The following is a 57,671-nucleotide window of genomic DNA, read 5'->3' as shown; positions in this document are numbered from 1 at the left end:
TACATCCATACGGGAGCCGAACCTCATAAGGCCGAACCTTTCCCCTTTTGCGACGGTATCCCCAACGTTGGTACTGCATACTATCCGCCTCGCAATCAGGCCGACAATCTGTTTGATTGTCACTTTCCCATAGGGGGTGTCGATGACTACCACGGTGCGGGAATTCTCTTCCGAGGCCATATGGTTGAAAGCGGCGAGGAACTTGCCATTAATGAACTCTTTCTTTATCACCTTGCCCGCTATAGGGTAGCGGTTTATGTGGACATTGAAAATGGAGAGAAATATCGAAACTCTGGTTTTCTTCTCCCCGGTTGAATCGTCCAGCCAGTCGTGATCTATCCTTACGATGGTTCCGTCGGCTGGGGAGACGATGCCGTTTGCGTCCTGCGGGATTTCTCTCTCCGGATCGCGGAAGAAGAACATAACGAATAACGCGAGGGCGATAAATACGAGGCTCGCACCCCTGTATCCGGTTGCGTAAACGATCCCGCCCCCAAGAAGGAGCGGGATAACAAACATCCATGCGTCGCTTGCAATTTTCATTGTTTGATCAGTCCTGGATCTTTTTGCCGATCCATGGCATCATTCCGCGCAGTTTCTCGCCTACGATCTCTATTTTGTGGTTGGCGTCCTTTTTGAGGAGTGCGTTGAATACCGGCTTGTTCGCCTGATTTTCGAGGATGAACTCCCTTGCGAACTCCCCTTTTTGGATTTCGCCGAGGATCTTCTTCATCTCTTTTCTGGTTTCGTCGGTAATTACCCTCGGTCCGCGGGTAACGTCGCCGTATTTCGCGGTATCGGAGATGGAGTAACGCATGTTGGCTATTCCCCCCTCGAAGATAAGGTCGACGATAAGCTTCATTTCATGAAGGCACTCGAAGTAGGCTACTTCAGGCTGGTATCCGGCTTCTGTAAGTGTGTCGAATCCCGCTCTGATAAGCTCGGAAACACCGCCGCAAAGAACGGCCTGTTCTCCGAAGAGGTCGGTTTCAGTCTCTTCCTTGAAGGTTGTTTCGAGCACGCCGGCGCGCGCACCACCGATACCGAGGGCATACGCGAGCGCGATATCCTTCGTGTCGCCGGACGCGTCCTGGTGAACCGCGATGAGGCATGGGACACCCCCACCTTCAGTATATTGCCTCCGCACAAGGTGGCCTGGCCCTTTGGGGGCGATCATGAATACGTTTGTGTTTTCAGGGGCGATTATCTGCCCGAAGTGGATGTTGAACCCGTGGGCAAAAGCGAGCGAATCACCCTTTTTCAGGTTGGGAGCAATCTCCTCCCTATAGACTTTTGCCTGCGTCTGATCCGGTACGAGAATCATGATGACCTGGGCCGCCTTGGCCGCCTCCGATACAGGCATTGATTTCAGGCCGGCCTTTTTAGCCGCCTCGTTGAACTTGCTTTCAGGTCTAAGACCTACAACTACATCAATGCCGCTATCCTTTAGGTTCATCGCGTGGGCGTGTCCCTGTGAGCCAAAACCGATTATCGCGACAGTTTTGCCCTTTAGGTGTTTCAGGTTTGCGTCCTTCTCGTAATAGATCACCGCTTTACTATCTTCACTCATGCTTATACTCCTCCCGGGCCTTTCCCTTTTCCAGTTTCCTTGTTTTTCTCAGCCTTTGCTGAAACTTTAGTGCTCATTATTTTTCCGCCTCTCGAGAGCGCGATCTTTCCGGTCCTCGCCACTTCTACGAGACCGAGCGGCTTTATCATTTCCAGAAACGCCTCTATCTTGCTTTCAGAGCCGGTGACTTCCAGCGTGTATGTTTTCGGCGAAACGTCAACAATGCGTCCCCGGAATATATCGGTCATCCGGAGTATCTCCGCGCGGTTTTTCTCCTCGGCGTTGACCTTCACGAGCATAAGCTCCCTGTCTACGTAGTCCTCGGCGGTCACGTCGCGCACCTTGATAACGTCGATCAGCTTGTTGAGCTGTTTGTTTATCTGCTCGATTATCTTTTCGTCGCCACGGGTGACGATGGTCATCCTGGAGACGCCGCTATCCTCTGTCTCGCCGACAGTGAGGGATTCGATGTTGAAACCCCTGCCGGAGAAAAGGCCCGCTATGCGCGCGAGGACGCCGGATGTATTCTCAACCAGAACTGAAATCGTATGTCTCATAATCCTCAGGCCAACATGATATCTTTGATTGTTTTTCCTGCCGGTACCATCGGGAAAACGTTTTCCTCCGGATCTACAATGAAATCCATCAATACCGGTTTCTTTACCGCAAGCGCCTCTTTTATGACCGGGTCGACGTCGGACGGTTTTTCCGCCCTGAGGCCGACCGCGCCGTAGCTCTCCGCCAGCTTAACGAAGTCGGGATAGCTCGGCATTATCGAGGACGAATATCGCTCGTTGAAGAAAAACTTCTGCCACTGGCGAACCATGCCGAGCGAATTGTTGTTAAGTATTGCGACTTTCGTATTAAGTCCGTTCTCGATAGCGGTGCCGAGCTCCTGAATGTTCATCTGGATGCTTCCGTCCCCCGCGATGTCTATTACGAGCCTGTCCGGGAATGCCGCCTGCGCGCCGAGCGCCGCCGGAAATCCGAAGCCCATCGTCCCAAGCCCGCCGGAAGTAATGAAGGTGCGGGGATTCTGGAAGTTGATGAACTGGGCCGCCCACATCTGTGATTGTCCGACCTCGGTTGTGTAGATCGGGTCCTGCTTCCTTGTCAGCTCGTCGATCCGCTCAATGACGTACTGCGGCTTGATCTTCGTATCCGATTTTTCATATTTGAGCGGATGCGCGTTTTTCCACCCTTCAATTGCCTTCAGCCACTCGGCATGTTTGCCGATCCAATCGGTCTTCTCCTTCTTGACGTGGGCGTTCAGTTTTTTAAGAACGTCGCCAAGGTCGCCAACGACAGGTATGTCTACGGCGACGTTTTTACCTATCGAGCCGGGGTCTATATCAACATGGATTATCTTCGCGTTTGGCGCGAACTCATCCAGTTTCCCCGTAACCCTGTCGTCGAAACGGGAGCCAAGGGAGATGATAAGATCCGACTGGTGCATAACCATGTTCGCGGTATACGTGCCGTGCATTCCAAGCATGCCGAGCGAAAGGGAGTTGTCGCTTGGAAAGGCGCCCATCGCCATCAGAGTGGTGGTTACCGGAATATGCGTAGCGGTGGCTATCGAGAAAAGCTCCTTGCTTCCGTTCGCGCTGATAAGGCCTCCGCCGATGTAAAAGACCGGCTTTTTGGCTTCCCGCATGGCGGTGAACGCTTTTTTTACCTGCGCCGGGTGCCCCTCTACGTTCGGGTTGTAGCTCCTTATGGAGACGCTTTTCGGGTATTCAAACGGCACGGCTTCGCCAAGGATATCTTTCGGGAGGTCGATAACAACCGGTCCCGGCTTGCCAGTGGTTGCGATATAGAACGCCTTTTTGATGGTCATTGCAAGGTCGTTCGTATCCCTCACGAGGAAGGAGTGCTTTGTGCACGGCCTTGTAATACCTATTATGTCGGCTTCCTGGAAGGCGTCGTTCCCTATGAGGGATACGTTTACCTGTCCCGTGAAAACAATTATCGGGATGGAATCCATGTAGGCGTTTGCGATACCTGTTACGGTATTCGTGGCGCCCGGGCCGCTGGTGACGAGGCAAACCCCGCACTTTCCCGTCGCGCGGGAGTATCCGTCGGCCATATGTACGGCACCCTGCTCATGGCGGACGCGGTAATGGCGCAGTTTGGAATCGTATAGTACGTCGTACAATGGGAGAACGGCGCCGCCAGGATAGCCGAAAATCATTTCGACACCTTCCGCGAGGAGGCTTTCCACAAATATCTGAGCGCCGGTCAATTTGCCTTGTTTCACAAAGATTTCCTTAAAAATTGAATTAAATACTATATCGTCACCGTCAAAACAAAGTCAATGTTCAACAGGCTGTTTCCCGTCTCTTTTTTTAATGGAGTCAAATCGATATTTTCATTAAAAGGGTCGTGCCATGTATAAAAAGTTGGTAAAATCGGTTGCATGACTGATATTCCCGATATGGACGACTTGGAGGATAGTTACTTCAATATTCTCGATGAGGATGAGCGGGCGTTGGCCAAAGCCCTCCTGAAAGAGAGCCTGATAACTGAAGAGATCCTCCAGAAATTCGTAGATTTCAAAATTTCCCGCGATGAAACAGGAAAGACCTATCTTGGAGAAGTCCTTATAAACATGGGGATGATAAAGGACGGCGACGTGGAGGAGTACATGAAGGAGCATGACATCCAGCATCTTGAGTTCCTGGAGACACTCGCTAATGAGGGTTATATCCTCCCCGAAAAGCTGGTGGAATTCAGGGATGTGCACGACACAATGGAAGTCTCCGTTGTATCGCTCCTTGATGAGCTCGACATAATGACGAAGGATCACTTCATGAAGCTGTTCAACAACAGGTTTCGCGGATTCAAACTGGGGGAATGGCTGGTGCTGAAAAAGAAAATAACGGAAGACGACCTGGATAAAGCCAGAAGGGTGCAGAAGGTGAACGGGCTGGCGGATTACCTTGAGCTGAACAATTACTGCTCAAACGACGTTCTGGCTAAAGTAAAGGAGAAGATGCTCTCCGCAACCTAAGCACCTTGTAAAATCTCCCCTCCTTGCGCGTCAGCGCCTATGGAGGGGCGCAGGGGTGGTTAGCGCTCCCCTAAACAGCTACGGCTTTTAAAATCCCTTCAGCGGTAATATCGGCCGCGAAACCGCAGAGCAGATTGATATCCCTCTTTTTCCTCCCGGTACTTGCCACAAAAAGGGTGTCGCCGTCGTACATCGTATGGGAAGGGTATACGGCGCGCGCAATTCCGTCGTGCGCCGCCATGGCGATCCTTTTCGCCTCGCTCTTTGTCAGATTTGCGTCGGTGACAATCGCCCCTATGATCGTGTTCCCCATCGGGGAGGGGGCCGCCCCTTTGGCAGAGAAAGGGATTATGTTTCCGCTCTTATCCTTTGCCCCCGATACGGAGATGCCGCTCGCAGGGTCGACCACATTTCCGTAGGAGTTGACCACTATAACGATACCGAGATTTAGATTTCCGAATTTTCGGACGATAGCCGAGAGCCCGCCGGAGGAGGGGAGATGTCTGTCTGACCATTTTCCAACGGTCGCCCCTGTGCCTCCACCTATCTGTCCGGAGGCGGGGGTGTCGTAACCGGCTCCTTCGCACGCGCGGTAACCATCATTTGATGACGGGAAGGATTTTTTCCCGATCCCCCGGTCGTAGATAACGGCGCCGGGTACTATCGGCACGTTATCATCCCTCACACGGAATCCTCTCCCTTTTTCATGGAGATAGCGCATTACGCCGTCAGCCGAGGCGAGGCCGAACGCGCTCCCGCCCGTAAGGAGTATTGCGTCCACGCCGTTTACCAGCGCGGTTGGGTCCAGCGAATCGGTCTCTCTTGTGCCGGGGGCGGCCCCTGTGATGGATACCCCGCATACGGCAGGTTTGTCGAATATGAGGACGGTACATCCGGTTCTTTCGGCCTTTAGCGTTTGATGTCCGATCTTGGTGCCGAGGATATCAAAGGAGACCATGCCGGGCTTTTGTAAAGGAATTTTCCGCGGCATTTTCAGAGGAGTTCAATGGCGACGACCGCGATGTCGTCCAGGTCGCTCTTTCCGTCCCAGAAACCTTGAACGGTGGAGATGATTCCGTCCGATATCTCCTTTGCGGAACCGGCTCTCTTGCTGTGGACATATTCGCTTAATCTATTAAGGCCATACATTTCACCTGCGGCGTTTCGAACTTCAAAGACGCCGTCGCTGAAAAAGACCAGCTTGTCCCCCTTTTCAAACGGAATCGTATCTTCGCCGAACTTTGCTTCCGACTCGTCGAAAATGCCGATTATCGTACCGGTGTTTTTCAGCGTTATCGGTTCCTTCAGCCTATCAGAAACGATATAGGGAGAGGGGTGTCCCGCGGTGATATATGTGAGTTGTCTTGTATTAAAGTCGGCGATGCCGAAAAAGAGAGTGATGAAATGGCTCTCCGGTATCATTGTCAGCAGTTTGGCGTTGAGCCTTTTTGCAAGCTCGGATGGAGAGGGGAAATCAGCGCTTTCGGTATTCATCAGCGCCTTTGCCAGCGCCATGATAAGGGCCGCCGCCGGGCCGTGCCCGGTTACGTCGGCGAGCATGAATGCCACGCGCTTCTCGCCGTAGCGGAGAAAGTCATAGATATCCCCGCCGATGGACGTCGCGGCAAGATAGTGCGCCTCTATATTGCACTCCTTGAACTGGGCAATGAACTCCTTTGAAGGGAGGAACTGCCTCTGAACAGCTTCCGCCATCTTTAGTTCGTTCTTCATCTGCTCTTTCTGCGCGGTGACCTGCGCGAGCAGTTCACGGTTGTCGTCATGCAGATGCTTGATCCTCAGCATGGCCTTTACCCTTGCCAGGAGTTCCTCGTCGTCGAAAGGTTTTGTGAGGTATTCGACTGCACCTTCGCCCAGTCCCCGTATTACGTCTTCAGCCTCCCTTTTTTTCGCGGTGATGAGAATGATCGGAATATGAGCAGATTCCTGCCTGTTGCGGATATGCCTGCTCGCTTCAAAGCCGTCCATCTCCGGCATCATGACGTCCATAAGGATAAGGTCGACCTTGTTCTGCTTTACAGATTCGACAGCCTCAATGCCGTTTGAGGCCGAAAGGGTTTTGAAATTCTGTCCCTGCATTATCAGGTCAAGAAGGTAGAGGTTGTCAGGGCTGTCGTCTACCATCAGTATCGTTGAAATTCTAGGCATGCCACCACTCACAAAAGGGATAATCCGTTATTTTTAATATTCAGTCTAACATTTTAACGGTAAATAGGCGTAGAGTGTAACTCCAAATAAAAAATTTTGTTAGAATGCTATGCGTAACCATTGGCGGCATTTTATCAAGGGCTGTTTCGGAGACGTTGCCTGGCGCAGGCGCCGTTTCCTTTTTTAAAAAAGAAGGAGTGCGAAGTTGGAAAATAAATCATGGGGAACACGTCTTTTTTATATCTTCTGCACGGTAGGCATAATCGCTTCAATTCTAACCGAGCTTGAAAAGGTGTCGCCAGCGGTGAGGGCGATTTGCGGAGGCGATACCGGCGGGTGCGCCCAGGTTGGCGAATCGGAGTATTCGAGGCTGTTTGGAATTCCACTTGGAATATGGGGGCTCCTTTCTTACGGTGTCTGGATATTCCTTTATCGTTCAAAACAGGGGTGGTCGATGCTTTTCGGTGCCATCCTTATGGGTGCGGAGTTCTATTTCCTGTTTGTCATGGTATCGGTGCTAAATACGGTGTGCCCACTCTGTCTGCTCCAGTTTTCCGCGGTTCTCGCGAACAATGTTCTCCTATTCGCAACTGTCAATCCGCCTCCGGGGGTATTGAATGCCAGCGAGAAATTCCGCGCCGCCGGTCTTGGCATAATTCTGGTCTCGTTCCTGGCCTTTTTCGTGCCCCACAAGATGGCGGAAGGTTCAATCGCCGTAAAAGTGGACACCTTGACAAGCTGGGGGGATCCTTCTACCGGTTACAGGTTGGAGATATTTTCAGATTATGAATGCGGTCACTGTAAAAAATACGATGAGGCAATAAAGGATGTTATCGCCAATTATCCGCAGATCCAGATAGTGTTCAGGGATTACATAATCGGCGGCCACAAACTCTCTCCTATGGCGATCTCGTATGCCGGCTCGGTGGCGTATTACGAAGGTAAGGAGATGTATTTGAAGGCGAGGTTTGAAACATTCGACAACCAGAAGGATCTATTCAGCTATTTGCGCCCCCGCTTTGAAGCGATAAAGGATGACGAGGTCATGAAAGCCGCCGTTAAGGACAAGCTTTCTGCCGATTTCAAGGAGGCTAAAAGGCACGGCGTAAGGAGTACGCCGACGACAGTGCTGATAGCAAAAGGGAAAATAGTAAAGAAATTTTCCGGGTCAAAGACATATGCCCAATTGAAGCCCGAGCTTGATGCGCTCCTCGCGAAATAGCGATGTTGCGGATGGATAACTAAACGATGAGCGGAACTGTCATCTCCCTGAACGAAAGACAGCAGGAGGCGGTGGAGCATGGCGAAGGCCCCGCCCTGATAATTGCGGGAGCGGGCTCCGGCAAAACAAGGGTCATCACCGCGCGTGTCGTACGGCTTATAACTTCCGGCGTTGCTCCATGGTCCATCCTCTGCGTCACCTTCACGAACAAGGCGGCAAAGGAGATGAGGGACAGGATATCGGGGATGCTTGGAATAAATACCGCAGGGCTGTGGATATCCACTTTCCACGCTTCGTGCCTGCGAATCATCAAGGAAGATTTCCGGCACCTCGGCTACTCCGCAATGCCTGCGGTTTTCGACGCGTCAGATCAGAAATCGCTCGTAAAGTCGATCATCAAGGGGATGGGGAAGACCGACGCAGAACTCCCCGCCTCACGGGTGCTTTCCATGATAAGCAGGTTCAAGAACGAAATGAAAGGGCCGGACCAGATGGCCGAGGAACTTCTTGGCCCTGATTCACTTTCGATAGCGGAAGCGTACAGGCAGTACAGCAACGAGCTGAAAAGGAACAACGCGGTCGATTTCGACGACCTCCTCTGGCATGTGATAAAGCTTTTCCAATCCCAGCCGGAAGTGCTTGCGAAATACAGAGCCCTCTTCCAGTACATAATGGTAGACGAGTTCCAGGATACGAACCTCGTGCAGTACAAAATAATCAAACTCCTCGGAGGGGAACACAGGAACGTTTTTGTGGTCGGCGATGACGACCAGTCCATATACAGGTGGCGCGGAGCAAGGATAGGGAACCTCCTCGGGTTCGAAAAGGATTTCCCCGGCTGTATCGTAGTAAAGCTGGAAGAGAACTACCGCTCATCCGGCAACATCCTTAAGGCGGGAGGGGAACTCGTAAAGGGTATCGAAGGGAGAAAAGAGAAGAGCCTCTTTACCAGCAAGGACAAGGGGGAGAAGATAGCCCTCTATTCCGCATCAAGCGAAGTCGACGAAGCGAACTATATAGCAGGGGAGATTGCCGGTATGGTGAGGAGAGGGGAAGCGGTGTACGGCGATTTTGCCGTTTTCTACCGCACGAACGCCCAATCCCGCGTGATAGAGGAGTGCTTCAGCCGACAGTACGTCCCTTACAGGATCTACGGCGGTCAAAAGTTCTACAACAGAAAAGAGATCAAGGATATCCTTGCCTATTTCCGCGTGGCGGTGAATGAGATGGAAGAGGTAAGCTTTCTGAGAGCGGTCGCCATGCCGACCCGCGGGATCGGCCCCGCAACACTTGAAAAACTGAAAAGCTACGCGAATGAAAAGGGGATACCGCTTACGGCGGCTTCGACAGCCCCTGATAACGGAATTTCGGGCGCGGCAAAAACCAAGCTCGCCGATTTTGGAGCGCTCATCCTCGAAATAAGGAAGAGGGCGGCGTCGGACCCGGCGGCGGATGTGATAGAGATGGCGCTCGACAGGAGCGGAATTATCACCGCACTGCTCGCCAAGAGGACGGCGCAGGACAACGCCCGCGTCGAAAATCTCAAGGAGCTTGCGGGCGCGCCGCACAAGGAGGAGACGCTTGTCGATTTCCTCGAGCGGATATCGCTTCTTGCCGAAGCGGATAACGTGGAAGAGTCCGCCGATTACACTTCGCTTATGACGCTTCATGTATCGAAGGGTCTGGAGTTCCCCTATGTCTTCATCGCGGGGATGGAGGAGAACCTTCTCCCGCACTTCAACTCCACGGAGAGTATGGAAGAGCTGGACGAGGAGAGGAGGCTTTGCTATGTAGGGATAACCAGGGCGATGAAAAAGCTTTATCTCACGCACGCAACGGTGAGGAGGATATACGGACAGCTCAGCACGAACAGGCCTTCGCCGTTTCTCGACGATATACCGGCGGATATTATCGACAGCCAGGTGGCGGCATACACGACGAGCATCCCGATAAGGGAAAAACCGGCAAGGGGATATTCCTCCGCTTCATCCGAGCCTTCCTATGTGAACGTTACCGACAATATTTTCGGAGTGGGCAAACAGGTGGTGCACAACATCTTCGGCAAAGGGATAGTGAAAAAGTGCGAAGGTGCCGGTGACGAGATGAAGCTGACGATAATTTTCCGCGAGGCGGGTGTAAAGAAACTTAAAAGCAGGTTCGTAAAGCCTGCGGCCTGAAAGGGGATATGAAAAATCTTTTGCATTTATTGAAGGATATAAAGGTGGAGCATACGCTCTTCGCGATGCCGTTTGCGGTGATGTCCGCCTTCATTGCCGCCGGGGGTATGCCGGGAGCAAGAGAGCTCCTCCTCCTCATGCTTGCGCTCTTTTTCGCGCGGAGCGCGGCGATGGCGTTCAACAGGCTGTCGGACGCCAGCTTCGATAGCACCAATCCGAGAACGAAAAACCGCCCGCTCGCATCGGGAACGGGCGACAGGGCGGTCTACGTTCTATTCGTCGTCGGAACTTCCGCGGCGTTCATCGTCACATGCATGTATATCAACTTCCTTGCGTTCAAGCTCTCTCCCTTCGCGCTTGCGATAATTTTCTTCTACTCGTTTACTAAGCGGTTCACGCCGTATTCCCATTTCTTCCTCGGCCTCGCCCTTTCTCTCTCGCCTATTGGGGCGTGGGTGGCCATCAAGGGGGAGTTTTCGGCGGAGTCGCTCCTCCTTGGCGGGGCCGTAATATTCTGGCTCGTGGGGCTAGACATCATCTACTCCTGCCAGGATTACGATCACGATAAGGAGGAGGGGCTGAATTCCATCCCTACGCGTTTCGGGATAAAAAAGGCGCTCGCCATATCGTCGGCGGCGCATCTACTTATGATCATCTTTCTTGTAGTCCTTTACATGGTATCGGACGGACTTGGAACGGTCTACCAGGTCGGCGTATTCCTCACGGCGTCGCTCCTCTGGTATCAGCATCACATAGTCAGCCCAGACGATCTGAAAAGGGTAAACATAGCGTTCTTCAACGTGAACGGGATCATATCGGTGGGGCTGATGCTCTTCGTGATAACGGATACCCTTGTATGAGCGGGAAGCCGGGCGAGAGCGACGGCAAGGACCCCAGGGAAGGGCATCGCGCCCGTCTGCGAAAAAAGTTCCTCGATTTCGGGCTTGAAAAATTCACCGACGAGGAGATAGTGGAGCTTCTCCTTACGCTTGCCACGCCGAGGCGCGACTGCAAACAGCAGGCGAGGGAAGCGATGAAGCGGTTCGGCTCCCTGCGAAACGTCCTTGAGGCGGATATCGAGGAACTGCGGAAGGTCGACGGCATTGGGGATACGAACGCGTTCGGCATAAAACTCATCCATCAGGTCTCCAGAAAATTCCTCCGTGAAAGGATGCTCGCGAAAGACGCTCTCAATTCGTCGGATGAAGTGTTCGACTACCTCGACCATTCAATGCGGGGATTGCCGCATGAAGTTTTCAGGATAATCTACCTGAACGCCTCAAACGCGATAGTGGATGAGGAGGAGATAGCAACCGGAACGGCGACGGAGGTACCGGTAACCCCTCAACAGATAGTCGAGCGGGCCGTGAAAAAGGGGGCGGTGAAGATCATGCTGGCGCACAACCACCCCGGAGGGATGGCCGACCCGTCGGAAGAGGACAAGGATATTACGAGGGAGGTTGTATTCATATGCGGAACGATGAAGCTGAGGCTTGTGGAGCATCTCATTATTGCGCCGAATGACCACTTCAGCTTCTCGAAGGAGGGGATGATAGCCGAGTATGAAGAGCAGTTCCGCAAGTTCCAGAAGAAGGGTTTTGGTTACTGAATATCATCTCGTATTTTTCAGTTTTCGACCGCGGCATCTATTAGCAGGAATTTCATTGTTTTAAATGTGGAAATCCCCTCCTTATGCGCAGTCGCGCAAGGAGGGGAGAAGTAAAAAGCAGAGTGTTTCCCGCTACTTCCTTTTTCCTATCGGTGTGTATGAGCGCTTGGCGGCGCCGACGTAATTCTGTCTCGGCCTCCCGATGGTCCGTTTCGGGTCGCTTATCATCTCTTCCCACTGCGCCATCCAGCCGACCATCCGCCCCATGGCAAAAATGACGGTGAACATGTTTACCGGTATGTTTATCGCCCTGTATGTGACGCCGGAATAGAAGTCGACGTTCGGAAAGAGTTTCCTCTCCACGAAATATTCATCCTTCAGCGCGATCTCCTCGAGTTTCATGGCAATTTCGAGTTGCGGATCGTTTCCGTCGCTCTTTTCGATGATCTTTCTCGACATGCTCTTTATCAGTTTCGCGCGCGGGTCGTAGTTCTTATAAACCCTGTGCCCGAATCCCATCAGGCGGAACGGATCGTCCTTGTCTTTCGCTTTTGCTATGAAGTGGGGGATGCGGTCGGGGGTGCCTATCTCCGCGAGCATGTTCACCACCGCTTCGTTCGCCCCGCCGTGTGCCGGGCCCCAGAGCGCGCCGACGCCGGCCGATGCCGCCGCGAACGGATTCGCTTCCGATGAGCCGGCGAGCCTTACGGTTGATGTGGATGCGTTTTGCTCATGGTCGGCGTGAAGTATCAGTATCAGGTCGAGCGCCTTGGCATGGAGTTCGTCGACTTTGTAATCTTCCGCAGGAACGGAGAACATCATATGGAGGAAGTTTTCAGCGTAGCCGAGTTTATTCTTTGGATAGACGATAGGCTGTCCGATTGAATACTTGTATGCCGCCGCCGCTATGGTGGGGGCTTTTGCTATGAGCCTGTGGGCCGAGATCTCCTGGTGGCGCGGATTGTTTATCTCAAGTGAGTCGTGATAGAAGGAGCTGAGCGCGCCTACCATCCCGACCATGATCGCCATCGGGTGGGCGTCGCGTCTGAATCCGGAGAGAAAAGTTTTGAAACCTTCGTGAACCATCGAGTGATGGAGGATAATATCGACGAATTTGTTGTACTCCTTTTCGGTAGGGAGTTCGCCGTATAGGAGGAGGTAGCAGACCTCGAGATAATTGCTTTTCTCGGCAAGTTCCTCTATCGGATAACCCCTGTAAAGGAGTATCCCCGCTTCGCCGTCGATGTATGTGATCTTGCTTTCACAGCTGGCAGTGGACTTGAATCCGGGATCAAATGTGAAAAGTCCCATCTTCGGGTACAAATTTCGGATATCGAACACGTCCGGCCCATGCGTCCCCTTGAGAAGGGGGAATTCCTCGCTCTGTCCTGTAGCGTTATTAGTGATCGTTACGGTATCTTTTCCCATAGCTCTACCCTCACAAATAGATTTGTTTAAACATAAAACGGAAGACCTGGTGCCAATGGTTTTTGTCCACCTCCATTTTAATATGTAATCAGTTGTTTACCTAACCAAGATTGATTGTATGAGAGGATGCTTCCGCCTGTTTTATTCCATGTGAACCGGTTTTTTAATGGTTTTTAACGTATTGAGCGGCAATTATCGGTTTTTAACGAAAAATGGCTAATACAGATTGCTTAAATTCTGAATTTTTAATATCTTGTCTTATTGATTTAAAACTGTGAATTTAGGAGCATGGCAAAAATATGATAGTAGTGATGAAACCCGGTTCCCCCAAGGAAGCGGTGGAAGAGGTAGTAAAGCTTATCAAGGAAGTAGGGTACACGCCCCACATTATCGCGGGTGAGATCCAGACAGTAATTGCCGCCATTGGGGACGGCAGGGAGAAATCCCGAATTGAATCGATGGAATCGTTAAAACATGTTGAGAAGGTAGTGCCGATTTTGAAACCGTATAAATTGACCTCCAGAGAGACTATTTCCGGCGATTCGGTTATAGAGGTGGATGGCGCGGCCATTGGTGGAAAGAGGCTGTCAGTGATGGCAGGCCCATGTTCCGTTGAAGGTGAAGAGCAGATAATCGGTATAGCCCAGGCGGTGAAGGAAGCCGGCGCGACCATTCTGCGCGGCGGCGCGTTTAAACCTCGAACCTCCCCATACTCCTTCCAGGGGATGGCGGAAGATGGGTTGAAGCTGCTTGCAAAGGCGAGAGAGGCAACCGGCCTCCCTATCGTCACCGAGGTATTAAATCCTCGCGATCTCGACCTGGTTTACAAATATTCAGATATCCTGCAAATCGGAGCGAGGAACATGCAGAACTTCTCGCTTCTCAAGGATGTCGGCAAGATGGATAAACCGGTGCTCCTGAAAAGGGGGTTGAGCAGTACGATCGACGAATTCCTCATGTCCGCGGAGTATATCCTCGCGGAGGGGAACAGGCGCGTTATCCTTTGTGAAAGGGGGATAAGGACGTTTGAGACCGCTACCAGGAACACCCTCGACCTTAGCTGTGTACCGGTCATAAAGGAGAGGACGCATCTCCCGATAATTATCGATCCATCCCATGGCGCGGGGTACTGGCAGTATGTAACCTCGCTCTCAAGGGCGGCGGTTGCGGTAGGGGCCGATGGCCTGATGATCGAGGTGCATGACAGGCCCGAAGTGGCATTTTCGGACGGGGCGCAGTCCCTTAAACCGAAAAAATTCGCCGCGCTCATGAAGGAAATAGAGCCGATAGCCAAGGCTGTCGGAAGAACAGTCAGATAAATATTTTTGGGGCAGGGGAATACCTGCCCCGTTTTTCGCATAGCTGATATGTGGCTTCAAACCTCTTTTCCGCGGTAAATACTTGGAAATTTCAAATCTCTTCGGTCCGGACGGCGTACTGGCGGGGAGCCTCGACGATTATGAATATCGCCCCGAACAGCTGAAAATGGCCGAAGCGGTTGCCGCATCGATCGACTCGGCGCAAAACCTTGTGGTTGAAGCGGGGACCGGCACCGGTAAAACTTTGGCGTACCTGGTTCCTGCCATCCTCTCCCGCAGACAGGTAGTAGTTTCTACCGGTACGAAAAACCTTCAGGAGCAGATATTCTTCAAGGATATCCCGTTCCTCAGAAAACATCTCGGCGTAAAATTTTCTGCCGTAATGATGAAAGGGCGTTCAAACTACCTCTGCCCCTTAAGGATGCAGAAATTTACCCAGCGCCCCATCTTCAGGGATGGCCGGGAAGCTAAGATGCTTGATGAAATATTCAGGTGGATGAAGGTCACCAAGACGGGTGACAGGTCGGAGTTGGCGGACCTCCCCGAAGATAGCCAGTTGTGGAACCAGATATGCTCCAATCCCGATTTCTGCGGTTCGCAAAAGTGCCCCCGCGCAACCGAATGTTATATCGGCGCTCTTAGGAAGGAGGCCGAGGCATCACAGATAATCGTGGTAAATCATCATCTCTTTTTCGCCGACCTTGCCATAAGGGGGCGCAGCGGGAACGGGGTATTGCCCGATTACGAGGTGGCGATTTTCGACGAGGCCCACCAGGTCGAGGAGATAGCGTCCAACTATTTCGGTTTTTCCGTAAGCAATTTCCGCTTCGAAGAGCTTGTGCGTGACGCTGTCAGGGAACTCGACCAGTCTCCGCTTACCCCCGCGGAGAAGCAGGAATTCACCAGAGATCTGGACAACCTCGATACACGCTCGAAAAGCTTTTTTCACGCGTTTGAAACGGAAAGGGAGCGGCGTTTCGGCCTGGCCAACATTGATATGGAGCCGGAAGCGGCAGATATACTCGTCTCATCCCTTTCCGCCATTGAGGAGAAGTTTTCGGGGCTCGAAGCGTTGACCGACGAGATAAGAAACATTGCCCACCGTTTCAGAACCATTGCTGAAGACCTCAAAGCGATCCTGAAAATGGATGACAAGGAGTACATCTTCTGGGGTGAGGTGAGGGGGAGGGGTATATTCCTGAACGCCTCCAGCATTGAAGTTTCAGACATAATGAAGGGGCACCTTTACAGCAAAAGCATTTCGGTATTTACGTCGGCCACACTCGCTTCGGCAGGGGATTTCAGCTATATAGTTTCAAGGCTGGGGCTTGATGATGCCGAGACCCTCGCCCTGGCCACGCCGTTTGACTACGCAAGCCAGGCAAAGGTTTACCTCCCCGATATGCCAGACCCGAACAGCAAGGAGTTTCTGGAGGCTTTGGCGGATGAATCACTAAGGCTTATACAGCTGGTGAAGGGGAGGACACTGTTTCTCTTCACCTCGTTCAAGAATATGCGTGAGACAAGAAAGCGCCTCCACGGGAAAATGGAATATACGGTGCTTATGCAGGGGGACGCACCAAAACATCTGCTCCTTGAAGAGTTCAAGCTGGATGTGGGGTCGGTGCTTTTTGCCACTTCGAGTTTCTGGCAGGGTGTCGACGTGAGGGGGGAAGCTTTAAGTTGCGTAATTATAGACAGATTGCCTTTTGCGTCCCCAGGAGACCCGATAATGGCCGCCCGCATAGACAGGGTAAGGGAAAAAGGGGGGAATCCCTTTATAGATTATCAGGTGCCATACGCCGTATTGGCTCTGAAACAGGGGCTTGGGAGGCTGATCCGGCACCGAAATGATAAAGGGATAATGATGATCGCCGATAACCGGATGGTTACAAAAAGTTACGGGAAAAGTTTTATTGATTCACTCCCCCCGGCTCCCCTTGTCCGTAAATTTGAAAGTCTTGACTGGAAGTAATAACATTATGAATCCCGCTTTTCCGAAAATTTGGGGTTTCACTTAAAAATTCAATATAATACATATGTTAACTAGAAATATTGCCAATTGAACAGCAGGGGGGGCTTAACCGCCAGGATTACCAATGGAGAGAGCTACAAAAAGGGAAGAGATAGTCAAACATATTGACCAGATACCTGCGTTCAATGCGACAGTATCGAAGGTGATACAGCTGTCCAACGACCCGAATTCCCAGCCGAAAGATTTTATCCATACTATAAGTATCGACCCGAGCCTGACTGCGAAAATATTGAGGCTCATAAGTTCAGCCTACTTTGGCGTGCCCACCAAGGTGGTATCCCTTAGCAGGGCGGTCGTCATGCTTGGAATAAATACCGTTAAAAATGTGGCGATCAGCTATTCAATGATCTCGTCGGTAAAAATGAGGAACGATTTCGTCTGGTTTACCAGCGACCAGTTCTGGGAGCATTCCCTGGCGTGTGCCGTAGCCTCAAAGATGATTGCTGCTGAATTGGGGATTCCAGTGCAGGCCAGGGAGGAGTATTTTATTGCCGGTCTTCTGCACGATATCGGTAAAATTATATTTGTCCAGCATTTTCCGGATGCATACGCCAAGATACTCGATCCAGAGAACCGGAAGGGGGAGTTGAGAAGCCAGTTGGAGATCGAGGAGTTCGGCCTTTCCCATGCCGAGCTGGGGAGTTTGATGGCAAAAAAATGGAGGCTACCCGACCTGCTATCGGATACAATTGCGGGGCATCATAAACTTGCGCTTTCCGGTGACAGTTACGATAGAATAAAAGCCGCGGTTCACATTGCGGATTATGTCTGCAATGAGATGAAGCTGGGAATAGAAAACAATGTGGAAATGGAAGATTTGGATACTAGGGCCTATGAGGTTCTTGGGAAAAATGAAGAGGAAATAAGAGAACTTTTTGCCGACCTTCGAGACACTGTGGAAGAAGCGAAGGTTTTTTTAACACATTAACAATCGAGACAAATGAATCTAAGATTTTGGGGAACACGGGGTTCGATACCGACGCCAGGCCCGAAGACTGTGCACTTCGGGGGGAACACTTCCTGCTTGGAGATATTTGACGCTGGCGAGCCGCAGATAATACTCGATGCCGGCACGGGCATCCGGGGGCTGGGCCATGACCTTCTCACCAACCGAAAGGATCAAAAGGATATCCATATTTTCTTTTCGCACACTCACTGGGATCACATACAGGGTTTGCCGTTCTTCGTCCCTCTGCTTATCAAGGGGTACAATATTCATATCTACGGGCCGGTCCACTATGAAAAATCACTCGAGGAGATTCTGGATAGGCAGATGGAATATACCTATTTCCCCGTCAGGGTTTCGGAACTTTCATCCAATATCGTTTACCATGAACTTAAGGAAGAAGAGTTTGAAATTGGCGGATATAAGGTAAAAACGAAGTATCTTAACCATCCGGTTCTCTGCCTTGGGTACCGCTTTGAGAAGCTAGGCAAGTCCATTGTTTACTGCACGGATCATGAGCCTTATTACAACTACCTTGGGGAGACGGAAAACCGTGAAGAGATGGAGCGGATCATCAAGGAGCAGAATACCCATCTGGAAAACTTCGTACGGAATGCCACTCTCCTTGTCATGGATTCGCAGTACACGCCGGAAGAGTATGTGAACAAGGTCGGCTGGGGGCATAGCTCCACCAAGCATACAATGGATCTTGTTTTGGCAACCGGCGTAAAGAGAGTTGCGCTTTCACATCATGACCCAGACAGAACCGACGAGGATGAAAAACGTATAATCTCGAATTTGCAGGTACACCTTAACGACTCCAAGGAGCTTACGGAAATATTCGGGTCGCGAGAAGGCCTGCTTGTTGAAGTATGACACTTTTTGTTGCCGCCTGAAATGCCTGGCGCAAGGAACCTGTTATGTTTTCAAAAGCTAAACACAGTATAAGAAATATCTTCTTTGCCGGACTGCTGGTAACTTTGCCTCTGGCAATTACAATATTCTTCCTCCGTTTCCTTTTTATACGCATTGACGCAATCTTGGGGCCGGCAATAAATGAATTGCTGGTTAAAACAGGGCTTATTCAGCATACGGTATTCCTGATTCCCGGAATCGGGCTTGTGGCGCTGATAATCATAATTTTCGTTGTTGGGCTCCTCACCAAGAATATTATCGGAAGCACGTTCGTCAAGCTGTACGAAGGGGTGCTGGTGAAGATACCGATATTCAAGAATATCTATGTCGGCGCGAAACAAGTGCTAGAAACATTTGGAAACTCGCTCGGCTCGTCGTTTAACAAGGTCGTGATGATTGAATATCCGAGGGAAGGGATTTACGCGCTGGCATTTATAACCGGCGAATCGAAAGGGGAGGTCAAAACCGTCGTAGACAAGGAGATGGTAAACGTGTTTTTACCGACAACCCCGAACCCGACATCTGGTTTCTTTCTCCTTATCCCGAAGACGCAGATAACGGAACTTGAGATGACAGTTGAAGAGGGGATAAAGATGATCATCTCAGGGGGGCTGGTAACGCCGCCGGATCCGGGATTGGCAAAAAAACCGGTGACAGGGTGGGACGGCCACGAAAGAAGGGTTAATAGCAGGGAGAGAAGGAGGAACAGACTGTTCACGAATAAGATATTAAAAGCGCCGGTATCACTGCAGGAGATGACGTCAATGAGCTTCGGTCATGAAGGAATTATCAAAATAGTCGCCGATATAAAAACCAGAAAGGTCGCGGCGGGGGCAAAATGGCACAGCGAGTCCAGAGATATTCTCGTAGCGGACGGTTCCAGGGCCGAAGATTGCTGGGGCGCAAAGATCAATGTGGAGGATGGCACAATAGCCTATGAGTCCCAGATAAACAAGGGGAGACCGGGAGCAGGTAACCTGTCGGAAATTGTCGACCAGAAAATCCGGGAAGAGGTCAGCCAGCTTGCAAGGCAATATTTCCCTGAACTCCCTGCGTGATCAACTCCGGTTCATAACAGGATCGAACCTCTTCTTCAGGTTCAGTTTTCAGGATCACTGGCTGGAAAGGCGATAGTATCGCAAGGCATATCTCATTAACCTGTTTTTGAATCGTGCTATGGAATTCATTGAGTAGTGTACCGAGTATGTGCCGAGCACAAAGATAAGGAAGGTCGCTTTATAAACCGGTTTTAAGTCCATAATCCAAATAACCTTTCAAAACCATTCCCTAAAGGGAATAAAAGATCAAACTTTCAGCTTGGTTCTAATTACGGTATTTTTTGAATTAAACAGCTCGTCGGCCATTTTGGCGGCGATTTCCATCGACTTTACCTCATAATTCTTCTCGTTTATCGCTTTGCGATATTTTTTTATGAGATCAGTCCTTATACCATCCGTGGCAGTTACCTTATTCACAACACTTCCTATTCGCTAAATTTCCCTAAACGCGATTTTCTGCTATTCCTACTATCGGATGCCGAATCTTATTTCATTAGGGGGAAACAAAAAAAATCATCATTTTTTTTTATCGTCATAATCCGGGATTGATAAAAGGTGTATTTTCGGAAAATCCAAAATATATTGTTTTAAATGTAAAATGGCCTATAAATAAAGGTATTAGCTTCAAAAACCGAAAAGGATTTAATGACATTGGCTAAAAAAAGCAGGGAATCCCAGCCGAAGATCGTCTCTGTGACCGGTACGGGGGGCGGGGTTGGAAAAAGCTCCGTTGCCGTCGCGGTTACTTCACTTCTGGCCGAATCCGGTAAAAAAGTACTCCTTGTGGAAATGGGGGGCTCCTTGCGGAAGATCACCCCTTTCATGGAAGGGATCGACCATGAATACTTCCTTGAGGACTATTTCAGAAAGGACAGAAAACTTTCCGAGGCCATCGCTGCGACGGGGAAGGAAGGAGTATTTTATATTTCAGCTGGGAGGCGTTTTCTCGAAGGATTCAAGGAACAGCATCATGGCAACCAGCTTCTAAGGGACATAAGAAAACTTCAGTTTGATTTCGTCCTCATCGATACAGGTAACATTTCGGACGGTTGCAGGCTGGCAGTGAACGCGGGCGCGGACAAGATACTCCTTGTAGTGAACGGGAAAGAAGACTTTCAAGAAGGCCTGAACGAACTGCTATTCGCCATCCTCGTATCGTCATTTGAAAATTTCAAGGCATATGGGAGGGATGAGCTCGAAGCGCTCTTGGCGCTGAAGGATGAATTTGCGCGTGAACGTGGCATAAGCCTTTTAAAGTATGCCTCCCGAATGCGCACGCTCATGCCATCCATGGAAGGCGCATGGAGGGAACATCAGGCAGTTACAGATATCAGCCTGGTTGCAAATTGGGTAGCCTCGCCTACTCATGTTGAGCTGATAAAAGGGAGGCTCTCAGACATGTTCCTCACAAGCCACTTCAAGGCAAGCGGTACATTTTTCATGCCTGAATGCGTTAAAGGCGGAAGAGATAGCGTAAATGCGTCAATTGAAAATAATTTCAAAAAAGCGGGGAGCTACATCGTTTCAGCTCTCTTGAACTGGGGGAGGCCGGATGAAACCAGTTCGGTGGAACTCGATTACGAAGTGCTTTTCGGCTCTTTTAAGGGGGAAGAAGGACCGACCGGTCAAAGCGTGAAAGAGGTAACATCCGCCCGGGAAGAGCTGGATGCGTTGCGCAAGATTAACAATGAAATGGAGCTGATACGCGAAGAAAAATATTTCCAGATGTCGAAGAAGCTCGAAAAAAGCATCGCCGAAAGAAAAATTGTGGCGGAAGAAGAGGTTGAATCAACGCGCATTCAAAAGGAAGCCGCGCTTAAGGGAGATATCACAGAGGCCTGGAAAAGGGAACTCGAAAAAATTGAAGCGGAAGGGGAATCCAAAAGGGCGGAGATGGAAGCCGGTCTGGCACGCGTATACGAAAAGAGATCCACGGAAATTGAGGAAGAAATTGAAACCCTGCGTGAAAAACGGATAAAGGAGATGGAACGGGATCTGGCGGGATATTACCAAAATTCCAAAACCGGATACGATGCCGAAATGCTTCAGAAAAAGCGGAGGAGGGAATCCGAAATAGAGGATGAGGTTGAGCTTGTAAAGAAAAAGAGGTTCGCAAACCTAAAGAACGAGCTGACGGCAGAGATTGACAAGGTAAAGGAAGTTCTTTGGCAACAGCTTGAAGAGATGCGAAAAGCTAAAATGGATCAGATCGATGAGAGCATGACCCTCTACCGCGCAAGCATGAATGGGGAAGTGGACAGGGATGTAGAGCAGAAAAAAAGCGCGCTCGAATCAAGGCTGTACGAGGAGATATCCATGCAGCGCGAAAATTTTATGGCAGATGTTTTCAGGGATGTGATGATAGCCTCCGTTTCATTTGATCTTGATGAAACAATCCGAAAGGAAGGCTTGCGCCTGAAAGCTGAAGATGAGCTTAGCGGCGAAAGGGATAGGGCAAGAAAGAAAATCGACATGGAAGTGGCAAGGTACGAGAGGGAGAAGAACGAGGAGATATTGAGCACTATCCAGAGCGCTAAAATCGAAAAGCTGAAAATGCTCAAGGCTGAAGTGGAAACGATGCGGACGGATATGAAGGAAAGCCTGAAGAAGGAGATAGCCGCGGAAAAGGCAAAGATCATGGAGACGGCGCGGGATGAAATACTTAAATACAGGAAACGGGAAACCGCCGAGATAGACGCGAACGTGAAAACCATCATCATGGCACGGGAGCACGAACTTAGAAGAGATCTGGACCAGCTGGAGGAAAAGCTCCGCAATGAGCTTCATGAAAGGATAATCAGGGAAGAAGAGAAATTGCACGCTACGCTTGAGCGCGAATTCGCAGACAAGAAAAAGAAGAAAACAGCTCTTATTCAGCACATGGTGACAACGGAGCGTGAGAGAAGGATGAACGATATACACGCCAGTCTTGACGCCATAAGGAAAAGACTGCAGGAAAATCTCAACGACGAGATACAGATAACCAGAGAGAGAAGTCTTGAAAGGCTTGAACAGGAGCTTTCGGCTATCAGGGAAAACAGACTGATGGAAACAGACAAGAGCCTGCAGAATGAGATAAGACTAAGGACTGAGTCGGTATTCAGCTCCTTGAAGGAAACCGAGCATAAGATGCGCGCCAATATGGAAGAGAGGCTTGCTTCAGAAGAAGTAAAATTCCGCTCTGAGATAAGCTCAAACCTGGAAAAAGAGATGCAAGAGATGCGCCGTGACATAAATGAATCACTTGTCAGATACAGGAATGACGAGAAAGACAAGATCGCCTCCCATGTGGAAAAAGAGAAGAAGGCTCGGCTGGAAGTGATGGAACGACAGCTTGAAATATTCAAATCACTCAAGAAAAAGACCCTTCTGGAGTGGGAGGGCGAGGAAAAAGGGGCGATGATGCGTGGACTTCTGGGACAGATGAAAAAAGAAGAGGAGGCGCGCAGAGAAATCTTGGCGCTCCGTCTGGAGCGCGAGAGAAAAAACATGCTGGAGGCTCATGCTCTCAAGATAAGGAAAATGGAAGAAGAGGAAAAGCTCAAGCTCCAGGAGTGGTCGGAGCGGAAAAAAGCGGATATCGAGGAATCGGTGAGAAAAGAACTGGATAATGAAAAGCAGAGACGGCTCCAAAAGCTGGATAAAGAGCATGAAGTTGAAAAGGAAAAGAGGCTGATAGCTCTTGCAGGGTTCATGTCCAGAGAGAAAAGCAGAAAAATGCTCGACCTTGAAAAGGAGTTGGAAAAGGAGAAGGGGGAAAAAATCGTTTCGATCAAGGCGGAAGTTGCCGGGATCCGCGCCGAAAAACGAAGGGAGATCGATGAGTATTTCCAAAGGCTCGCGGATGAAGCAAACATCAATCTTGAAGCGCGGTACAGGGATATGCTGAGGGTAAGAACGGAAGAAGCAGCGTTTGAGGCGCAGCGGGTTCGTTTGGATATGCAAGAGCAGATGCAAGATGAGCTGGCCAAGGTTCGCGAAAAGCGTGTGAAGGAGAGTATCGCGGAACTTGAAAGAGAGAAGCTGGTAATGAAAAATAAAATAATATCCGAGGTTGAGGAAGAAAGGGCCAGGAGACTCAATACGCTGGAGGAAGAATTGTCCGGCGAGTTTCAAAAGAGGATGCAACAGGCTACGGTAAGTTTTGATGAAGAGATTTCAAGAAGGCGGAAAAATCTTCGGGAAAGCCTGCACGAATGGGAGGTTGACCGGAAAAACAGTCTCGAGCGGGAGATACTTGCTGAAAAGAAAAAGAGGCTCTCCATATTTGACAAGGAGATGGAGCTTGAGCGGAGCAGAAAGATGGAGAAGCTTCACACAGAGCTGAAGGCAGAGGAGTACGCCAGAAGGCAGGAGATCCTGACAGATGTCATGAAAAAGAAATCGGAACTCGACAATTTCTATGAAGCGGAAAAGAAGAAGTTTCTCGACAGACTGCTAAATGAGGTCATGGAGGACACCTCCCGAGGAAAGGTGGGGGAAGTCCTGAAGGAAGAGATAGAAAAAATGAAACGCACCTGGCATTTCAACTGACCTCTTCCCGATACTGGTTTTCAGAACATAGTTTCAATCATTAAGTACGCAACTCCCTTATTATCAGCGCTATAAGAGTGTTTACAATTTTGTACAATTCCGCAATAGACTGTTCACATCTTTTATATAGTCTAAAACCATAAAGCAGAGTGAGTAGCGTTGGTAAAAATATTAATCTTTTCGGAAAGGACAGAAAAAATGAAAGAGACAATTATGCTGGTTTCGGTGCTACTGATAGTCGGGCTTGTTTTCACCGCAGGCGGATGCTCTCACAGGCATGGTCATTGGGGACATCACGGATTTAATGAAAAAAAGGCCGACCATGTTGTAAAGAAGATCACAAAAAAGCTGGATCTGAACGAAGAACAGCAGAAACTCCTCAACGACATCAAGGTGGAGATGTTGGCAAAGAGAGGGGAATTCAAGGGCGGAAAAAAAGATCTTATGAATGAGTTTGCCTCGCAGGTGAAGAAGGATGAAATAGACCAGGCAGCGATAAACTCTCTCTTTGAGAAAAAAGAGGTTCATATGAAGGAGATGAGGAGTCTGGCAGTGGCTAGGTTTGCTGAGTTCCACAAATCGCTTGATCCGGAACAAAAGGCAAAGCTTGCCGAGTGGGTAGACAAGAAAAATCAGAAGTGCCAGAAATGGTGCGATAGATAGTCAGACATTGAGCGGGTTCCGGAAAATAATGGAGCCCGCTTGCTCTTTCCAATGAATGAGGACGACGGCTCATATATCTGGTAGGCTGATGTGGTATGGAAGAATTAATCGTAATCATCGACGATGATGAAAAGCTCAACACTCTCCTTTTCGATTATCTTTCCAGATTCCATTTCAAGGTAAAGGCTTTTACAAACCCCGTGGACGGACTGAGGGGGATAAAGGAGCTTCGGCCCGGCCTGGTGGTACTCGATGTAATGCTTCCCGGCAAGGACGGATTCGAAGTATGCAGAGAGATAAGAAAAGACAACACGGTTCCCATCATCATGCTGACAGCCAGGGGAGAGGTGACCGACAGGGTAGTCGGGCTGGAACTCGGCGCGGACGATTATCTCGCAAAACCTTTTGAGCCGAGGGAGCTGGTGGCGCGTATCCAGTCAATCTTGAGAAGAAGCAATGAAAAGCAGAAAAAGGAGATATTCCGGTACGGAAAGCTGGAAGTCGACTTTAAAAAACGGATTGCCAACGAGGACGGAAAAGCGCTTGATCTTACAACAGCCGAATTTGAAATTCTCTCAGTATTTCTTAAAAATCCCGGTATTGTCCTGAACCGGGATACGATACTCGATAAGGTGAGCGGCATCGACTGGGAACCGTATAACAGGTCGATAGATGTCCTTATCAGCAGACTCCGGCAGAAGCTCAACGACTCCCCGAAAAAACCGAAATACCTGAAGACGATCTGGGGTACCGGCTACATGTTTATCGGAGAGGAGCCGACGGATGAGGGGTAGGCACAGACGCCGCTTCAGGAGTTCCATATTCCTTAAACTCCTGTTGGTGCTATTGGCCACCGGGATGGTTATCAATTTTATCGTATTCGCTTTTCACAGGATGTCGGAACGCTCTTCTTCCCGAAACCTTTTTCATCGCAATATGATGAACTACGCGGAATACATAATCAGAGACATCGGCAATCCCCCAAGTCTCGCAAAAGCGAAAGATATCGCGGAGAGATATTCCGTCCAGATACGTTATGAAGGGAATGGGAGCTGGACCACTTCCAGCTCCGTGCCTAAGGTGGAGGAGATAGAGAAATATCACAGGTATCGCAAACATAGGCATCGCGAGCATGGCGACGAAGATGAATACAAGGAGGAGCGTGAACACAGTCACAAGATTAGAGGGCGTCGTGGTAAATTTTTCCTTCTGGTGGAAAAGGAATATGGGAACTTTATTTTGTATGGGGACGCGAAGCGGTTTTTCAACTGGGAAGAGGAGTATACGCTTCTTCTGATAGGATTGCTGACGTTCATAGTCGCGGGCGCGTACTTCGGGATAAGATGGGTGCTTAAACCGATAAAGTGGCTCGAGGAGGGGGTGGCACAGATCGCCGACGGCAACCTTGCTCACAGGATCCCCGTGAGGCGTAGGAGGGATGAGCTTGGTGAACTGGCCGAGTCGTTCAACTCCATGGCTAAAAGGGTGGGTGAGATGATCCGCTCCAAGGAGCAGCTGCTTCTGGATGTAAGCCACGAACTCCGCTCCCCGATTACGAGGATGAAGGTCGCCTTGGAACTGGCACCGGACGGCGGGAAGACGGAGAGCATCAGGGAAGACCTGCTGGAAATGGAGAAGATGATATCCGAACTCCTTGAAACTGAAAAACTGAACAGCGGACACGGGAAACTTGAACTGGCGAGAACCGACATGTCGGCGCTGGTTAGGGAAACTGTCGAAGGGTACCGGGAGATAGCTCCCGGTGTGGTTTTCATCCCGCCAGTAAAAGCGATTTATGCGGATATTGATGCCGACAGGGCAAGACTTGTTTTGAAGAATCTTTTCGATAACGCCGTTAAATACTCATCGCATGATAACGGCAAGGTGGAAGTGTCGGCCTTCATGGAGTCGGAGAGGTGCGTGGTGAAGGTAAGGGATTTTGGCGCGGGTGTTCCAAAAGATGAGCTCCCGTACATATTCGAGCCTTTTTACCGGGCGGATAAATCCCGCTCCCGGAAGACCGGCGGCTATGGCCTCGGATTGAGCCTCTGCAAAAAGATCATGGAGGCCCATGGGGGGGATATATCAATAATCAGCGAACCGGGCGAAGGGACAACCGCCACCATCAGGTTTCAGATAAATAAAATAGTGTGACGGCAAAGGGGGCTAAAAAGGAGCGCTATTTTCGTTTTATGGGAGAAACCGGATTTGCATAGACAGGCAATCAGCTGATTTCTCGATTCACCCGATATCATTTATCCCGTTCCCTGAAAAAGGTTTGCGCATAGCATTTTGCCGTGATAATCTCTCCCCCTTGGCATATATAAAAGGTGGAAAAATTGAAATTTACCAATGACCCTGTTGAGTTGGGGAAGATCGCGCAAAGGATGCGTATCGACATCCTCAAGATGCTCAATGCGTCCGGTTCGGGGCATTCAGGCGGATCGCTTTCGTGCATCGATATACTTGTAGCGCTCTATTTTTCGAAGCTCGACCACGCCAAGGGACGAAAAAAAGCCGACAAAGGGGACAAGTTTGTCCTTTCAAAAGGGCACGCCGCTCCCGCGCTCTACGCGGTACTTGCCGAATGGGGGTATTTCAGCAAAGACGAACTCCCACGCCTCAGGAAACTGAAAAGCATGCTGAGCGGACACCCATACTCCGTTTCTACCCCCGGTGTGGAGGTTACAACCGGGTCGCTTGGACAGGGGCTTTCACAGGCAAACGGTCTGGCAATCGCCAGCAGATTGAACAACCACGATTCGAAAATATTCTGCCTCCTTGGGGACGGCGAGAACCAGGAGGGGCAGGTTTGGGAGGCGGCGATGACCGCGTCGCACTATAAGCTCGATAATCTGATTGCGATCATCGATAACAACCTCCTGCAGATCGACGGAAAGGTCGAGGATGTCATGAAAATAGAGCCTCTTGCGGAGAAGTGGGCATCTTTCGGCTGGAACGTGCTTGAGACGGATGGACACCATTTCCCGTCCATACTAGAAGCGATAGACAATGCGAAAGGGGTAAAGGGAAAACCTACCGTTATCATTGCCAGAACGGTAAAGGGGAAGGGTGTCTCCTTCATGGAAGGGAACGTAAAGTGGCACGGCGCTACGCCGAATGACGAAGAATTAAAGAAAGCTATTGAAGAGCTTTCGTAACAGGAATAGCGGGAAAGAGTAATTATGGGCGAAAAGGTTTCATTATCCCTAAGGGAGTTCTACGGTAAAACCCTTGTTGAACTGGGCAAGGCGAACAAGGATATTGTCGTGCTGGATGCCGACCTGTCCGGCTCCACGAAAACCTCCACTTTCGCCAAGGAGTTTCCCGATCGGTTTTTCAATATGGGAATTTCCGAGCAGGATTTAATAGGCACATCGGCAGGCCTTGCCGCAGGGGGGAAGATACCGTTTGCCTCGACATTTGCGGTGTTCGCCACAGGCAGGGCGTGGGAGCAGATAAGGCAGTCCGTATGCTATCCGAAGCAGAATGTAAAGATAGTAGCGACCCATGGGGGATTGACGGTCGGCCCGGACGGGCCGTCGCATCAGGCGCTTGAGGATATCGCCATAATGAGGGCGATACCGTATATGAACGTGGTTGTACCGGCAGACGCCTACGAGGCGGTCGCGGCGGTAAGATACGCCGCGGAAATGGATGGGCCTATCTACATAAGGCTCGCCAGAGACAAGTTCCCGGTAATATACGATGAAAAGAAGAAATTCACGCTGGGCAAATCCGACAAGGTGAAGGAGGGGAAGGACCTGACGTTCATCGCCTGCGGATTGATGGTTCACACCGCCCTCGAAGCCGCCGAACAGCTGGAAAAGGAGGGTCTCTCCGCCGCAGTCATTAATATGTCGAGCATAAAACCGCTTGATGAGAAAGCCGTTGTTTCCGCCGCCCGCGATACCGGGGCGATAGTAACAGTTGAGGAACATTCGATAATAGGGGGCCTCGGCGGGGCTGTTTGCGAGACTTTATCCTCTTCCTATCCCGTTCCGGTAAAACGCGTTGGAGTATTGGACAGGTTCTGCTCATCGGGTAGCGCGGAGGAATTGGTGGAGTGTTACAATCTGAATGTCAAAACGGTGCTTGAAGCGGCCCGCGCATCACTTGAAATGAAGAAAAACGGAAAAAAATGAAGTCGGCAGTCTACCCCGGGACATTCGACCCTGTAACCAACGGACATCTGGACCTTATTACCCGGGCTCTCGGAGTTTTCGACAGGGTGGTAGTCGCCGTGGCAAAGAATCCAAAAAAGAATCCTGTATTCGATGTCAATGAGAGGGTTATGCTCTTGAAAGAGGTGACCAAGGGGATAGGGAACGTGGAGGTGGTGGCGTTTGATACGTTAACCACCCAATTCTGTCAGGAACTGGGGCTGAACCTCCTTATCCGCGGATTGCGAGCCGTTTCCGATTTTGAATACGAGTTGCAGATGAATCAGATGAACAGAAAATTGAATGAAAGCATAGAAACTGTTTTCATGATGCCCGGCCAGGAGTACACTTATATCAGTTCGGGGCTGATTAAAGAGGTAGCAAGTTACGGCGGCGATGTATCGTGCCTCGTACCGCCGGTAGTAAGCAAGGCGTTAAAAGAAAAATTCAAATAGAGGGATTAAGTATGAAGCTGGCAAAGAGAATGTCTAGTTTCGCGCCGTCGGCCACTATGGCTATAAGCGGCAAGGTTACGGAGCTTCAGGCTCAGGGGAAGAATATAATCGGTTTTTCTGCGGGCGAGCCAGATTTCGATGTGCCCGATTTCATCAAGGAAGCCGCGATAAAGGCTATCAGGGACGGTTACAACAAGTACACTCCGGTGCCGGGAAACGACGCCATAAAAACCGCAGTAATCGAGTTCATGAAAAGCCATTACGGTATCGATTACAGAAAAAACGAGGTAATCCTTTCATGCGGGGCGAAACACTCGCTTTACAACATAACCCAGGTTCTCTTCGAAGAGGGGGATGAGGTCATTGTTTTTTCCCCGTATTGGGTGACCTACCCGGACCAGATTCAACTCGCCGGAGCAACGCCTGTAATCCTCGATTGCGACGCAAAGAATGATTTCAATCCAGACATTGATAAACTTAAAAGCAGTATTACGGCCAGAACTAGGGCAATAATACTGAACTCCCCGGGAAATCCGAGCGGCGCAGTGTATTCAGAGGAGACGATACGGGCCATCGCGAAGATCGTCGTGGAAAAGGACCTGTTACTTATCTCCGACGAGATTTACGACCAGATAGTCTATGACGGCGCAAAAGTGCTCGCTCCCGCGACCATAAGCGAGGAAGTAAAGAAGAGGACATTGGTGGTAAACGGCTTTTCCAAGACATTTTCAATGACTGGATGGAGGCTTGGCTTCACCGTCGGGCGAGCGGACATAATATCCGCGATGAACAAGATACAGGGGCAGTGCACTTCCAATCCCGCAACGCCTCTGCAGTTCGGGGGGGTAGCCGCCCTTTCTGATCTTTCTTTCATCCCGGAGCGGGTTGCCAAATTCAAGGAGAGGCGGGATCAGATGGTGGACGCGCTGAACGCCATGCAAGGGGTCTCGTGCAACGTACCAAAAGGGGCTTTTTACGCCTTTGCCGATTTCTCCGGCTGGATAGGGAAAACGATTGACGGAATCGCCATCAAGGATGATCTCCATCTGACGGAGCTGCTTATCGAAAAAGCGGGAATTGCGCCGGTTCCGGGTTCCGCTTTCGGGTCTGTAAACTTCCTCCGTTTCAGTTACGCTATGGATACAGACGAGATGAACGAAGGAATGGCGAGATTAAGGAAATTCTGCGATAGTCTGAAATAGACCCTCCGTTTCTATAAGGTTCTGTAAAAACAGCGAATCCCTGTATTCATGCGCAAAAGTTGCGCCCAACATTAAATGAAAAAAAAGTAACATAAAAAATCACATCTGAATTAATGGAACTATATGGTATACTTAGCAGAATAAAGCAATCAAACGTTGGGGAATAAACTAAACACGAGAATATAGACAATTATTCGGGAAGCGGTAATAGATGGAATCTCTCTACAACGGTTTTGAAGGTTTTCTTGAGAACGTAGTTACTGTATCCCCAGACATCTCCCTTTCCGAGGCTGTCTTTAAAATGTCAAATGGACAGACCAGTTGCCTCGTGGCGATCGACGGTGAAAGGCCGATAGGGATCATAACGGCAAGGGACGTGCTCAATCTCGCCTCAAGGAATCTCGATTTTAAAACTTCATCTATCCGCGATGTGATGAGGGCTCCCGTATGCATGGCAATCGGGGAGCTTAACACCTTTGAAGCGTATCAGGTGCTCTCCGCAAGTAAAACGCGCTACATAATAGCCACAGGTGACAACGGAAGCATAAAAGGGATAGTTTCCAATTCCGACATCCTCAATAACCTCAATCTGGAATTTGGCGAGGCGAGGAGAATTTCCAGGATCATGTCTGCACCTGTGCATACCGTTCAAAAAGATGCGTCTTTGCTGGAGGCGCTTGAAGTGATAATAAGGAAATCGATAGGTTGTGTGGTGGTGGAAGAGGAGCGACGTCCAATAGGTATCGTGACGGAAAACGATATTACCTCGATGATCGACCGCATGAAGAATCTTGAAGAGATTCAAGTTTTCAATGTTATGGGGAAATACCCTGTCGTTATAGATGAGATGACCCCCGTTCATGAGGCGGCAAGGATAATGAGCCTCAAAGGGCATAGCCATCTTATCGTTGTGGATGAACACGGGCTTATTTCAGGACTGATCTCTCAAAAGGATATCGTTAACGGCTTGCTGGAAGGGAAATATGTGGAGTCCCTGATGGAGGCGGTAAGGGAGAAAGAGAGACTGCTCAAGCGTACTGAGCAAACATTGATCGAGAAAACCTTGTTTCTCGACAGCATCCTTTACTCGGGGATGGAGATCGGAATAGTCGCTTTAAACCTGGATTACACCATTTCCTATCTGAATCTCACTGCCGAGAATATCTTCGGCATCTCGTCAAGAGAGGCCGCCGGGAAGACCATACAGGAGAGCGGTATCGCGGATATATTCGGAGAGATCACTTTCGAACAGGTTGTAAAACAGGCGTGGGGAAAAGGCGAATATACCGGGATGAATGAATATCCGATCGACGGTGAAAAAAAGATATTTGAACTTCGCGTATCCCCTTTGAAGGACACATGGGATGTGAAGCAGGAGCTGAAGGGTTTCATGATAATGGTGAAGGATGTGACAAACCAAAGGATCGAGGAGAGGGCTCTGCGCGAAAACGAATTCAAGTACCGCTCGATCTTTGAGAACTCAAGAGACGTTGTTTATATAACGTCAAAGGAAGGGATGATTCTTGACATCAATTCTGCCGGGGAGGAGCTTTTCAAGTATCCCAAGGAAGAACTTCTGAACATGAATGTGGTCTCCTTTTACGCAAATGCCGAAGAGAGAGATAATTTCGTGAAAATGACGCTGGAAAACAAATACGTCAAGGATTACCAGCTTGATTTGAAAGACAGGAGCGGGAACCATATCCACACGTTGGTAACGGCCGCCGTTCAGAGGAACATCGAGGGGGAGATTATCGGTTTTCACGGCATTATCAGGGATGTTACCGACCAGAAAAGGCACGAAGAGAAGATCAGCTACATGGCCTATCATGATTCGCTGACCGGTCTCCCGAACAGGAGGACTTTCCACGACCGTTTTGAACTGGAGCTTGCCCATTCAAAGAGGAACAAAACCACAGGTGCGCTACTCTTCATGGATCTGGATTCATTTAAGGGTGTGAACGACAAGTATGGTCACGATGTCGGGGACATCCTTCTTAAGGAAGTCGCATTGAGGATCAAGAGCTGTTTGAGGGAGGACGATTCCGTTTCAAGGCTCGGCGGCGACGAGTTTATAGTTCTTCTATCAAAAATAGAGAGGATAGGGGATGAAAAACATGTTGCCGAAAAGCTGGTTAAAGCGGTTAAAAGTCCGTATGCCGTTAACGGTTTTCAGTTGCAGGTAGGGCTGAGCATCGGGATAAGCATATTCCCGTGGGATGGCGACAAGCCGGAATTCCTTATCAAGAGGGCTGATGACGCGATGTATGAGGCGAAAAAGAGCGGCGGAAATACCTACAAGATCGCCAAGAGGCAGTTGGGGAAAAAATAAAGGCAGACAGTTCAAATATCATCCACAACACGCGGCCTGCTTCTCAATTCCTGAAATATCTTCCTTGATCATCGCCATCAGTCGCCCTGTTTCCTCAATTGCGCGAGGAGTTCCTCTATATCGCCTGGGATCGACGCCTCGAATTCCATCTTCTCGCCGCTTTTTGGGTGGATCAGCGTCATCTTCCTTGCGTGAAGGGCGGGGCGGTCTATCAGACCGGTTTTTTGTTTTCCGTAAAGCATGTCCCCCAGCACAGGATGGTTTTTCGACGAGAGATGCACCCTTATCTGATGCGTCCTCCCTGTTTTCAGTCTTAATCTTACATATGTATGTTCGGCGAACCTCTCGATCACTTCGTACTCCGTGAGAGCCTCGCGGGGTTTTTCCGTCCGTATCGACATCTTTTTCCTGTATTGGGGATGTCGCCCGATGGCGTCGTTGATGATACCCCTCTCTTTTTTTAGCAGGCCCCTTACGATGGCGACATACTCCCTCCCCATGCTCCTTGATTTAAGCTGTTCGCTCAGGGAGTGGTGCGCTTCGTCATTTTTGGCGATGGCGATAAGTCCGCTCGTATCCTTGTCGAGCCTGTGGACAATGCCGGGGCGGAGTTTTCCGCCTATGCCGGAGAGGTTCTTGCAGTGGTAGAGAAGGGCGTTTACAAGCGTCCCCCGGCTGTTCCCCTTGGCAGGATGGACCACGAGGCCGGCCTGCTTGTTCACAACGATTATGTCGTCGTCCTCATAGACGATATCCAAGGGGATGTTTTCCGGTTCAGCTTCAAGCGGCTCCGGCGCGGGGATGTTTACAGTGAATGTCTCGCCTGATTTGGTTTTTTGGTTTGCGGTGACACTTTTTTCGTTAAGGACGATCGCCCCTTCCTTGATAAGCCTCGCGACCGCCGAGCGGCTAAGCTTTCTTATCTTCTTTGCAAGAAAGGAATCGAGCCTCTCGTTCTCTTCTCCTTCGTCCACGGCAACAGTAATTGTTCTCACCGCGGCTATTATAGTCTTTTAAGGAGAAAAGGGGCTTTGTATATTTTTCAGGCCGGGTTCTTTGAATTGTTGTTCAATTCAAGCTATCAAGCATCCGGAAATGCCATCGTTAAAAACGCTTTAATCACCAATTGATATTCGTTCAATATGGGACATGTTTCTTGATAGGAGTATGCGAAAGTGCTAGAATTAAGACCGTTGAGCGTCGCATAATCACTTCACCGCATCTTTGCCTGATAACAGTCCTCAAACAGATAAAGGATGGTTAACCATGAAAAAATCGCTGTTCGTCATCGCCTGTGTCGCACTTGCCGGTATTGCGATCAGTTCATGCGGAGCTACGTCAGGCTCTTGCGGTATGGATTCACCGCCCCGTGCTGACGGAGATACACCGTTAATATATAACGGGACTGCATATCTGGCAGGAGAAGATGGCAACTTTTACGCGGTAGATATTGTTACCGGCCTTGAGAAGTGGAGATATGAGGCCTTGACTGATACCTATCCTCACTATTATCCAGCAAGCTCCAATATGGTTGTTTACAACTCCCTGGTGTGGTTTCTTGATTCCGATGGAAAGATATTTGGGATCGATCCTGATACCGGAGATAAGCTAAAGGGGATTCAGACAGAGATCCCTATTTTTAACGGCAAGATCACAATAGCCGGCGGAGTGATCTACTATTCAGTCTCCGGCAACTTCTACGCGATAGATATCGAAACCGAACAGCCTATTGTCCCCGCCATTTTTGATTATGGATTTCCTGTTTTATCTACAGGAGGCTTGATCTATCTCTCCCGGGAAGGCGTCGGTTCCATCACTGCGCTTGACGAAACGACACTGGAGAAGAGATGGAGCAATGTTCTGGGTGAAACCTTGCGGGATCCTATAGTAGTATCAAGTGACTCTGTTTTCCTTCGAGGCGATAATACTCTTTTTGCTCTTGATAATAGCGCCGGTTTGGAAAAGTGGAGGTTTCAGGCGCAATCATACATAACTACTCCTCCGGCAGTTTCAGGCGGGGCTGCATTCTTCGGCGCAAGCCATAATCAATCACCCACCGGGTATTTTTACGCGGTCAACGTAACTGATGGGAGCGAGAAATGGAAGATCAATAGGGGAGAATGCACGCATGCTCCAGTAACTGCCGCCGCATCCGGCAATACCGCCTATTACTCAATTTGGGACATATACGCGCATGACGCAGAGACAGGCCGAAAAAAATGGGAGTTTAAACCGGAAAATGTTGCAAGTTCTCCCCTTGTCATCTCCGAAGGCACGATATATTTTCGGGCACGGTATGCTGAAAAAGGTGGTTACCTCTACGCCGTAGATGCCGTCACGGGTGAAGAGAAGTGGCGATTCAAAATGTGAGGATCAGGAAGTTTTCACTGAATCGGTCTATAGCTTAAAAAGTTTCAACCGATCACTTGCCTGGGGCGGAGGTGTAATAATAGGCGAAATTTGCTAGTGGGAAAACTATAGGATTCCAGCAATTTAAAGTTGTCAATGAATGTATAGATGATCTGAGAATTTCCTTTTTGATATGATTGCGCCGGAGTGCTATAATTAAGACCGTTGAGCGTCGCATAACTACTCCCCGCATCTTTGCCTGATAAAAGTCCTTAAGCAGACAAAGGATGGTTTACATTGAGAAAACCGCTGTTCGTTATTGCCTGTTTTGCCATGTTCCTCCTTTCAGGTTGCCAATACGGTAAGGACTGCGCCTATTCTGGATACAGGCCAATTGAAAGGGAGATATCACTCGTTTTTGGAGGCACTCTTTTTCTGGCAAGCAATAGCGGTTTCATATACGCGGTCGATGCCGATACCGGGGTTGAGAAGTGGAAGTTCGCCTTAACCTTTGCGAAAGATAGTTATTATCAACCAAGAATTACCGGCGTCGCCATATACAACGGTCTCTTATGGTTTGTGGAAGCCGAAGGGATGATCCGTGGCCTTAACATAGATACCGGCGTTGTGGTCCGGGAATTTGATACTGGATTTGGGAGCATACAAGCCCACCCTGCCGTTGCCAACGGAATGTTCTATTATCACGATTCCAAAAGCGTGTACGCTTTCGATTTGGTGACTGAAAGTCTGCGGTGGGAATATTCCGTGGAGTGGGGTAATTTTGCAAAGAATATTTCAACGATGAGCTACGCCAACGGGATCATATATGTGAACGGCGGTGAAAATAATAGCCTCTACGCGCTCGACGCCATCACGGGCAACGAGAAGTGGCGATATGCAGGTGAAACGGAGGTGCCCTCTAAATTCACGGTAACGAATGGCCTCGTTTATCTATGGGATAACTTCTTGTTTATTTTTGATGCTTATACAGGCGTTGAAAAAGATAGATATGAGGCTATGCAAGGTTTAACCTCCTCACCAGTGATCCACAACGGTATCGCATATTACGGAGCAGAAAGATGGACTGACGATTCGTGGGGGCATGACTATGCAATAGATACAAATACCGGCAAGGAAAAGTGGAACATAAACAAGGGAGAGTGCACCGGAGGGGCATACGCGGTATCAGCCTACGGCGATATGGCCTACTTTACATATTACGATCTTTTTGCGTTGGACGCATACACCGGGCGTCATAAATGGAAATTTGATGTTATGGAAACTAGAGCATATGGTGAGATAGAATCACGCGCAGTGGTAGTAGATGATACCGCCTATTTTGCAACCGCTAAAGATTTCCTGTTTGCGATAAATGCGGTCACAGGTAAGGAGAAGTGGCGATTCAAAATGTGAGGATCAGGCAGTTCTCACTGAATCGGTCTATTATTTAAAAAATTTCAACCGATCACTTGCCGGGGGTGGATAGGACGTAGGCGAGGATCATGAACCTGGTGCGTCCGCTTTCAGTAACATTGAATCCAGCTTTCTCAATGGCGTTTCGTATCCATCCGCCGTGTGCGTTCTCCTTTTGGAAAAACCTCGGCAGCTGAAAATCGACTGACAGCATCCTGCCGGAAGGTTTCAGCACTCTCCGCATCTCCTCCAATGCACTTCCGCGTATATCTGCCGGAAGGTGATGCATGATCAGCGTATTGAGAACTACATCAAAATGCCCATCTGGGTATGGAAGCTTTTCCGCAACGGCAGTCTGGAAATCTATCTTCGCTCCATCCCTTTCAGCTTTTTTCCTCGCGCGTTCGACCATCTCAGGCGCCGCGTCTATTCCGGATACAGAGCCGGTTTCGTCGACAAGGTTCTTCGCGGCGATGGCAAGTGTACCTGTACCGCAGCCGACATCGAGAACCGATTCCCCCGTTTTAAGTGAGACGAGATCGAGGAACGTCTTCCTGAAACTTTTTTCCAGACCGAAGGTCATGGCGGTCAACATCAAGTCGTATGCGCGCGCATAACGGATTGTCAATCCGCTGGTTTCCGGTGCCGTCTCTTTTTTCATCTTGATATATTTTATCTGTTAAAGGGCTATCTCACCGATCTATTTGGTAATAAATTGTAAAGAATGGTTTCTGGAGCATTATCTCCCTTTTCACCTATTGGGAAAGGGGGCTAGAGTTTCTTGGAGTTCCTGTTTGATGATAGGAGTTTAGTGAGGAGAATGCCTGCCAGAAGAAATACCGCAATGGCGATGCTTTGCGAAGGGCTGAAGCCGAACATGAACGCTCCCCTGTCATCCCCCCTGAAGAATTCGACGATAAACCTGCCGAGCGCGTAGAGGAACATCCACATAAGGAAGAGCTGTCCGTGGAATTTCTTGTGCGGGCGTACCGCTATCAATACCAGGAATATGCTGAACTCTACAAACGACTCGAAAAGCTGGGTAGGGTAGAGCGCGATACCTTTCGGCGCGATAGCCATAGGGTCGGTAAAGGTGATACCTATCCATGAATCGGTCGGGCCGCCGTAACAGCACCCGGCAAAGAGGCAACCGAGCCTCCCGATGGAGTGGCCAAGAGCGATGGATGGCGCGGCGAGGTCGGCCATTTTCCACGGATGAAGTTTCTCCTTCCGCACAAACCAGAATCCGGTAAGGGCGGCGCCGATGAATCCGCCGTAGAATACGAGACCACCTTCCCAAACCTTGAAGACGTTCAGCGGCCTTGAGATGTACGATTCCCATTCAACAATTACATAGAGGAGGCGCGAGCCGATAAGCGCGGCGACGATGCAGTAGAAGGCGAGGTCTAGCGCTTTTTGCGGATCTTCACCTTCGATCTCTGCGCGTTTTGAAATGAGCAGTGCGCCGACAAGGAACGCGGTCGCGATCATCAGCCCGTACGAGTAAAGGGTTACCGGGCCGATTTTAAGCAATACCGGAAACATCTCTTCAATTACCTATCAAAATCTTCAGCGCGCCCGGCCTTTTTGCCGCTTCGAACGCTTCAAGCCCTTTTTCAAGCGGGAAGGTTTTCTCGATGAGCGGCGTGACGGCTATCAACTGCTGTTCCAGAAGCGTGATGGCGTGGACGAACGGGCCGCACCTTGAGCCCTTCACCGTTATTTCGTTTATGACGATATGGTTCAGTTCCGCCGGGCCGATCTGCGGTGGTTCATTCGCGGCGATTGTGGTTTTGAGTATCAATGTTCCCCTCGGCTTGGTGTGGGCGAGGGCTGTCTTGATCCCGTCCGGATTGCCGGTAGCATCTACTACAATGGAGTAAAGCCTCTTTTCCTTCAGTTCGTCGAGAGTTAAGGTCGCGATATTCTTTCCATCAACCAGTTTCATCTTTTCAGGGTATTTTCCGCAAAGCGTCACGTCCCCCTTGAGGAATGCGATTATCTGGGCTATCAGTATGCCGAGCTTGCCATCACCCAGTACCAGCGAATCGGTATTCATCACGACCACCTGCTCGGCCACGCGAAAAGCGGCGGCGAGAGGCTCCACGAACATCGCTTCGTCGTCGCTCAGCGCTTCTGGAATGTGATGCAGGTTCTTTTCAGGGATCGTGAGGTATTCCGCGAACGAGCCGTTGTGGTTCTTGATGCCGAGAACGGTTCTGCTGTTGCAGTGGTGGTGGTTGCCTGATTTGCAATCGTAGCACTCTCCACAGCCGCAGTTTATCTCCCCTACGACCCTGTCACCGATGAGTGACTTGTCGGATGCATCTTCCACGATACCGACGAATTCATGCCCCGGTATGCCGGTAAAGTCCATGTACCCTTTGGCGATCTCAATATCTGTCCGGCATATTCCGCTTTTTACGACCTTGACCAGCGCGTCGCCGTTCTTCGGCGTCGGTTTTGGGAGATCATCGCGAAACGCAAGTTTTTTTTCGTAGTAAAGTGCCTTCATTCCTTATGCGTATCCTGTATTGGAAAAGTTTTAAATTTGCCCAAGGCAACATCCATCCTGGCGGCGGTGAAACTCTGGTGGGTTCCTATATCCGCCCAGTAACCTTTGTGATTATAAGTGTAAACGGGGAGGTCTGCCTCAATTAATTTCGGAAAAACTTCCGTGCTGATGTCGCACGGCCTCCCGCCGGGGATATGCTTAAAAATTTCAGGAGAATAGACGGCAACCCCCGTGAACATTTTGAGCACGGGGTCAAGATTTTCCAGGTTGTAGCATGGGGCTTTCGTGTCGATGAACCGCGCAAGCCTCCCGTCGGTATGTGCGCTGAGGGTGCTGATGCTGGATGGTTGCGGATTGTCGCGCACGACCAGGGTAGCCAAGGCGTTGTTGGAGCGGTGTATCGCAATCGCTTCCTCAAGGTTGATGTCGGTGAGGATATCGCTGTTGATGACAGCGAAGGTAGAGCCCGAAAGGAAATCTTCGGCCCCTTTTATTCCGCCAGCCGTTCCCATCATTATCTCTTCGTGCACAAGATGAAGGTTTATCCTGTCGCGGACGTTCCATGAAAGCTCTTTCTCGATCAGTTTGCCGAGATGATGAAGGTTCACGGCGATATCGGTGATGCCGCTCGCCAGGAGGTATCCCAGGGCGTTCCTTATCATGTTGGTATTGCCTATCTTGAAGAGCGGTTTGGGTAGCGTGTCCGTTTCCGGTCTCAGCCTGTTTCCCCGCCCCGCGGCGAGTATCATTCCCTTCATCCGGATGTTTATATCATATTTGGGGGATTCATTATTTCCTGATATCTGCCGATAGAGCGTAATCCCGGTATTTTGGAAACTTTTCACAAGCCTCGGAGATGAAGTATTGGTAGAATTTCAGGGAAGTGAATCTAAATATCATTCATAAAAAGGGACTTTGTGGAATATGAAAAATCAGGAAGAATCAGGCGCGGCAGAGGTAGAACTTCTTTCAATAACACCGAATGCGGAGAGGTTGATTGAGGAGGCGGGGAGAACATGTTACCTCTCGTTCGAGAAGATGACCGACGATTCCGCAAAGCGGTTTATCCAGATGCTGGTAAAGAGCGGACATCACTCGGTTCTGGAGCACGCCTCGGCAACTTTCAGGATAAAAGGGGGTTCCAGAGCCTTTACGCACCAGCTGGTGAGGCACAGGCTTGCTTCCTTTTCCCAGCAGTCCCAGCGATACGTGAGCGAAGAGGATTTCAAGGTAGTTACCCCCCCTTCGATCGCGTCGAATCCCGAGGCGCTTAAGGTATTCAGGGAGGCGATGGAGCAGAGCCGAATCGCATACAGCAAGCTGAAAGGGATGGATATACGCAAGGAGGACGCCCGCTTTGTCCTGCCGAACGCGGTAAGTTCAGAGATCGTTATAACTGCCAATTTCAGGGAATGGAGGCTGATCCTTTCAATAAGGACCGAGAAGAACGCGCAGTGGGAAATAAGGGAAATTTCCAGGAAAATTCTGGAACGGCTCGTGACGGAAGCGCCAGCTGTATTTGGAGACTTGCTTGATTAGCCCTTTTTTTACAGTTAAAATGGATATTCAAAAGAAGTCATTGTCCATTTTGGTGCCTAAGGAAAAATTGTAATATCCTTGAACAACTCTAGCGTAGAGATGGAGAGAACCGAAGCCAGGTATGTCTGAAGAAATATTAGAGAAGCTGGATAAACTCGCGGTCCATTGCATGATGATGGACGATAAGCTCGGCGACTTGATGCAGATAGCCGAAGCAAGCCAGAAAATAGACGAGCTGAGGGATATCTTTTCAAAGTCCGACAATCCGGAATTCTGTGCAATTTTCAAAGGGCTATCCAAGGTATTTGAAAAATACATCCTGGGTTACGGCGAAGCTGGCAAGGGGCCGGAGGTAATCAAACTGACCAACGAAGGGGTTGAAATAACCAAGAACGTACTGCAGGGTACCTCGATAATTTCAGACATCCTTCCCCGTGTCGAGGTGCTAATCGGCAGTTTTAAGGAGCTGTTCAGCATTGAGATACCTTTTGCGAAATCAAAGCCGGAAGTAGAGCCCGCAACTGTTTCCCTGGATATGAATATTGAGGATTTAACCGCGTCAATGCTAAAAGAAGCGTCTCAAGACGCGGACAAGGTGAAGGGGAAAAAAGTTACGCGTACGGAAATTACGCTGTTGGACGAGAATGATGTTGTCATCTATGAAGGATTTCTGGATGAGGGGACGGATCTTCTGAATAAAATCGAGTCCGACCTGATAGCGCTTGAAGAAAATACGGGTAACATGGATATACTAAACTCCCTCTTTCGCGCCTTTCACAGCCTCAAGGGTGCCGCAGGGTTTCTCGGGATGAACGAAATAAACTATTTCTGCCACGAAACTGAAAATATGCTGGACCAGGCCAGAAAATCGATACTCACAGTAGACAGTGAAGTGATAGATATCCTTTTGGCGGCGAGGGACATGCTTGAAAAAGGCCTTACCGCGATAAGCGAAACTGTTGAAGTGGGAAAAAAGAAGCTTCCGAACTTCAAGGGATTTTGCGAAAGCATAAACGTGGAGCCTCTTGTCGATCTCATCGATAAAAAACTCTTCCTTGCTTCAAAGGAGGCGGATGACGACGACGATACAAATCCCCGGCTGGGTGAAATCCTCATTCAGGAAAACGCGGTTACTCCAAGACAGCTGAAGGAGGCCCTGGAGCGAAAGGAAAAACCGATTGGCGAAGTTCTTGTTGAAATGGGGGCCACGAGCAAGCAGGCGGTTGATAAAGCCGTCCAGGAACAGCTGATAAAAAAGAAGGGCGTAGTAGCGCATTCCGTGAAGGTTGACACCAGCAAGCTGAACCTGGTGCTGGAGCTGGTGGGGGAGCTGGTAATTGCGCAGGCGATAATCAGTGAAAACCAGGTCTTGAAAAACGAGCAGAACAATAAGCTATTAAAAGACATTAACGAGATGGCAAAAATTACCAATGGCATCCAGGACCAGATCATGGGTCTGAGGATGGTTCCGCTGAAACAGACTTTCAGCAAAATGAACCGGCTTGTGAGGGATCTTGCCAGGAAAACCGGAAAACAGGTCGATTTCCTGATAGAGGGCGAAGATACCGAAATAGACAGGACGATAGTGGACGAATTGAATGACCCCCTCGTTCATCTTCTCAGGAACGCCGTCGATCATGGTATAGATTCCATTGAGGAGAGGGTTGCGGTCGGCAAGTCGCCGAACGGCACGATTTTGCTGAAAGCCTACCATAAAGGGGGGAATGTCGTTATCGAGGTTCAGGATAACGGCAGGGGTTTGAATCTCGAGAGAATAAAGGAAAAGGCATTGGAGCGCGGCCTTATCGAATCGGGCCGAGAGTATTCCGAAGCAGAGATAACTTCACTCATATTTGAAGCCGGTCTTTCTACGCAAAAAGTTGCAACTGAGATATCAGGACGGGGCGTCGGGATGGATGTTGTCAAAAGGAACGTTGAAAAACTTGGGGGGAAGGTTGATGTGACAACCAAATCTGGAGTTGGCAGCACATTTTTCATTAAACTCCCGCTGACAATGGCCATTGTCGACGGTATGCTTGTCCGTGTAGGGGATGAAAGGTACATAATCCCCACCATCTCAATCGCGGAGTCTATTCGGCCAACAAAGTCGCAACTCACCACAGTGGTTGAAAAAGGGGAGATGGTAAACGTGCGCGGCGAGCTTATTCCCCTTGTTCGTCTTAACAGGCTTTTCGGCTGTTCTAACGGAAATAAAGACGTTACAGAGTCCCTTGTGATAGTAGTTGCAACCGAATCCAAACGGAAAGGTTTTTTGGTGGACGACCTTCTGGGCCAGCAACAGGTTGTGATAAAAAATCTGGACAGACGGCTTCAGGGGATAAAAAGTTTTTCAGGAAGTTCGATCCTGGGGGACGGACTTGTTGGGTTAATTATTGATGTTGGAGGAGTCTTTGATTTAGTGTCCTCATAAAGGATAAAATGGAGTGCGGAAGATAATAAGTAAAAAGAAACCAACCAGTGGAGGTTAAATAAGATGAAAGACACTGTCAGCGAAGCCGATGTTCGATCCGAGGAAGTGAGAAAAGCAAAAGCCGACTTGTCGGCAAATGAAGGGAAATATTTAACCTTCGTTCTTGGGGACGAGGAGTATGGGCTGGAAATATTGAAAGTCCGTGAAATTATTAGCGTTATGGAAATAACCGAAGTACCGCAAGTTCCGGATTTTATCAAAGGGGTAATAAACCTTCGAGGCAAGGTTATTCCGGTTATTGATCTGCGTCTGAAATTCGGAATGCCGGCTGTTGAATATACCAGAGAGACATGCATTATCGTAGTAAATGTAAACAATCTCCTTTTGGGCATAGTAGTCGATACAGTTGCCGAGGTTTTAGATATTGCCAAAGAAAATATAGACCCCCCGCCTTCATTCGGAAGCTCCGTAGATACGAATTTCATACTTGGGATGGGCAAGGTAAAGGAAAAGGTGAAGATACTCCTTGATATTGAAAAAGTGCTGTCAGTCTCAGAGCTTGAAATGGTGGCAAAAGTGGAAGAAAAGTAGGTATTTTCCACAGTTTCTTCGCGGCCTTGCAGCTGCGCATCGCAGTTAATCGCGGAATCGGTGAGAACAGGAAGTATGCGCACAAACTAAGGCTTGTATCTGCCAAGGTCTATTGGAGAAAGATTGAGTAGGGAAAAAGGTATTTGCCTTGTCGGGTCAGATGAATTTAAACATTATGATAAACAGGACTATTTCAATTGTGAAGGCATATGGGATTATTTTCTTCTGAAAAAATAGAGTTGCGTCCTGAGCTGAAGGATCTTACAGACAAGGATTTCGAGCTTTTTCGCAAACTGATATACGAACAGAGCGGGATATCGCTCAACCAGTCAAAGAAAGAGCTTTTAAGAACAAGGCTTAGGGCGAGGCTTACAAGAGAAGGTTATAAATCGTACCGGGACTATTATAATTTCGTAAGCAGTGATAAGAGCGGTGAAGCGCTCATCCCGCTTCTGGATGACATTTCTACAAACCTGACATCATTCTTCCGGGAGATGAATCACTTCAACTTCCTGAATTCGGTTTTACCGGAGTGGATAGAGAGAAAGGGTAAGGCACGCGATACGGTTTTCAGGGTCTGGAGCGCAGGCTGTTCAACAGGCGAAGAACCGTATTCGATCATGTTTACCCTGCTGGCACATTTGCATACTAATATGCCCCCTTGGGACATTAAATACCTGGCGACAGACATCTCTACCGAAGTTCTTAAAAAAGCCTATCTCGGCATCTATCCGAAGGAAAAAACGGATGGTGTCCCGCCTGATTATTTCAAGGCATATTTCCAAAAGGGCGAACCTGTTAAAAACAGGGAGATGGTGAGGGTACGGCCCGACGTCAGAAAGTATTTAACCTTTAAAAGGTTTAACCTGATGAATCATCTGTTCCCCTTTAAATACCAGTTTGATTTCATCTTTTGCCGAAACGTCATGATATATTTTGACAGGCCGACTCAAGAGGTGCTTGTCGCGAAGTTCCATCGTCACCTGAAGCCGGGGGGATACCTGTTCATCGGGCATTCTGAAAGCCTCACCGGCCTGAAAAACGATTTTAAATATATCCAACCTACTATTTATCAGAAATAGGTGGTCTGTTAAGCATATCGGGGTTTTTGCCGATATAGTAGTATTTATCTGTTACATTGTGCAGTTGAATGAGGGAAGATATTTTTCAGGAATGAATGTTACATTTTTCGATAAAATTAGGCGACAGGTTGATCTTCTGTTGTCCGGCGGCATCGGCATTCCGGGCATTTGGGAAAGTATGGTTTTAAAAGGTACTGGGAAAAGGCCAATATGAGTGAAAACGACGCGGATATATTTAAAGAGTATCTGGCAGAGGTCTTTGAATCGCTTGACGGTCTTGATGAAAAGTTCGTACAACTGGAAAAAAATCCTGGCGAAGTCAAAATAGTCGATTCCATATTTCGCCCCGTCCACAGCATAAAAGGGAGTTCCGCCTTTTTCGGTCTTCTCCATATCCAGTCGTTCTCCCATAAGCTGGAGAATCTGCTGGACGACATACGGAAAGGGAAGATGGAAGCGAGACCGGTTGTCATCGATAACCTGCTAAAGGGGACAGATTACCTGAAGGCGATGTTCGACAGAGTCGCTGAAGGGGATACACATTATGAGCTTTTACCGGACGAGAAGGAATTCATTGAAAATCTCGAAGCGAGAATATCGGTCGATAGCGGCAAAGAGAAGGATAATTTCAAGGCGGTAAGTGATCACCTGAATGAAGCTTTTCTCGTTCTGGATGAAATTCGAAGTTCCTCACAGGTTGATGCTGCCATCCTCGACAGACTCTCAGACAGTCTTCGCAAGGCGCAAAACCTTGTTGGCGGCGCCGCCATTGCGATTGAATCTGGCAAGGTGATAGTCGACAGGCGCGAAGAACCGAGAGAGGAGGCCGCTGTCGTGCCGGAGGTGGGAAAGCTAGGTGAAATACTTATAAAAATGGGGAAGGTCGACAGGACCGCGCTTGGCAAGGCGCTGATAGGAAAGAAACCGGATGAAAAGACAGGCGAATACCTCATAGCCAAGGGCGTTGTTAAAAAGGAAGACATCAAGGAGGCCTTGAAAATACAGGAATCAGAAAAGGAAGAGGAACAGAAGTTCAAGAAAAACATCGCTTCCCAGAAAACGATGCGCATATCGGAAGAAAAAGTCGATGAGTTCATGGATCATGTAGGCGAGTTGATAATCATATCCGAGGTGTTCAACTACCTGGAGAAAAAGCTGAGCACTATCGAAGGTGGAGAGCACGTTTCAAAGGAATTTAAAATCGCAAACCTCAACTATTCCGAGCTGACGCTAAGACTGCAACACGGGCTTTCCGAGGTGCGAAAAGTGGCTATCAAAAGCATCTTTCAGAAAATTCCCAGGATTATCAGGGACGTCGCCACCGCTATCGGCAAGGATGTAGAAGTGGAGATGATCGGCGAGGAAGTGATGCTCGACAAGAGCCTCGTGGAAAAGCTTGAAAGCCCGATAATCCATATGGTTCGGAACGCGGTCGACCATGGAGTTGAAACTCCCGAGAAGAGAAAAGCCGCCGGGAAAAAGGAACGGGGAAAAGTGGTGATCTCGGCAGAAATACAGGGAGAAAACCTGTTCATCAAGCTGAAGGATGACGGCGCAGGGATTTCAAGAGATAAGATATTGGAAAAGGCCATAAGCAAAGGGCTGATCACACAGCAGGCAGGGAGCCAGTTACAGGACAAGGAAGTTTATGACTTCATATTCAATCCGGGGTTTTCGACAGCGGAAAAAGTTACGGATATTTCAGGCCGTGGCGTCGGTATGGATGTTGTGAAGGGCGCCATTATCGACACAAAGGGGAAAATCGAGATCGAATCGACCTTCGGCAAAGGATCGGAATTCATAATTTCCGTTCCGGTTTCAACTACCCTCATCACCATCAACGGATTGGTTACCTCTGTCGGGAAAAGCAAATTCATCTTTCCGGTGGAAGATGTGCGGGAGTCGATACGCCCTAGAAAAGGGGAGATATTCACCCTCAAGGAAAAGTCGGAAATGGTTAATATCAGGGGGGAGATCTATCCCTTGGTAAGATTGCATTCGCTTTTCAATATCCCAACCAAGGTATCAGAGCCTAGCGATGGTGTGTGTCTCATCATTCAGAAGAATGGAAAGAGCTGTTGCGTGCTGGCCGATGCGATCGTTGAACAGCAGAATGTGGTTCTCAAGGACCTGGGCAAAGTGTTCCATCATGTAAAGGCTCTCATGGGGGGAGCGATCCTGGGCGATGGATCCATTGGATTGGTCTTAAGCGTTGGCGGACTGGTTGGAGAGCAATAAATGACTTTATCACCGGCGTTGTTGGCGTTTTTTGAAGAGACGGAAACCCATATGGATGAGTTGGAAACAGCTCTTCTGGCATTGGAGAAAGACAATGCGAATGCCGGGTATGTAGGCGAGCTCTTCCGTATTGTGCACAGCATAAAGGGGAATGCCGGTCTTGTTGGGTTAAAAGAAATACATACTATTTCGACAGTGATGGAAACCATGCTCGATAAGCTCAGGAAGGAAAAAACCCCGGTCAGCCAGAAGGATCTGGACAGGCTGTTCGAATTTCTGGATAACATGCACTCCCTTATGGAAAAAGCCGCCCATGAGAGCGGCATGGAAATAAGGGGGAGTGGTCAGCAGGAGAACGCAAAAATGGCTGACGGTAAGCAGACTGGGAAGGAATCTCCAGCATCAGAAAAGAAAACCGGGCCTGCGGATAAGGGAGTCAGCCTAGAGGCGGAGGGGACTGTTGAAAAAGATGCTTCCACCCCTCAAGAGAAGAAGATGGAGGCGTTTCTTACCTTTCAACTAGGGAAGGAAAGATATGGCGTAGATATCAACAAGGTAATGGAGATTATCCTGAACAAGAATTTGACAAGGGTTCCCCATGCAAAGGGATTTGTGTCGGGGATAATGAATTTGAGGGGAATGGTCATCCCCGTGATAAATGCGCGGAAAAAGCTGAAGTTTGCCTCAGGAAATGCAGCTGGCGGCAATGGTACGGCATCGGTGCATGTATCGGGTAAATCTTCCGAATGGGAAAATATTATCATTATTGAGAATGACGGTCTTCGCACCGGAATACTTGTCGACTTTGTCGATGATATCGTCAGATTCAAGGATGATATGATCGTCTCCGCAGAGCAGGCGCTGGGCGGGATCAATACCGATTTTATTCAAGGAGTCGGAAAGACGGAAGATAAGACCATTTTGCTTCTGGACATAAAAACATTTTGTGATTCAAAAGAAGAATATTTCTAGGGGGACACATGGCAAAAATAAGAGTTCTTATTATCGACGATTCGGCGGTAGTACGTAATGTCCTCTCGGAAGCCCTCTCAAAGGATCCTCAAATAGAAGTTGTCGGCACTGCTCCCGATCCATATATTGCCAGAGATAAAATAGTACAGCTAAAACCGGATGTCCTGACCCTGGATGTGGAGATGCCGAAAATGGACGGCGTCACATTCCTCAGGAAACTTATGGCGTCAAAGCCCATGCCTGTCGTCATGGTAAGTTCATTAACTCAGCATGGCGCCGAAACTACGATGGCGGCCATGGAGGCTGGCGCGGTGGAAATTGTCGCAAAGCCGGAAATCGACGTAAAGCGTGGTCTCGACGAAATGACAACAGAGATCATAGATAAGGTGAAGGCCGCCTCAAAGGTAAACATGTCCGTGCATCAGCACGCAAAGCCGCCGGGCAAACCGAAAGTGCTCGCTTCGTCCATGATAAAAACCACCGACAAGGTAATATTCATAGGCGCTTCCACAGGGGGTACAGAGGCGATCAAGGACGTGCTTATGCGGCTCCCGGTCTCCACGCCGGGCATCTGCATAGTACAGCATATGCCGGAAGGATTTACGAACGCCTTCGCGAAAAGGCTCAACGACCTGTGCGAGATGGAAATTGTGGAAGCAAAGGATGGCGATTCTGTAATTCCGGGGAGGGTGCTTATTGCCCCTGGTCACAGTCACATGCTCTTCAGAAGGAGCGGCGCGAGATACAGCGTGGAAGTAAAGCAGGGGCCGCTCGTGATGAGGCACAGGCCTTCCGTTGAAGTGCTATTCACCTCCGCCGCCAAATATGCCGGCTCAAATGCGGTAGGCGTAATGCTTACCGGAATGGGGGGCGACGGTTCATCCGGCATGCTCGAGATGAAAAAGGCGGGGGCATACAATATTGCCCAGGACGAGCAGTCATGCGTCGTATTCGGGATGCCGAAAGAGGCGATAAAGCTGGGTGGAGTGGACAAGGTGGCCCACCTTTCCGATATCCCGTCTCTCATCTTAAAAGCCCTGTAAAGATGTTGTTTTTTTTGGCTTTTTTAACCCATTATCTTAATGTTCGGGCAAAGGCAGACGATATTGTATTAAGCTATAATGGTAGTGGGATGTTTGAATTATTAATTTTCCGGGAATATTAATTTGGCTATGAAACTGCTCTTCGCCGATGATTCGGTTACCATGCAAAAGGTGATACAGCTCACCCTTGAGAATGAGGATGTCGATGTTGTAATTGCAGGTAACGGTAGCGAAGCGCTTGAGGCTATTAAAAACGATATCCCGGATATTATCATTTCCGATGTCTCAATGCCGGAAATGGATGGATTTGAATTTTGCCGCCAGGTAAAGGGCAATCCTGAAACGAATAAAATCCCCTTCGTACTTATTTCCGGGGAACTGGAAAAATATGACGACAAAAAAGGGGAGGAGGCAGGAGCCGACGGCCACATCACAAAACCTTTCAAGTCCGAAGAATTTATCTCTACGCTCCATAGCTACATAAAGGCAAAAGCGGCGGCTCATACGGAAGCTGAAGAGGTTATGGCATCCGCCAAGGCTGATTATTTCAGCGGCGTTTCGTCATTCGATGAACCTGTGAAGATAATCACGCTTGATACCTCCAAAAGGGTGGTTGGCGCGTCGGTCTCGTCTGGCATTGACGATGAGGAGGAACTGGAGATAGAGGAAGAGGACAACGATCTGGACGATGACCTGGACGACGATTTTGACGAAGACCTGGACAACGAACTGGATGATTTGGGTGAAATAGAGGCCTATACAAGCCCGTTCGACGCGCCGGTAGTCTCTTCGAAATTGAACAGGTATGAAATGGAAAGTGATGATAATGGCGACAAGAAGAAGGAAGCCCCGAAAAGGAAGGGGATATTTCCGCCGATAGGCATTCAGGGGGACGAGTTTACTATCCCTTTCTCTAATAGGAGAAAAGATCTTGCACCGGCAGGGGCTGCTCCGGAGGAGATCGAAGAGCTTCCCGATGTAGAGGAGGATACGGCGAGCGATATAGATTTCGACAGGATTGATATGGAGCCGCTTTCAGAAATGAGCGATCTTGATTCCTACAAGCAGTTTGACGGAGGAGTAGCTTCGGCAGGTGGCGATATTCCGGTTTTTGATGCGGAAAAGGAATTTAATGAAATGGCATCCGCCGGTATTGAATCGGGCACGGATGAGCTTGTGGATGACTTCGGCCTTACATCACTTGAAGATGAAACGGGGCAGATGTCATTCGATAATGGAGATGTCACTGACCTCGACATTGATGAAAAGCCGGTTGGAAGGGCCTCCAAACTCGACCTCGACCTTGATAGCAGCGAACCGCTTGAGGAGAGTGAACCGGATTTCGGCCTGGATGAGAAGGCGGAGTTGGATCTCGATACCTACGGCGACAGAGCTTCAAAACTCGACTTGGATATTGATATCGACGAACCGCTTGCAGAGAGTGAAACGGATTTCGGTCTGGATGAGAATGCTGAGATGGATCTCGATACCTACGGCGACAGAGCTTCAAAACTCGACCTGGATATTGATATCGACGAACCGCTTGCAGAGAGTGAAACGGATTTCGGTCTGGATGAGAATGCTGAGATGGATCTCGATACCTACGGCGACAGAGCCTCAAAACTCGACCTCGATATAGACGATACGACCGAAGAGAGCGACCTCGACTCATTGCCTGATGACAAGACAGATCTTGATATCGATTACGACATCGAAGCCCCGGCTTTCGCCGCCTCAGGCGTAGCGGATGATGATCCGCTTGGGAAAAATCCGCTCTCAAGTTCCATGTATACAGATTGGCATGAAGAGGAAAAGCCTAGGAAACGGCTTGATCTCGATCTTGATATCTCCGATACGGCTGAAAATATTGCCTCAGCTCCTCCGGCTTCGGAAGAGATAGCCTACGGCGACGATACCCCCCCTTTCGGCGGGGAACCGGAAGATGAATCGATGACGGATTACGACATAAGCCATGACGGCGAAGATCATGACGAATTTGAAGACGTTCTGGCTGAGTTTGGAGGAGGAGTTCTTGGGGATTCGGATTCCGGAGCGGACGACGATCTTTTCGGGCCTGGCGGTGGAGAAACCATTTCGGTGGACAACCTTGTAGAGGAACCGCAAGAAGATGAGAAATCCGATGAAGAGAGGTTATGGGATGCCGCCTCAAAAGAGCCGGAATTGATGCAGGAAGCGAGCGACCTGATAAAGGAAGCGGAAAAAAAGCTGTCGGAAATTGATTCCACCTACCATGAAGAAGACGACCATAAGGATCACGAAACAGATCTGGATGCCCTGTGGGACTACCTGCAGGAGGAACATAAGGATGAAGCGCGCGAAAGGGCCCCAAGGCTCCCGATGCCCGAATACGGCGATGAATCGGAGTCGGCGCTGCCGACCATCCCCGCGCAGGCGCTTGAAAACGCCATAAGGAACCTCATCACCGGCGAAGGTAACGATATTTTAAAGCACGCCATCAAGGAGGCTGTCGACCAGAGCGTAAGATCCATCATCGAAAGGCAGGTTGAGGATTCCGTAAAGGAAGAGATATCCAAAATGGTAGGGCAGAGTTTTCAGCTGGCAATGCCGGAGCTTATAGGAATGGTCGGGAAAATAACAACACAGATAACACCCAAGATAGCCGAACAGATGATAAAGAGCGCGATCGACCAGATAAAAAAAGGGGAAGCATAACGCCCCTTCCCGTTCCGGCTTCGGTGGAAGCCGCATGCTGGCATACCGATTAACACTCAATAATGGCGGCAACTCTTCAGCCGCTTCCCCTCCTTCCCAAAAGGCATGAGAATCGGTATCCGCGAGAAAAAAGATGTGATTATTCACCCGATGCGGGGTAAAATCCCACTCTCGAAACAATCTGGCAATAACTGCCGCACACACTTATTTATGAAACGGGCAAATTGAGCAACGAAGAACTGGAAAAACGGTACGATCCCAAGGAAGTGGGGAAACGCTGGTATAGCTACTGGCTCGAAAAAGGCTACTTCCGCGCGGATGAGAATTCCGAAAAGGATTGTTTCTCTCTCGTCATACCACCGCCGAATGTAACTGGCTCTCTTCATCTTGGGCACGCGCTCGACGCGACACTGCAGGACATCGTTATCCGCCACAGGAGGATGAAAGGTTTCAACACGCTCTGGCAGCCGGGTACCGACCATGCAGGGATCGCCACGCAGAACGTTGTCGAAAAGGAGCTAAAGAAAGATGGGATTTCGCGTCACGACCTCGGACGCGAGAAGTTCATCGAGACGGTATGGGAGTGGAAAGAGAAGTACGGCGGAAAGATAATCGAACAGCTGAAGGAGCTCGGCGCATCGTGCGACTGGGAGAGGCTCCGCTTTACGATGGACGAAGGGCTCTCCGACGCAGTGCGCGAGGTTTTCGTCTCACTCTACGAGGAAGGGCTCATCTACCGCGCCGAATATATGACCAACTGGTGCCCAAGGTGCCACACCGCACTCTCAGACCTTGAAGTGGAGTACGCCGACAGGAAAGGGCATATCTACGAGATAGATTATCCGCTGGCCGACGGGAGCGGCGCGCTCACGGTTGCCACCACCAGGCCGGAGACGATGCTCGGCGATACCGCCGTAGCGGTCAACCCGGAGGACGACCGATATAAAAAATATATAGGGAAAAAAGTTAAGCTCCCCTTAACGGAAAGGGAGATACCGGTCATAGGGGATTCATACGTCGCGATGGATTTCGGGACCGGCGCGCTGAAGGTGACCCCCGCGCACGATCCGAACGACTTTGAAATAGGGGCGCGACACTCCCTTGAAATAGTGAAAGTAATGGACCAAGAGGCGAAGATGATAAACGTCCCCTCCGATTACGAAGGTCTGAGCCGCGAGGAGTGCCGAAAGAAGGTGGTGGAGGACCTCGAAAGCCGCGGTTTTCTCAAAGAGGTAAAACCGCACGCCCACTCCGTCGGCGACTGCTACCGGTGCAAGACGGTAATAGAGCCGGCTCTAAGCCTCCAGTGGTTCGTAAAGACAAAACCGCTCGCCGAAGAGGCTATAAAGGCGGTACGGAACGGCGATATAGAGTTCGTGCCGAAATCTTGGGAGAACACCTACTTCGAATGGATGGGGAACATCCGCGATTGGTGCATCAGCAGGCAAATATGGTGGGGGCACAGGATACCGGCTTGGTTCTGCGACGACTGCGGAGAGATAAATGTATCCCGGAACAACATAGACAAATGCCAGAAATGCGGAAACAACAACCTTAGGCAGGAGACCGACGTTCTCGATACTTGGTTCTCCTCCGCGCTCTGGCCCTTCTCCACGCTCGGCTGGCCCGAAAAAACGAAATCGCTGGAAGCATACTACCCCACGTCGCTATTGATAACCGGGTTCGACATCATATTCTTCTGGGTAGCCCGTATGATAATGATGGGATTGAAGTTCACCGGCAAACCGCCGTTCAAAAAGGTCTACATCCACGCCCTCATACGGGACGCGGAAGGGAAGAAGATGAGCAAATCGAAAGGGAACGTTATAGACCCTCTCGATATCATGTTCGAATACGGCTCCGACGCGCTCCGCTTTACCCTCTGTGCAGGAGAGTCGCAGGGGCGCGACGCGAGGATGTCGGAAAAACGTATCGAAGGTTACCGCAACTTCGTAAACAAACTTTGGAACGCGTCGAGATTCGTATTCATGAATCTCGATGGATTCAAGGGTGGCGCCGATATTTCCGGACTGAAGCTCGACGTCAGCGACAAGTGGATACTCTCCAGGCTTCAACGAACGATAACATCTGCGGAAGACGCGCTTACGAAGTTCAGGTATAACGATCTTGCGAATACCCTTTATGCGTTTACATGGAACGAGTTCTGCGACTGGTATATAGAGTTTCAGAAGCCGAGGCTCTTATCCGATAACGCGGAACAGAGGGGGACGTCGCAGGCAGTCCTTGTATATGTTCTCGATAATCTCTTAAGGCTCCTTCATCCGGTAATGCCTTTCGTTACCGAAGAGATATATCAAAAACTGCCTGTGCATGGCGAATCGATAATGATAGAGCCGTATCCGGTGTATGACGGGAAGCTCATCGACGAGGAAGCGGAAAAGGAGATGGGGCTGGTCATGGAGATACTGAACTCGATACGCTCGATCCGCGCGGAGCTGAAGATACCCCCCAAGACCGAATTGAATGGGCTGGTACGGGCAAACACCGCGAACGTGAAAAGGATCCTTCACAGCGGAAGGACGATAAGTTCCATGGGGCGGCTTTCAAGCCTGGAAGTTTCTGAAAATGTAAAGAGGCCGGAGAAGTCCGCCACCGCCGTATATCCAGACGCGGAGCTTTACATCCCTCTAGAGGGGATAATAGATATCGAAGCGGAGCTGGAACGCCTGAAAAAAGAGGTAGCAAAGGTCGAGACCGATATCGGGCATTTCGAAAAGAAATTCTCAAACGAAAATTTTGTGAAGAACGCGCCCAAGGATGTCCTCGAAAAGGACATGGCGAAGAACGAAGAGCTGAAAAACAAACTCGCCGGCCTCAAAGACTCCGTCAACAGGCTCTCGTAAACCCCGCCCCAAAAGGTGGAATCCTCTTTGTTGTCATTTATTGTTTTTGAAATTATTGAGCTGTCGGTTCATGGTAAGTTTTGTTTTTCGTAGAAGTCTTTTGGCCCAAACGAACTCCCCCGCAAGTATGGTCAGGCCAGCCGGAATGACCACAATGGCAGGGCCGGGGAGGAAAATCATTATAATCCCGACAAGGACTACGGTTGAACCGATGATGCCGACCGCCAGCCGGCGGGCTGCTTTGTAGGTCGTTATAGCCAGGTTAGTCATTTCCTCTGCCAGCGGTGAAACAAGCTGGGCAGTATCCCCCCCCTTTTTTCCGACAAGCGAAGCCAGTATTCCTACAGAGAGTATCCCCGCTATCAGCGACAGGGAAATGTGGGTAGGCATATGGTAGTGAGGGATCATGATCATTTTCACACCAACGAATGCCAGCAGGAAAACGAGGCTTGTCTTCATGTATCGGAACTTCTCCAGCATGGCGGCAAGTGCGAAATAAAGTGATCTGAGGCCAAGTATCGCAAAGACATTCGAGGTGTACACAAGAAACGGGTCGCTTGTTATTGCGAAAATGGCCGGGATGGAATCGATGGCAAAAAGTAAATCGGTGCTTTCAATCATTACAAGCGCCAGGAAAAGCGACGTCACCCCCTTTTTGCCGTCAATTTCGGCAAAGAAGGCGCCGTCCGAAGAACCGGTCACAGGGTAGAACCTTTTTACGAAACGCACAACGGGATTCTTTTCCGGCTCAAGGTTGTCGTGATGGGCAATAAGCATCTTTACGGCGGTCGCGATAAGAATCGCGCCGAACAGGGAACTTGTCCACCAAAAAGTCGTGAACAGCGCGTAACCGAGCGCGATCATTATCCCTCGCATTATGAGCGCTCCGATGATTCCCCAGAAAAGAAGACGGTGCTGATATTTAAGGTCTACGCTGAAATAGGAGAATATGAGGGCGATAATGAAAATGTTATCGAGGCTCAGTGATTTTTCAATGACGTATCCTGTAAAAAACTGAAGGGCCGCCTCCGTTCCGGTGAGTTCATCCCCCCCGGCGAGGCCAAGGCCGAATAGATGACGTTCGTACATGAAATATACGCAAATGTTGAAACCTAGCGCAAGCATCACCCAAACCAAGGTCCAGCCGAGCGCCTCGGTTATTGACGGAGCCTTGGGTTCGCGGTGAAAAATTCCGAGATCAAGGGCAAGCATCAACAGTACGAACAGTATGAAAACTATCCAGATCAGCATCGCTTTGCCGTCAGCAGACCCAAGTATGGTTAAACAGGTTTATAAATTCTCGCTATTTTTTCTGATGAATGGATTTTATCAAATCCACCCGGAATATCCAAAATAATCAATCGGGAAGCATTTGCATTATTGCCGGATTCACCGTGTTGTTCCGGCGAAAGCGGCGTGAACAAAGGGCGGAGCTGGAACGCCTGAAAAAAGAGGTAGCAAAGGTCGAGACCGATATTGGGCATTTCGAGAAAAAATTCTCAAATGAAAATTTTGTGAAGAACGCGCCGAAGGATGTCCTCGAAAAGGACATGGCGAAGAACGAAGAGCTGAAACATAAGGCCGGCCTCAAAGACTCCGTCTCCCGCCTCTCGTAGATTCCTTTTTTAAAAGGGGATGCTCCCCTTTTTTAAATGGAAATCTAACTGGAAAATGTTAGAATTGCCAACATAATTTGTATTGTATCATGTCGTTTACAGCCAGTTATATTTACAGAGACTTTAATCGTTGGGGCAGAAAGCAGTATGGGAAATATTCTTAATTGGTGTAGAGCAAGGGTATGGCTTTATAAAGCTTATAAACTGCAAAGAGTTATCCACCCCTCTCTAACTAAAGAAACCTTTCATTCCTTGTTTTCAGGAAAAAAAGAGAAAGCTTTGGAGGAATATTTTGATTTGTGCTTTGAAAATTCTGAAATAAAGAAAATCTTAAAAAAACATGACATTGGCAAAGACTTTCTATTGGAACTTTATCCATGGTTATTAAAGAGTGGTGCTTGGCAATGGGTGCAAGGTGAACATGCTGCCCTTTCTGTTTTTATTCATCCGGAATTGTTGGATTTTTGCATAAACTCTTTTGTTACGGGAAAACCTCCCATTATGGAGACTAGCTGGAAAATAATTCAGTTTATCGAAAATGGTCGAAGGTTCTGAGCTTAAAAAACAGCAAAGTAAAAATCAGCGATAACATAATACTACATTTTCCAACTTAGAATATGATTTGGAGTATGCGGAAGATCTTGCCGTCTAATTTGACGCTAGTAAAACTATTATTATAGGGAAAGCGCATGGACAAAGATGAAATCATAGGGGAAATCTCTGAAATTATTACGATACAGGAAAGCGTTATGCATAATGCTCCCAAAAAGTTAGCTGAAGTATACGAAAATACTAAAAATGAAATAAAAATTGGGCTACCTGCAAGTTGGGGATCCGAAGAAGGTGAAAGATTCTCTTTAAGTGAGTATGAGATTTCGCAAATTCAAAATTACATGAAGCGTTCGTCGTTCAATTCTGCTTGGGCTCACTTGAACGGAGAAAAAGAAAAGAGCGACAAAGTAGCCCATTCGTGCGTAGCCCTAATTTCTGGCCTAGGATTAGATACTATTAAGGTGGCGAGTAAGTACATAGAAAGTGAACAATTCTGGCGTAGAAAAATGAAAGAAGAAGGTGTTTTACCTAATCAAAAAGGTAGTTTTCTAATATTCAAAATATTTCTGGGGCTATTTGCTATCTGCCTAATGGCTTTTTATGCTTGGAGTTTACTGAATATGCAATCATGTTCTAATCCGGTTCAATCTGGCAAACTTTCATGCAACCTTGCAAGCGCAATATATTTGTGTTTGGAAACAGTTGCTTTCTTCATTATTTTTAGTTTAATTGTTCCTCCAGTTGTAGACGCGTTTACAAAGAATAGTCTTTGGAAATTGCCTTTGATGATATTTCTTTCAATCCCATCTGGGATGCTGATGGCCTATTTTAATTATGTTCCGAATTTACTCCTTCCGCTTTTGGTATGGAATAACTATTACGGTCTTAAAGAGATGCAAGAAAGGAAATTTCTGTTGGAAAGTGGGGGTTTCATAATAAGCAAACCCCTTTTTTGGCTTAGTAGTT

47 protein-coding genes (1 of these 47 running past the window's edge) are annotated in these 57,671 nt (G+C 49.2%); 33 read left to right on the top strand and 14 right to left on the bottom strand.

Features of this window, described 5'->3' with window-relative positions; genetic code table 11:
* The 4 genes in view from OEY64_06310 to ilvB are tightly spaced (at most 7 nt apart) and all read right to left on the bottom strand, a layout consistent with a single transcriptional unit that may run on beyond the window.
* A protein-coding gene (locus OEY64_06310; GenBank protein ID MDH5542561.1) for a phosphatidylserine decarboxylase family protein crosses the window boundary here: on the bottom strand, positions 1-543 show its 5' portion. Its footprint begins 87 nt before the window's first position; only the first 543 of its 630 coding nucleotides appear in the window; it begins with the start codon at positions 541-543; its stop codon lies beyond the left edge, outside the window.
* Positions 544-550: 7 nt separating this feature from the next.
* A complete protein-coding gene (gene ilvC, locus OEY64_06305) occupies positions 551-1,570 on the bottom strand; it encodes a ketol-acid reductoisomerase (GenBank protein ID MDH5542560.1) in 1,020 nt (339 codons plus the stop codon).
* A gap of 2 nt (positions 1,571-1,572) precedes the next feature.
* Positions 1,573-2,127 carry an acetolactate synthase small subunit gene (gene ilvN / locus OEY64_06300; protein MDH5542559.1) on the bottom strand — a complete coding sequence of 185 codons (555 nt, stop codon included), beginning with the start codon at positions 2,125-2,127 and terminating at the stop codon, positions 1,573-1,575.
* A 5-nt stretch (positions 2,128-2,132) separates the two neighbouring features.
* On the bottom strand, positions 2,133-3,830 hold the full coding sequence (gene ilvB / locus OEY64_06295; GenBank protein MDH5542558.1) for a biosynthetic-type acetolactate synthase large subunit: 1,698 nt from the start codon (positions 3,828-3,830) through the stop codon (positions 2,133-2,135).
* 159 nt (positions 3,831-3,989) lie between these two features.
* Between ilvB and OEY64_06290 the strand changes: the two genes are divergently transcribed.
* Positions 3,990-4,583: a hypothetical protein gene (locus OEY64_06290; GenBank protein ID MDH5542557.1), complete on the top strand. Its 594-nt coding sequence runs from the start codon at positions 3,990-3,992 to the stop codon at positions 4,581-4,583.
* A gap of 70 nt (positions 4,584-4,653) precedes the next feature.
* Here OEY64_06290 and OEY64_06285 read toward each other — a convergent pair whose 3' ends face one another.
* Positions 4,654-5,574, bottom strand: a complete 921-nt coding sequence (locus tag OEY64_06285; protein ID MDH5542556.1) for a P1 family peptidase — start codon at positions 5,572-5,574, stop codon at positions 4,654-4,656.
* Between the two features lie 2 nt (positions 5,575-5,576).
* Positions 5,577-6,749 carry a fused response regulator/phosphatase gene (locus OEY64_06280; protein MDH5542555.1) on the bottom strand — a complete coding sequence of 391 codons (1,173 nt, stop codon included), beginning with the start codon at positions 6,747-6,749 and terminating at the stop codon, positions 5,577-5,579.
* A gap of 205 nt (positions 6,750-6,954) precedes the next feature.
* Between OEY64_06280 and OEY64_06275 the strand changes: the two genes are divergently transcribed.
* The 4 genes from OEY64_06275 to radC are packed head-to-tail and all read left to right on the top strand — an operon-like array spanning position 6,955 to position 11,757.
* Positions 6,955-7,971: a thioredoxin domain-containing protein gene (locus tag OEY64_06275; protein MDH5542554.1), complete on the top strand. Its 1,017-nt coding sequence runs from the start codon at positions 6,955-6,957 to the stop codon at positions 7,969-7,971.
* 26 nt (positions 7,972-7,997) lie between these two features.
* Positions 7,998-10,148 (top strand): UvrD-helicase domain-containing protein, encoded by a 2,151-nt coding sequence (locus OEY64_06270; protein ID MDH5542553.1) that lies wholly within the window; start codon positions 7,998-8,000, stop codon positions 10,146-10,148.
* Between the two features lie 8 nt (positions 10,149-10,156).
* Positions 10,157-11,008 (top strand): putative 4-hydroxybenzoate polyprenyltransferase, encoded by an 852-nt coding sequence (ubiA, locus tag OEY64_06265; GenBank protein MDH5542552.1) that lies wholly within the window; start codon positions 10,157-10,159, stop codon positions 11,006-11,008.
* A complete protein-coding gene (gene radC, locus OEY64_06260) occupies positions 11,005-11,757 on the top strand; it encodes a DNA repair protein RadC (protein MDH5542551.1) in 753 nt (250 codons plus the stop codon). Before ubiA ends, radC begins: the two co-directional genes overlap by 4 nt.
* Before the next feature lie 132 nt (positions 11,758-11,889).
* On the opposite strand, the gene OEY64_06255 is transcribed toward radC, so the two are convergent.
* Positions 11,890-13,185: a citrate synthase gene (locus tag OEY64_06255; GenBank protein MDH5542550.1), complete on the bottom strand. Its 1,296-nt coding sequence runs from the start codon at positions 13,183-13,185 to the stop codon at positions 11,890-11,892.
* Positions 13,186-13,484: 299 nt separating this feature from the next.
* Between OEY64_06255 and aroF the strand changes: the two genes are divergently transcribed.
* The 5 genes from aroF (at position 13,485) to OEY64_06230 (ending at position 19,458) form a co-directional block, all read left to right on the top strand.
* Positions 13,485-14,504, top strand: a complete 1,020-nt coding sequence (aroF, locus tag OEY64_06250) for a 3-deoxy-7-phosphoheptulonate synthase (protein ID MDH5542549.1) — start codon at positions 13,485-13,487, stop codon at positions 14,502-14,504.
* A gap of 82 nt (positions 14,505-14,586) precedes the next feature.
* Complete coding sequence (locus OEY64_06245; protein ID MDH5542548.1) at positions 14,587-16,479, top strand: ATP-dependent DNA helicase; 1,893 nt, start codon at positions 14,587-14,589, stop codon at positions 16,477-16,479.
* Positions 16,480-16,603: 124 nt separating this feature from the next.
* Complete coding sequence (locus OEY64_06240; GenBank protein MDH5542547.1) at positions 16,604-17,467, top strand: HDOD domain-containing protein; 864 nt, start codon at positions 16,604-16,606, stop codon at positions 17,465-17,467.
* Between the two features lie 96 nt (positions 17,468-17,563).
* Complete coding sequence (locus tag OEY64_06235; GenBank protein MDH5542546.1) at positions 17,564-18,361, top strand: MBL fold metallo-hydrolase; 798 nt, start codon at positions 17,564-17,566, stop codon at positions 18,359-18,361.
* A 44-nt stretch (positions 18,362-18,405) separates the two neighbouring features.
* A complete protein-coding gene (locus OEY64_06230) occupies positions 18,406-19,458 on the top strand; it encodes a DUF502 domain-containing protein (protein ID MDH5542545.1) in 1,053 nt (350 codons plus the stop codon).
* 246 nt (positions 19,459-19,704) lie between these two features.
* Here OEY64_06230 and OEY64_06225 read toward each other — a convergent pair whose 3' ends face one another.
* A complete protein-coding gene (locus OEY64_06225) occupies positions 19,705-19,875 on the bottom strand; it encodes a flagellar biosynthesis anti-sigma factor FlgM (GenBank protein MDH5542544.1) in 171 nt (56 codons plus the stop codon).
* 228 nt (positions 19,876-20,103) lie between these two features.
* Between OEY64_06225 and OEY64_06220 the strand changes: the two genes are divergently transcribed.
* The 9 genes from OEY64_06220 (at position 20,104) to OEY64_06180 (ending at position 32,806) form a co-directional block, all read left to right on the top strand.
* Positions 20,104-23,991, top strand: coding sequence for an AAA family ATPase (locus OEY64_06220; GenBank protein ID MDH5542543.1), 3,888 nt, complete (start codon positions 20,104-20,106; stop codon positions 23,989-23,991).
* A 198-nt stretch (positions 23,992-24,189) separates the two neighbouring features.
* A complete protein-coding gene (locus OEY64_06215) occupies positions 24,190-24,654 on the top strand; it encodes a Spy/CpxP family protein refolding chaperone (protein ID MDH5542542.1) in 465 nt (154 codons plus the stop codon).
* Positions 24,655-24,749: 95 nt separating this feature from the next.
* Positions 24,750-25,448: a response regulator transcription factor gene (locus OEY64_06210; GenBank protein MDH5542541.1), complete on the top strand. Its 699-nt coding sequence runs from the start codon at positions 24,750-24,752 to the stop codon at positions 25,446-25,448.
* Positions 25,438-26,808, top strand: a complete 1,371-nt coding sequence (locus OEY64_06205) for a HAMP domain-containing histidine kinase (protein MDH5542540.1) — start codon at positions 25,438-25,440, stop codon at positions 26,806-26,808. Before OEY64_06210 ends, OEY64_06205 begins: the two co-directional genes overlap by 11 nt.
* 185 nt (positions 26,809-26,993) lie before the next feature.
* The gene (locus OEY64_06200; GenBank protein MDH5542539.1) at positions 26,994-27,815 is read left to right on the top strand and encodes a transketolase; all 822 of its coding nucleotides are present in this window, start codon (positions 26,994-26,996) and stop codon (positions 27,813-27,815) included.
* A gap of 24 nt (positions 27,816-27,839) precedes the next feature.
* Positions 27,840-28,799: a transketolase family protein gene (locus OEY64_06195; GenBank protein ID MDH5542538.1), complete on the top strand. Its 960-nt coding sequence runs from the start codon at positions 27,840-27,842 to the stop codon at positions 28,797-28,799.
* Positions 28,796-29,272 carry a pantetheine-phosphate adenylyltransferase gene (gene coaD, locus OEY64_06190; GenBank protein MDH5542537.1) on the top strand — a complete coding sequence of 159 codons (477 nt, stop codon included), beginning with the start codon at positions 28,796-28,798 and terminating at the stop codon, positions 29,270-29,272. Before OEY64_06195 ends, coaD begins: the two co-directional genes overlap by 4 nt.
* 11 nt (positions 29,273-29,283) lie before the next feature.
* Entirely contained in the window at positions 29,284-30,474 is a 1,191-nt protein-coding gene (locus tag OEY64_06185; protein ID MDH5542536.1) for a pyridoxal phosphate-dependent aminotransferase, read from the top strand.
* Positions 30,475-30,685: 211 nt separating this feature from the next.
* Positions 30,686-32,806: a diguanylate cyclase gene (locus tag OEY64_06180; protein MDH5542535.1), complete on the top strand. Its 2,121-nt coding sequence runs from the start codon at positions 30,686-30,688 to the stop codon at positions 32,804-32,806.
* 77 nt (positions 32,807-32,883) lie between these two features.
* On the opposite strand, the gene OEY64_06175 is transcribed toward OEY64_06180, so the two are convergent.
* Entirely contained in the window at positions 32,884-33,801 is a 918-nt protein-coding gene (locus OEY64_06175) for an RluA family pseudouridine synthase (protein MDH5542534.1), read from the bottom strand.
* A gap of 271 nt (positions 33,802-34,072) precedes the next feature.
* Here OEY64_06175 and OEY64_06170 point away from each other — a divergent pair, with 271 nt between their 5' ends.
* Together OEY64_06170 and OEY64_06165 are read left to right on the top strand one after the other, a co-directional pair.
* On the top strand, positions 34,073-35,176 hold the full coding sequence (locus tag OEY64_06170) for a PQQ-binding-like beta-propeller repeat protein (protein MDH5542533.1): 1,104 nt from the start codon (positions 34,073-34,075) through the stop codon (positions 35,174-35,176).
* Positions 35,177-35,452: 276 nt separating this feature from the next.
* Entirely contained in the window at positions 35,453-36,568 is a 1,116-nt protein-coding gene (locus OEY64_06165; protein ID MDH5542532.1) for a PQQ-binding-like beta-propeller repeat protein, read from the top strand.
* A 52-nt stretch (positions 36,569-36,620) separates the two neighbouring features.
* Here OEY64_06165 and OEY64_06160 read toward each other — a convergent pair whose 3' ends face one another.
* The 4 genes from OEY64_06160 to OEY64_06145 form a co-directional block, all read right to left on the bottom strand.
* Positions 36,621-37,229, bottom strand: coding sequence for a class I SAM-dependent methyltransferase (locus tag OEY64_06160; GenBank protein MDH5542531.1), 609 nt, complete (start codon positions 37,227-37,229; stop codon positions 36,621-36,623).
* A gap of 110 nt (positions 37,230-37,339) precedes the next feature.
* Positions 37,340-38,113 carry a prolipoprotein diacylglyceryl transferase gene (gene lgt, locus OEY64_06155; protein ID MDH5542530.1) on the bottom strand — a complete coding sequence of 258 codons (774 nt, stop codon included), beginning with the start codon at positions 38,111-38,113 and terminating at the stop codon, positions 37,340-37,342.
* Positions 38,114-38,117: 4 nt separating this feature from the next.
* A complete protein-coding gene (locus tag OEY64_06150; GenBank protein ID MDH5542529.1) occupies positions 38,118-39,083 on the bottom strand; it encodes an alcohol dehydrogenase catalytic domain-containing protein in 966 nt (321 codons plus the stop codon).
* Entirely contained in the window at positions 39,080-39,832 is a 753-nt protein-coding gene (locus OEY64_06145; GenBank protein ID MDH5542528.1) for a nucleotidyltransferase family protein, read from the bottom strand. Before OEY64_06145 ends, OEY64_06150 begins: the two co-directional genes overlap by 4 nt.
* 175 nt (positions 39,833-40,007) lie before the next feature.
* Here OEY64_06145 and thyX point away from each other — a divergent pair, with 175 nt between their 5' ends.
* The 9 genes from thyX to OEY64_06100 all read left to right on the top strand — a co-directional run bounded on the left by thyX (position 40,008) and on the right by OEY64_06100 (position 54,537).
* Positions 40,008-40,622, top strand: coding sequence for an FAD-dependent thymidylate synthase (gene thyX, locus OEY64_06140; GenBank protein ID MDH5542527.1), 615 nt, complete (start codon positions 40,008-40,010; stop codon positions 40,620-40,622).
* A 121-nt stretch (positions 40,623-40,743) separates the two neighbouring features.
* Entirely contained in the window at positions 40,744-43,053 is a 2,310-nt protein-coding gene (locus OEY64_06135; GenBank protein ID MDH5542526.1) for a chemotaxis protein CheA, read from the top strand.
* A gap of 63 nt (positions 43,054-43,116) precedes the next feature.
* Positions 43,117-43,644, top strand: coding sequence for a chemotaxis protein CheW (locus OEY64_06130; GenBank protein ID MDH5542525.1), 528 nt, complete (start codon positions 43,117-43,119; stop codon positions 43,642-43,644).
* A 209-nt stretch (positions 43,645-43,853) separates the two neighbouring features.
* On the top strand, positions 43,854-44,726 hold the full coding sequence (locus OEY64_06125) for a methyltransferase domain-containing protein (GenBank protein ID MDH5542524.1): 873 nt from the start codon (positions 43,854-43,856) through the stop codon (positions 44,724-44,726).
* A 210-nt stretch (positions 44,727-44,936) separates the two neighbouring features.
* Positions 44,937-46,964, top strand: coding sequence for a chemotaxis protein CheA (locus OEY64_06120; protein MDH5542523.1), 2,028 nt, complete (start codon positions 44,937-44,939; stop codon positions 46,962-46,964).
* Positions 46,965-47,936 (top strand): chemotaxis protein CheW, encoded by a 972-nt coding sequence (locus OEY64_06115; protein ID MDH5542522.1) that lies wholly within the window; start codon positions 46,965-46,967, stop codon positions 47,934-47,936.
* An 8-nt stretch (positions 47,937-47,944) separates the two neighbouring features.
* Entirely contained in the window at positions 47,945-48,979 is a 1,035-nt protein-coding gene (locus OEY64_06110; GenBank protein ID MDH5542521.1) for a chemotaxis response regulator protein-glutamate methylesterase, read from the top strand.
* Positions 48,980-49,108: 129 nt separating this feature from the next.
* Complete coding sequence (locus OEY64_06105; protein MDH5542520.1) at positions 49,109-51,673, top strand: response regulator; 2,565 nt, start codon at positions 49,109-49,111, stop codon at positions 51,671-51,673.
* 224 nt (positions 51,674-51,897) lie between these two features.
* Positions 51,898-54,537, top strand: coding sequence for a valine--tRNA ligase (locus tag OEY64_06100; protein ID MDH5542519.1), 2,640 nt, complete (start codon positions 51,898-51,900; stop codon positions 54,535-54,537).
* Between the two features lie 33 nt (positions 54,538-54,570).
* Here OEY64_06100 and OEY64_06095 read toward each other — a convergent pair whose 3' ends face one another.
* On the bottom strand, positions 54,571-55,788 hold the full coding sequence (locus OEY64_06095; GenBank protein MDH5542518.1) for a TerC/Alx family metal homeostasis membrane protein: 1,218 nt from the start codon (positions 55,786-55,788) through the stop codon (positions 54,571-54,573).
* Between the two features lie 146 nt (positions 55,789-55,934).
* Here OEY64_06095 and OEY64_06090 point away from each other — a divergent pair, with 146 nt between their 5' ends.
* The 3 genes from OEY64_06090 to OEY64_06080 form a co-directional block, all read left to right on the top strand.
* Positions 55,935-56,153 (top strand): hypothetical protein, encoded by a 219-nt coding sequence (locus OEY64_06090; protein MDH5542517.1) that lies wholly within the window; start codon positions 55,935-55,937, stop codon positions 56,151-56,153.
* Positions 56,154-56,300: 147 nt separating this feature from the next.
* Complete coding sequence (locus tag OEY64_06085) at positions 56,301-56,708, top strand: hypothetical protein (protein ID MDH5542516.1); 408 nt, start codon at positions 56,301-56,303, stop codon at positions 56,706-56,708.
* 134 nt (positions 56,709-56,842) lie between these two features.
* Positions 56,843-57,671, top strand: an 829-nt coding sequence (locus OEY64_06080; protein MDH5542515.1) for a hypothetical protein, incomplete at its 3' end; no start/stop codon positions are given.

This window comes from Nitrospinota bacterium, assembly GCA_029881495.1.
Classification (GTDB): Bacteria; Nitrospinota_A; UBA7883; order JACRGQ01; family JACRGQ01; genus JAOUMJ01.
The sequence above is the reverse complement of the archived record's forward strand: the minus strand, read 5'-3'. Positions and strand labels throughout refer to the sequence as shown.

What these genes read in the sequence shown, in the direction of transcription:
- ilvC (MDH5542560.1), bottom strand. Translation starts at nt 1,570, where the DNA reads ATGAGTGAAGATAGTAAAGCGGTGATCTATTACGAGAAGGACGCAAAC.
- ilvN (MDH5542559.1), bottom strand. Translation starts at nt 2,127, where the DNA reads ATGAGACATACGATTTCAGTTCTGGTTGAGAATACATCCGGCGTCCTC.
- OEY64_06290 (MDH5542557.1), top strand. Translation starts at nt 3,990, where the DNA reads ATGACTGATATTCCCGATATGGACGACTTGGAGGATAGTTACTTCAAT.
- OEY64_06285 (MDH5542556.1), bottom strand. Translation starts at nt 5,574, where the DNA reads ATGCCGCGGAAAATTCCTTTACAAAAGCCCGGCATGGTCTCCTTTGAT.
- OEY64_06280 (MDH5542555.1), bottom strand. Translation starts at nt 6,749, where the DNA reads ATGCCTAGAATTTCAACGATACTGATGGTAGACGACAGCCCTGACAAC.
- OEY64_06270 (MDH5542553.1), top strand. Translation starts at nt 7,998, where the DNA reads ATGAGCGGAACTGTCATCTCCCTGAACGAAAGACAGCAGGAGGCGGTG.
- ubiA (MDH5542552.1), top strand. Translation starts at nt 10,157, where the DNA reads ATGAAAAATCTTTTGCATTTATTGAAGGATATAAAGGTGGAGCATACG.
- radC (MDH5542551.1), top strand. Translation starts at nt 11,005, where the DNA reads ATGAGCGGGAAGCCGGGCGAGAGCGACGGCAAGGACCCCAGGGAAGGG.
- OEY64_06255 (MDH5542550.1), bottom strand. Translation starts at nt 13,185, where the DNA reads ATGGGAAAAGATACCGTAACGATCACTAATAACGCTACAGGACAGAGC.
- aroF (MDH5542549.1), top strand. Translation starts at nt 13,485, where the DNA reads ATGATAGTAGTGATGAAACCCGGTTCCCCCAAGGAAGCGGTGGAAGAG.
- OEY64_06240 (MDH5542547.1), top strand. Translation starts at nt 16,604, where the DNA reads ATGGAGAGAGCTACAAAAAGGGAAGAGATAGTCAAACATATTGACCAG.
- OEY64_06230 (MDH5542545.1), top strand. Translation starts at nt 18,406, where the DNA reads ATGTTTTCAAAAGCTAAACACAGTATAAGAAATATCTTCTTTGCCGGA.
- OEY64_06220 (MDH5542543.1), top strand. Translation starts at nt 20,104, where the DNA reads ATGACATTGGCTAAAAAAAGCAGGGAATCCCAGCCGAAGATCGTCTCT.
- OEY64_06215 (MDH5542542.1), top strand. Translation starts at nt 24,190, where the DNA reads ATGAAAGAGACAATTATGCTGGTTTCGGTGCTACTGATAGTCGGGCTT.
- OEY64_06210 (MDH5542541.1), top strand. Translation starts at nt 24,750, where the DNA reads ATGGAAGAATTAATCGTAATCATCGACGATGATGAAAAGCTCAACACT.
- OEY64_06205 (MDH5542540.1), top strand. Translation starts at nt 25,438, where the DNA reads ATGAGGGGTAGGCACAGACGCCGCTTCAGGAGTTCCATATTCCTTAAA.
- OEY64_06195 (MDH5542538.1), top strand. Translation starts at nt 27,840, where the DNA reads ATGGGCGAAAAGGTTTCATTATCCCTAAGGGAGTTCTACGGTAAAACC.
- coaD (MDH5542537.1), top strand. Translation starts at nt 28,796, where the DNA reads ATGAAGTCGGCAGTCTACCCCGGGACATTCGACCCTGTAACCAACGGA.
- OEY64_06185 (MDH5542536.1), top strand. Translation starts at nt 29,284, where the DNA reads ATGAAGCTGGCAAAGAGAATGTCTAGTTTCGCGCCGTCGGCCACTATG.
- OEY64_06180 (MDH5542535.1), top strand. Translation starts at nt 30,686, where the DNA reads ATGGAATCTCTCTACAACGGTTTTGAAGGTTTTCTTGAGAACGTAGTT.
- OEY64_06170 (MDH5542533.1), top strand. Translation starts at nt 34,073, where the DNA reads ATGAAAAAATCGCTGTTCGTCATCGCCTGTGTCGCACTTGCCGGTATT.
- OEY64_06160 (MDH5542531.1), bottom strand. Translation starts at nt 37,229, where the DNA reads ATGAAAAAAGAGACGGCACCGGAAACCAGCGGATTGACAATCCGTTAT.
- lgt (MDH5542530.1), bottom strand. Translation starts at nt 38,113, where the DNA reads ATGTTTCCGGTATTGCTTAAAATCGGCCCGGTAACCCTTTACTCGTAC.
- OEY64_06150 (MDH5542529.1), bottom strand. Translation starts at nt 39,083, where the DNA reads ATGAAGGCACTTTACTACGAAAAAAAACTTGCGTTTCGCGATGATCTC.
- OEY64_06145 (MDH5542528.1), bottom strand. Translation starts at nt 39,832, where the DNA reads ATGATACTCGCCGCGGGGCGGGGAAACAGGCTGAGACCGGAAACGGAC.
- thyX (MDH5542527.1), top strand. Translation starts at nt 40,008, where the DNA reads ATGAAAAATCAGGAAGAATCAGGCGCGGCAGAGGTAGAACTTCTTTCA.
- OEY64_06135 (MDH5542526.1), top strand. Translation starts at nt 40,744, where the DNA reads ATGTCTGAAGAAATATTAGAGAAGCTGGATAAACTCGCGGTCCATTGC.
- OEY64_06130 (MDH5542525.1), top strand. Translation starts at nt 43,117, where the DNA reads ATGAAAGACACTGTCAGCGAAGCCGATGTTCGATCCGAGGAAGTGAGA.
- OEY64_06125 (MDH5542524.1), top strand. Translation starts at nt 43,854, where the DNA reads ATGGGATTATTTTCTTCTGAAAAAATAGAGTTGCGTCCTGAGCTGAAG.
- OEY64_06120 (MDH5542523.1), top strand. Translation starts at nt 44,937, where the DNA reads ATGAGTGAAAACGACGCGGATATATTTAAAGAGTATCTGGCAGAGGTC.
- OEY64_06115 (MDH5542522.1), top strand. Translation starts at nt 46,965, where the DNA reads ATGACTTTATCACCGGCGTTGTTGGCGTTTTTTGAAGAGACGGAAACC.
- OEY64_06110 (MDH5542521.1), top strand. Translation starts at nt 47,945, where the DNA reads ATGGCAAAAATAAGAGTTCTTATTATCGACGATTCGGCGGTAGTACGT.
- OEY64_06105 (MDH5542520.1), top strand. Translation starts at nt 49,109, where the DNA reads ATGAAACTGCTCTTCGCCGATGATTCGGTTACCATGCAAAAGGTGATA.
- OEY64_06095 (MDH5542518.1), bottom strand. Translation starts at nt 55,788, where the DNA reads ATGCTGATCTGGATAGTTTTCATACTGTTCGTACTGTTGATGCTTGCC.
- OEY64_06085 (MDH5542516.1), top strand. Translation starts at nt 56,301, where the DNA reads ATGGGAAATATTCTTAATTGGTGTAGAGCAAGGGTATGGCTTTATAAA.